This is a genomic window from Paracoccus sp. M683 (assembly GCF_007096355.1).
Taxonomy (GTDB): Bacteria; Pseudomonadota; Alphaproteobacteria; order Rhodobacterales; family Rhodobacteraceae; genus Paracoccus.
Window position 1 is genome coordinate 224669 of record NZ_VKDF01000002.1, and the last position, 55680, is coordinate 280348.

Annotated in this window: 55 protein-coding genes (2 of these 55 only partly in view); 30 read left to right on the forward strand and 25 right to left on the reverse strand. The window is 63.1% G+C overall.

Annotated features, from left to right (window positions below; translation table 11 throughout):
- Together hemW and FNJ84_RS04300 are read left to right on the forward strand one after the other, a co-directional pair.
- Positions 1-348: the end of a radical SAM family heme chaperone HemW gene (gene hemW / locus FNJ84_RS04295; RefSeq protein WP_143791771.1), read on the forward strand. Its footprint begins 858 nt before the window's first position; only the last 348 of its 1206 coding nucleotides appear in the window; its start codon lies off the left edge, out of view; the stop codon is at positions 346-348.
- Entirely contained in the window at positions 349-702 is a 354-nt protein-coding gene (locus FNJ84_RS04300) for a YbaN family protein (protein ID WP_143791772.1), read from the forward strand. It abuts the gene before it with no gap.
- A gap of 9 nt (positions 703-711) precedes the next feature.
- Here FNJ84_RS04300 and FNJ84_RS04305 read toward each other — a convergent pair whose 3' ends face one another.
- The 7 genes from FNJ84_RS04305 to hemJ form a co-directional block, all read right to left on the reverse strand.
- Complete coding sequence (locus FNJ84_RS04305) at positions 712-1611, reverse strand: ParB/RepB/Spo0J family partition protein (protein ID WP_143791773.1); 900 nt, start codon at positions 1609-1611, stop codon at positions 712-714.
- Positions 1604-2401, reverse strand: a complete 798-nt coding sequence (locus FNJ84_RS04310; protein ID WP_143791774.1) for a ParA family protein — start codon at positions 2399-2401, stop codon at positions 1604-1606. Before FNJ84_RS04310 ends, FNJ84_RS04305 begins: the two co-directional genes overlap by 8 nt.
- A complete protein-coding gene (gene rsmG / locus FNJ84_RS04315; protein WP_143791775.1) occupies positions 2394-2987 on the reverse strand; it encodes a 16S rRNA (guanine(527)-N(7))-methyltransferase RsmG in 594 nt (197 codons plus the stop codon). Before rsmG ends, FNJ84_RS04310 begins: the two co-directional genes overlap by 8 nt.
- Positions 2984-4855, reverse strand: a complete 1872-nt coding sequence (gene mnmG / locus FNJ84_RS04320; protein WP_370454577.1) for a tRNA uridine-5-carboxymethylaminomethyl(34) synthesis enzyme MnmG — start codon at positions 4853-4855, stop codon at positions 2984-2986. Before mnmG ends, rsmG begins: the two co-directional genes overlap by 4 nt.
- The gene (mnmE, locus tag FNJ84_RS04325) at positions 4856-6112 is read right to left on the reverse strand and encodes a tRNA uridine-5-carboxymethylaminomethyl(34) synthesis GTPase MnmE (protein ID WP_143791777.1); all 1257 of its coding nucleotides are present in this window, start codon (positions 6110-6112) and stop codon (positions 4856-4858) included.
- A 22-nt stretch (positions 6113-6134) separates the two neighbouring features.
- Positions 6135-7406, reverse strand: coding sequence for a transcription termination factor Rho (gene rho, locus FNJ84_RS04330; RefSeq protein ID WP_143791778.1), 1272 nt, complete (start codon positions 7404-7406; stop codon positions 6135-6137).
- Between the two features lie 123 nt (positions 7407-7529).
- On the reverse strand, positions 7530-7976 hold the full coding sequence (hemJ, locus tag FNJ84_RS04335) for a protoporphyrinogen oxidase HemJ (protein WP_143791779.1): 447 nt from the start codon (positions 7974-7976) through the stop codon (positions 7530-7532).
- Positions 7977-8466: 490 nt separating this feature from the next.
- On the opposite strand from hemJ, the gene FNJ84_RS04340 reads away from it, so the two are divergent.
- The 4 genes from FNJ84_RS04340 to FNJ84_RS04355 are packed head-to-tail and all read left to right on the forward strand — an operon-like array spanning position 8467 to position 11515.
- Positions 8467-9321: a shikimate dehydrogenase gene (locus tag FNJ84_RS04340; protein ID WP_143791780.1), complete on the forward strand. Its 855-nt coding sequence runs from the start codon at positions 8467-8469 to the stop codon at positions 9319-9321.
- Complete coding sequence (gene coaE, locus FNJ84_RS04345; protein WP_143791781.1) at positions 9318-9905, forward strand: dephospho-CoA kinase; 588 nt, start codon at positions 9318-9320, stop codon at positions 9903-9905. Before FNJ84_RS04340 ends, coaE begins: the two co-directional genes overlap by 4 nt.
- On the forward strand, positions 9898-10599 hold the full coding sequence (gene dnaQ, locus FNJ84_RS04350) for a DNA polymerase III subunit epsilon (protein ID WP_143791782.1): 702 nt from the start codon (positions 9898-9900) through the stop codon (positions 10597-10599). Before coaE ends, dnaQ begins: the two co-directional genes overlap by 8 nt.
- A 37-nt stretch (positions 10600-10636) precedes the next feature.
- Positions 10637-11515, forward strand: a complete 879-nt coding sequence (locus tag FNJ84_RS04355; RefSeq protein WP_143791783.1) for a YihY/virulence factor BrkB family protein — start codon at positions 10637-10639, stop codon at positions 11513-11515.
- Positions 11516-11544: 29 nt separating this feature from the next.
- Here FNJ84_RS04355 and FNJ84_RS04360 read toward each other — a convergent pair whose 3' ends face one another.
- A complete protein-coding gene (locus FNJ84_RS04360) occupies positions 11545-12348 on the reverse strand; it encodes a response regulator (RefSeq protein ID WP_143791784.1) in 804 nt (267 codons plus the stop codon).
- Between the two features lie 98 nt (positions 12349-12446).
- Here FNJ84_RS04360 and FNJ84_RS04365 point away from each other — a divergent pair, with 98 nt between their 5' ends.
- From FNJ84_RS04365 to FNJ84_RS04395, 7 genes are all read left to right on the forward strand, one after another.
- The gene (locus FNJ84_RS04365) at positions 12447-12596 is read left to right on the forward strand and encodes a NepR family anti-sigma factor (RefSeq protein WP_143791785.1); all 150 of its coding nucleotides are present in this window, start codon (positions 12447-12449) and stop codon (positions 12594-12596) included.
- 51 nt (positions 12597-12647) lie between these two features.
- Entirely contained in the window at positions 12648-13199 is a 552-nt protein-coding gene (locus tag FNJ84_RS04370; protein WP_143791786.1) for an RNA polymerase sigma factor, read from the forward strand.
- Positions 13200-13208: 9 nt separating this feature from the next.
- Positions 13209-15011 (forward strand): histidine kinase dimerization/phosphoacceptor domain -containing protein, encoded by a 1803-nt coding sequence (locus FNJ84_RS04375; protein ID WP_143791787.1) that lies wholly within the window; start codon positions 13209-13211, stop codon positions 15009-15011.
- Between the two features lie 93 nt (positions 15012-15104).
- Positions 15105-15776, forward strand: a complete 672-nt coding sequence (locus FNJ84_RS04380) for a paraquat-inducible protein A (protein ID WP_363323846.1) — start codon at positions 15105-15107, stop codon at positions 15774-15776.
- A complete protein-coding gene (locus tag FNJ84_RS04385) occupies positions 15773-16435 on the forward strand; it encodes a paraquat-inducible protein A (protein ID WP_143791789.1) in 663 nt (220 codons plus the stop codon). The genes FNJ84_RS04380 and FNJ84_RS04385 overlap by 4 nt, the downstream gene beginning before the upstream one ends.
- Positions 16432-18774, forward strand: coding sequence for an intermembrane transport protein PqiB (locus FNJ84_RS04390; protein ID WP_143791790.1), 2343 nt, complete (start codon positions 16432-16434; stop codon positions 18772-18774). Before FNJ84_RS04385 ends, FNJ84_RS04390 begins: the two co-directional genes overlap by 4 nt.
- Before the next feature lie 13 nt (positions 18775-18787).
- Positions 18788-19411, forward strand: a complete 624-nt coding sequence (locus FNJ84_RS04395; protein WP_143791791.1) for a membrane integrity-associated transporter subunit PqiC — start codon at positions 18788-18790, stop codon at positions 19409-19411.
- Positions 19412-19562: 151 nt separating this feature from the next.
- Here FNJ84_RS04395 and FNJ84_RS04400 read toward each other — a convergent pair whose 3' ends face one another.
- The 4 genes from FNJ84_RS04400 to FNJ84_RS04415 form a co-directional block, all read right to left on the reverse strand.
- Positions 19563-19976: a hypothetical protein gene (locus FNJ84_RS04400; protein ID WP_143791792.1), complete on the reverse strand. Its 414-nt coding sequence runs from the start codon at positions 19974-19976 to the stop codon at positions 19563-19565.
- Positions 19977-20220: 244 nt separating this feature from the next.
- A complete protein-coding gene (locus FNJ84_RS04405) occupies positions 20221-21003 on the reverse strand; it encodes a 3'(2'),5'-bisphosphate nucleotidase CysQ (protein ID WP_255471035.1) in 783 nt (260 codons plus the stop codon).
- Positions 20990-22348 carry a TldD/PmbA family protein gene (locus FNJ84_RS04410; protein WP_143791793.1) on the reverse strand — a complete coding sequence of 453 codons (1359 nt, stop codon included), beginning with the start codon at positions 22346-22348 and terminating at the stop codon, positions 20990-20992. The genes FNJ84_RS04405 and FNJ84_RS04410 overlap by 14 nt, the downstream gene beginning before the upstream one ends.
- 69 nt (positions 22349-22417) lie before the next feature.
- The gene (locus FNJ84_RS04415; protein ID WP_143791794.1) at positions 22418-24064 is read right to left on the reverse strand and encodes a DUF2125 domain-containing protein; all 1647 of its coding nucleotides are present in this window, start codon (positions 24062-24064) and stop codon (positions 22418-22420) included.
- Positions 24065-24139: 75 nt separating this feature from the next.
- Between FNJ84_RS04415 and FNJ84_RS04420 the strand changes: the two genes are divergently transcribed.
- Complete coding sequence (locus FNJ84_RS04420; protein WP_255471036.1) at positions 24140-24754, forward strand: enoyl-CoA hydratase/isomerase family protein; 615 nt, start codon at positions 24140-24142, stop codon at positions 24752-24754.
- On the opposite strand, the gene FNJ84_RS04425 is transcribed toward FNJ84_RS04420, so the two are convergent.
- Entirely contained in the window at positions 24745-25086 is a 342-nt protein-coding gene (locus FNJ84_RS04425; protein ID WP_143791796.1) for a DUF2853 family protein, read from the reverse strand. The genes FNJ84_RS04420 and FNJ84_RS04425 overlap by 10 nt on opposite strands.
- Positions 25087-25285: 199 nt before the next feature.
- Here FNJ84_RS04425 and FNJ84_RS04430 point away from each other — a divergent pair, with 199 nt between their 5' ends.
- The 3 genes from FNJ84_RS04430 to FNJ84_RS04440 all read left to right on the forward strand — a co-directional run bounded on the left by FNJ84_RS04430 (position 25286) and on the right by FNJ84_RS04440 (position 32952).
- The gene (locus FNJ84_RS04430) at positions 25286-26209 is read left to right on the forward strand and encodes an ROK family protein (RefSeq protein ID WP_143791797.1); all 924 of its coding nucleotides are present in this window, start codon (positions 25286-25288) and stop codon (positions 26207-26209) included.
- A 96-nt stretch (positions 26210-26305) separates the two neighbouring features.
- Entirely contained in the window at positions 26306-28162 is a 1857-nt protein-coding gene (locus FNJ84_RS04435; RefSeq protein ID WP_143791798.1) for an autotransporter assembly complex family protein, read from the forward strand.
- Positions 28162-32952 (forward strand): translocation/assembly module TamB domain-containing protein, encoded by a 4791-nt coding sequence (locus FNJ84_RS04440; protein ID WP_143791799.1) that lies wholly within the window; start codon positions 28162-28164, stop codon positions 32950-32952. The genes FNJ84_RS04435 and FNJ84_RS04440 overlap by 1 nt, the downstream gene beginning before the upstream one ends.
- Before the next feature lie 68 nt (positions 32953-33020).
- On the opposite strand, the gene FNJ84_RS04445 is transcribed toward FNJ84_RS04440, so the two are convergent.
- Together FNJ84_RS04445 and FNJ84_RS04450 are read right to left on the reverse strand one after the other, a co-directional pair.
- Positions 33021-34619 carry a PAS domain-containing protein gene (locus FNJ84_RS04445; protein ID WP_143791800.1) on the reverse strand — a complete coding sequence of 533 codons (1599 nt, stop codon included), beginning with the start codon at positions 34617-34619 and terminating at the stop codon, positions 33021-33023.
- A 49-nt stretch (positions 34620-34668) separates the two neighbouring features.
- A complete protein-coding gene (locus FNJ84_RS04450; RefSeq protein ID WP_143791801.1) occupies positions 34669-36036 on the reverse strand; it encodes an ActS/PrrB/RegB family redox-sensitive histidine kinase in 1368 nt (455 codons plus the stop codon).
- Positions 36037-36111: 75 nt separating this feature from the next.
- On the opposite strand from FNJ84_RS04450, the gene FNJ84_RS04455 reads away from it, so the two are divergent.
- From FNJ84_RS04455 to FNJ84_RS04465, 3 genes are all read left to right on the forward strand, one after another.
- Positions 36112-36744 carry an SCO family protein gene (locus tag FNJ84_RS04455; protein WP_143791802.1) on the forward strand — a complete coding sequence of 211 codons (633 nt, stop codon included), beginning with the start codon at positions 36112-36114 and terminating at the stop codon, positions 36742-36744.
- Between the two features lie 28 nt (positions 36745-36772).
- A complete protein-coding gene (locus FNJ84_RS04460) occupies positions 36773-37324 on the forward strand; it encodes an ActR/PrrA/RegA family redox response regulator transcription factor (RefSeq protein WP_143791883.1) in 552 nt (183 codons plus the stop codon).
- 112 nt (positions 37325-37436) lie between these two features.
- A complete protein-coding gene (locus tag FNJ84_RS04465; protein WP_255471037.1) occupies positions 37437-37712 on the forward strand; it encodes an H-NS family nucleoid-associated regulatory protein in 276 nt (91 codons plus the stop codon).
- Positions 37713-37758: 46 nt separating this feature from the next.
- On the opposite strand, the gene FNJ84_RS04470 is transcribed toward FNJ84_RS04465, so the two are convergent.
- The 3 genes from FNJ84_RS04470 to FNJ84_RS04480 all read right to left on the reverse strand — a co-directional run bounded on the left by FNJ84_RS04470 (position 37759) and on the right by FNJ84_RS04480 (position 39533).
- Positions 37759-38382: a YfbR-like 5'-deoxynucleotidase gene (locus FNJ84_RS04470; protein WP_143791804.1), complete on the reverse strand. Its 624-nt coding sequence runs from the start codon at positions 38380-38382 to the stop codon at positions 37759-37761.
- A 20-nt stretch (positions 38383-38402) separates the two neighbouring features.
- Positions 38403-38942 (reverse strand): protein-export chaperone SecB, encoded by a 540-nt coding sequence (gene secB, locus FNJ84_RS04475; protein WP_143791805.1) that lies wholly within the window; start codon positions 38940-38942, stop codon positions 38403-38405.
- Positions 38943-39023: 81 nt separating this feature from the next.
- Entirely contained in the window at positions 39024-39533 is a 510-nt protein-coding gene (locus tag FNJ84_RS04480) for an FxsA family protein (RefSeq protein ID WP_143791806.1), read from the reverse strand.
- 112 nt (positions 39534-39645) lie between these two features.
- On the opposite strand from FNJ84_RS04480, the gene FNJ84_RS04485 reads away from it, so the two are divergent.
- From FNJ84_RS04485 to FNJ84_RS04500, 4 genes are all read left to right on the forward strand, one after another.
- Positions 39646-40302, forward strand: a complete 657-nt coding sequence (locus FNJ84_RS04485; protein ID WP_143791807.1) for a Tim44/TimA family putative adaptor protein — start codon at positions 39646-39648, stop codon at positions 40300-40302.
- Entirely contained in the window at positions 40302-40895 is a 594-nt protein-coding gene (locus FNJ84_RS04490; RefSeq protein ID WP_143791808.1) for a Smr/MutS family protein, read from the forward strand. Before FNJ84_RS04485 ends, FNJ84_RS04490 begins: the two co-directional genes overlap by 1 nt.
- A 132-nt stretch (positions 40896-41027) precedes the next feature.
- Complete coding sequence (locus FNJ84_RS04495; protein ID WP_143791809.1) at positions 41028-42212, forward strand: aminotransferase class I/II-fold pyridoxal phosphate-dependent enzyme; 1185 nt, start codon at positions 41028-41030, stop codon at positions 42210-42212.
- Between the two features lie 17 nt (positions 42213-42229).
- Entirely contained in the window at positions 42230-44878 is a 2649-nt protein-coding gene (locus tag FNJ84_RS04500; protein ID WP_143791810.1) for a DNA translocase FtsK, read from the forward strand.
- A 407-nt stretch (positions 44879-45285) separates the two neighbouring features.
- On the opposite strand, the gene FNJ84_RS21915 is transcribed toward FNJ84_RS04500, so the two are convergent.
- Entirely contained in the window at positions 45286-45465 is a 180-nt protein-coding gene (locus FNJ84_RS21915; RefSeq protein ID WP_185968423.1) for a hypothetical protein, read from the reverse strand.
- Between FNJ84_RS21915 and FNJ84_RS22585 the strand changes: the two genes are divergently transcribed.
- The 3 genes from FNJ84_RS22585 to FNJ84_RS04515 all read left to right on the forward strand — a co-directional run bounded on the left by FNJ84_RS22585 (position 45438) and on the right by FNJ84_RS04515 (position 46757).
- The gene (locus FNJ84_RS22585) at positions 45438-45653 is read left to right on the forward strand and encodes a DUF2188 domain-containing protein (protein WP_185968415.1); all 216 of its coding nucleotides are present in this window, start codon (positions 45438-45440) and stop codon (positions 45651-45653) included. The genes FNJ84_RS21915 and FNJ84_RS22585 overlap by 28 nt on opposite strands.
- On the forward strand, positions 45650-45859 hold the full coding sequence (locus FNJ84_RS04510) for a hypothetical protein (RefSeq protein ID WP_143791811.1): 210 nt from the start codon (positions 45650-45652) through the stop codon (positions 45857-45859). The genes FNJ84_RS22585 and FNJ84_RS04510 overlap by 4 nt, the downstream gene beginning before the upstream one ends.
- 214 nt (positions 45860-46073) lie before the next feature.
- The gene (locus FNJ84_RS04515; RefSeq protein WP_143791812.1) at positions 46074-46757 is read left to right on the forward strand and encodes a DUF2268 domain-containing putative Zn-dependent protease; all 684 of its coding nucleotides are present in this window, start codon (positions 46074-46076) and stop codon (positions 46755-46757) included.
- A 63-nt stretch (positions 46758-46820) separates the two neighbouring features.
- On the opposite strand, the gene FNJ84_RS04520 is transcribed toward FNJ84_RS04515, so the two are convergent.
- From FNJ84_RS04520 to FNJ84_RS04535, 4 genes are read right to left on the reverse strand one after another with little or no spacing between them, the layout of a single operon-like run.
- On the reverse strand, positions 46821-47699 hold the full coding sequence (locus FNJ84_RS04520) for a carbohydrate ABC transporter permease (RefSeq protein WP_143791813.1): 879 nt from the start codon (positions 47697-47699) through the stop codon (positions 46821-46823).
- 10 nt (positions 47700-47709) lie between these two features.
- A complete protein-coding gene (locus tag FNJ84_RS04525) occupies positions 47710-48657 on the reverse strand; it encodes a carbohydrate ABC transporter permease (protein ID WP_185968416.1) in 948 nt (315 codons plus the stop codon).
- A gap of 18 nt (positions 48658-48675) precedes the next feature.
- Complete coding sequence (locus FNJ84_RS04530; protein WP_143791814.1) at positions 48676-49992, reverse strand: ABC transporter substrate-binding protein; 1317 nt, start codon at positions 49990-49992, stop codon at positions 48676-48678.
- Between the two features lie 53 nt (positions 49993-50045).
- Positions 50046-51110 (reverse strand): ABC transporter ATP-binding protein, encoded by a 1065-nt coding sequence (locus FNJ84_RS04535; protein WP_143791815.1) that lies wholly within the window; start codon positions 51108-51110, stop codon positions 50046-50048.
- Positions 51111-51326: 216 nt separating this feature from the next.
- Between FNJ84_RS04535 and FNJ84_RS04540 the strand changes: the two genes are divergently transcribed.
- Genes FNJ84_RS04540 through FNJ84_RS04550 form a run of 3 tightly spaced genes read left to right on the forward strand, consistent with a single transcriptional unit; the run spans position 51327 to position 54318 of the window.
- Positions 51327-52301, forward strand: a complete 975-nt coding sequence (locus tag FNJ84_RS04540; protein ID WP_143791885.1) for a tripartite tricarboxylate transporter substrate binding protein — start codon at positions 51327-51329, stop codon at positions 52299-52301.
- A gap of 55 nt (positions 52302-52356) precedes the next feature.
- Entirely contained in the window at positions 52357-52821 is a 465-nt protein-coding gene (locus tag FNJ84_RS04545) for a tripartite tricarboxylate transporter TctB family protein (RefSeq protein ID WP_143791816.1), read from the forward strand.
- 9 nt (positions 52822-52830) lie between these two features.
- Positions 52831-54318, forward strand: coding sequence for a tripartite tricarboxylate transporter permease (locus FNJ84_RS04550; RefSeq protein WP_143791817.1), 1488 nt, complete (start codon positions 52831-52833; stop codon positions 54316-54318).
- Here FNJ84_RS04550 and FNJ84_RS04555 read toward each other — a convergent pair.
- Both FNJ84_RS04555 and otnC read right to left on the reverse strand, forming a co-directional pair.
- A complete protein-coding gene (locus tag FNJ84_RS04555; protein ID WP_143791818.1) occupies positions 54315-55073 on the reverse strand; it encodes a hydroxypyruvate isomerase family protein in 759 nt (252 codons plus the stop codon). The two genes, FNJ84_RS04550 and FNJ84_RS04555, sit on opposite strands and share 4 nt — an antisense overlap.
- On the reverse strand, positions 55073-55680 hold the 3' portion of the coding sequence (gene otnC, locus FNJ84_RS04560; RefSeq protein ID WP_143791819.1) for a 3-oxo-tetronate 4-phosphate decarboxylase. Its footprint extends 43 nt past the window's final position; only the last 608 of its 651 coding nucleotides appear in the window; its start codon lies beyond the right edge, outside the window; the stop codon is at positions 55073-55075. The genes FNJ84_RS04555 and otnC overlap by 1 nt, the downstream gene beginning before the upstream one ends.

The following is a 55680-nucleotide window of genomic DNA, read 5'->3' on the forward strand; positions in this document are numbered from 1 at the left end:
GGTGCCCATGGGCGGTTGAGTCTGGACGGCCGGCGCGTCGCGACCGAGGCGCTGCGCGCGCCCGGCGAATGGCTGGCCGCCGTCGAGCAGAGCGGATCGGGCGATGTTGACCGCGTGAACCTGTCGGCTGAAGATCAGGCGACGGAATATCTGCTGATGTCGATGCGGCTGGCCGAGGGCATGTCGATCGCGCGCTTTGAGCGGATCGGGGGTGTTCCCCTGGACCCGAAGGCGCTGGAACGATTGCAGGATTGGGGCATGATCAAGCTGGCCGGGGGGCATGTGATTGCCACCCGCGCAGGGCGGCCGGTGCTGAATGCCATCCTGCGCGAACTGGCGGCGGGTTAGATGAAGCTGTTCTGGCTGAGCATCGGGTGGATCGGCGTCGGGCTGGGTACGATCGGGCTGGCCCTGCCCGTCGTGCCGACCGTGCCGTTTTTGCTGTTGGCGGCCTGGGCCTTTTCGCGATCATCACCCGAATTGCGGGCCAGGATCCAGAACCATCCTAAATACGGCCCTACGGTCCGCGCCTGGCAAGAACGCGGCGCCATCTCGCCCTTGGCCAAGACCTGGGCTGTCATGGCCATGTCGGCCGGCGTCGGGCTTTCCTTCTGGTTGGGTGTCAATCAGCAGCTGGTTCTGGCGCAGGCCACGATCTGCGCGCTGATCGCGATCTATGTCGTCAGCCGACCCTCGCGCTGAGCCGCGTTTTCAAGCCGTGGCGCCAAGAATCTGACACAGGCGATCCAGCTGATCGAGATCCCGATAGGTGATCACCAGATGACCGCCATCGGCGCTGCCCGAGTGATTGATGGCAACGCGCATATGCAGATGGGCCGACAAGTCCGATTCAAGAACCCGCGTATCGGCGTCTTTTTCTGCCGAAGCCCGACTGGCCGGCCTGGCCGCTTGGGGCGCTGTCAGATCGCGGACAAGTTTCTCGGTCTCGCGCACCGAAAGACCGCGCTCGATCACCTTGCGCGCCAGCTGAGTGGCGTTGGGGGCGGTTACCAATGCGCGGGCATGTCCGGCTGTCAACTTGCCCTCTTTCAGCCAGACCTGAACCTGATCGGGCAGGTTCAGCAAGCGCAGAAGATTGGCAATATGGCTGCGGCTTTTGTTCAGGGCCTCGGCCAGCTGTTCCTGTGTGTGACCAAAGCGATCCATCAATTGACGGAAGGAAGCGGCCTCTTCGATCGCATTCAGGTCGGCGCGCTGAATATTTTCAATCAGCGCAATCTCGAGAACCTCGGTATCGGTCAGGTCCTTGATGATGACCGGAAGCTCGTGCAGTTGCGCAAGCTGCGCCGCACGCCACCGACGTTCGCCAGCCACGATCTGATAAAGACCGTCATCGCGCGGATGAGGCCGCACGATCAGCGGTTGAAGAACGCCGCGGGCCTTCAGTGACTGGGCCAGCTCTTGCAGGGCTTCGGGCTGGAAATCGCGGCGCGGCTGATCGGGATTGGGCGACAGCTGTTCGATCGGAATCATGTTCCGGTCGATGGCAGGGCGCGGCTCGGCGCTTGGTGGCGCGGTCAGTTCGACATCTGCCATCAGCGCCGAAAGGCCGCGGCCAAGGCCCCGCTTTCCCGTTTTAGAATCAGCCATTTACGGGTTCCTTTGCCTTGCTTTCCTTAAGTCGCTGCACAAATTCACCGGCGAATGCCGTATATGCCAGCCCACCTTTCGATTGCGAATCATAATGCACCACCGGCTTGCCATGCGAGGGCGCCTCGGAGACGCGGACATTGCGCGGAATCGTGGTTCTGTAAACCAAATCACCCAGAGTCGCGCGCGCGTCGGCCTCGACCTGTTGCGACAGATTGTTTCGATTGTCCGACATGGTCAGCAACACGCCATTGACCCGTAAATCGGCATTGGCGGACTGGCGAATCTGGCGCACGGTCAGCAGAAGTTGCGACAGTCCTTCCAGCGCATAAAATTCGGCCTGTAGCGGGACCAGGACCGCATCGGCCGCAACCATGGCATTGACCGTCAGCAGACCCAGTGCCGGCGGGCAGTCGATCAGAACGATATCCACGCCCGAATCCGTCCGCAAACTGCGTCGCAACAGACGCGTTCTATCGGCGCTGCGCGAAAAATCCATATCGGCCGAAGATAGATCCGGGGTCGACGGAACAATCCGCAGATTCTCAATATCTGTCGGAATGGACGCCTCTGACAACGTGGACTGACCGCCAAGCAGGTCGTATGAGGTGACCTCTCGCCGATCGGCGTCAATTCCCAGACCTGTCGAGGCGTTGCCCTGCGGATCCAGATCAACCAGGATCGTGCGATGCCCCGCATCGGCCAGCGCGGCGCCAAGATTCAACGCCGTCGTGGTTTTGCCAACGCCACCTTTTTGGTTGGCAATGGCTATGATCATCGGCTCAGACATGGGTTAGACCGGTTATCTCAAGGATTGCAGAGTCTTCGTTGGTTCGGCTGGGATGTGGGTGATAGTGGAACTGCCAGGTCTGCTGTGCCTGCCGCACCTCTTGCTGCCAGTTTTCGCCCTTCATCAGCCACGCCGTCCCGTCAGGTTTAAGGTGTCGATGAACATATGACATGAGCAGCGGCAACGGGGCAAGCGCGCGGGCACTGACAATATCGCTATTCAGTGGAATAAGCGATTCTATGCGCGCCGAATGGACCTTTACATGCGGCAAATCCAAGGTGCGGGCGCAGGTGCGCAGAAAGGTCGCCTTTCTTTGGTCGCTTTCGACAAGATGAAAGGTGATAGGCAGGTCTGCCGCTTGAATTGCGGCAACAAGGCCCGGCAGGCCGCCGCCGCTGCCCAGATCCGTCCAACTATCTGCGCCAAGATCGGCAAGATCGGCCAGCTGCTGACTATCCGTGATATGGCGTTCACGTATGTCGTCCAGACTGAACCTGCCAACAAGATTAATGCTGCCATTCCATTTCAGGATCAGGTCTTCATAAGCGGCGATCCGTTCGGATGTTTCACGTGAAACAGCTGTCATACGGCACGCTTCCGATGTCGGTTCCGTGCTGTCGCCAGTATCAGCGTCAAGGCCGCGGGCGTCATCCCTTCGACACGCGCAGCATCCGCAAGGCTGGCCGGCCGCTGCCCAATCAGCTTCCGCTTCAGCTCTGACGACAACCCCGACAGACTGGCGTAATCCAGGTCGTCGGGCAGCGAGATCTGCTCTTCAGCCCGGATCATTTCGGCGTCTCGGGCCTGGCGATCAGCATATTGATGATAGATTGCGTCATTGCGGATCTGTTCGACGGTCTGTGAAGGGAATTTGTCCAGCTCAGGCACAAGCGACAGGATTGCAGTCTGATCCAGATCCGCATAGGCAAACAGATCGAATGCCGACCGCGACTGCCCATCTTGCCGAACGGCAATTCCATTCTTTCCCAGTTCAGTCGGCGTGAATCGCGTCGCCTCAGCGATGGACCTCGCCTCGCGATAAGCCGTCATCTTGTTTTCAAAATACGCAGCGCGCTCTGAGCCTATGCATCCCAATGCCAAACCGAAAGGCGTCAACCGCTGATCAGCATTGTCGGCCCGCAGGCTAAGGCGAAACTCAGCGCGCGAGGTGAACATTCGATAAGGCTCTGTTACGCCGCGAGAAATAAGGTCGTCAATCATCACGCCGATATAGCTGTCGGTTCTGCTGAATTGGATCGCAGCCCGCCCCAGGGCAGCTGCGGCGGCATTCAAGCCTGCGACCAGACCTTGCGCTGCAGCCTCTTCGTATCCTGTCGTTCCATTAATCTGGCCGGCAAGATAAAGCCCTTCGATTTGCTTCACCCGCAAGGTGTGAAGCAATGCTCGCGGATCGACATAGTCATACTCAACCGCATATCCCGGCTGGGTAATAACTGCGTCTTCCAGTCCGCGAATTGAGCGCACATACGCCTTTTGCACCGCCTCGGGCAACGATGTGGAGATTCCATTCGGATATACGGTGTGATCGTCCAGCCCCTCGGGCTCAAGAAAGATCTGGTGCGACGACTTATCCGCAAACCGGGTTATCTTGTCTTCAATTGACGGGCAATATCGCGGCCCGATCCCGCTGATATGGCCGCCATACATTGCCGACAGGTGCAGGTTCTCTGCGATAATCTTGTGCGTTTTCTGGTTGGTATGGGAGATCGCGCAAGAAATCTGCGTCAGCGACGGCGCCGCACTAAGATCAGAGAACAGGGATGGCACATCATCGCCTGGCTGCTTGTCCAGCGACTCCCAGTCAATCGTCCGGCCGTCCAGTCGCGGTGGTGTTCCCGTTTTCAATCTGCCGCTGGGCAGCGACAACGAGGCCAGCGAGGCCGCGAGTCCGTGAGATGCATCATTGCCCCACCTTCCCGCCTTACGAGATTCATCGCCGATATGAATCACACCATTCAGGAAGGTTCCCGTCGTCAACACCACCGAAGGCGCCCGCAATTCGGTCCCGTCGGCCAGGCTGACGCCAAGAATCTTGTCGCCGCTACGCAACAGACCGGTGACCTCAGCAAAAATCATGCGCAGACCAGCGACACCATCCAGATACGAACGTGCGACGCGCCGATATGCCGCTCGGTCCATCTGTGCACGTGGACCCCGAACCGCTGGGCCTTTTCGCCGATTCAGAAGACGAAACTGAATGCCCGATCGGTCAGCAATGCGGCCCATGCAACCATCAAGCGCATCAATTTCGCGAACCAGATGGCCCTTTCCCAGCCCGCCTATCGCCGGGTTACAGGAAAGCGTACCGATGTCGGTCTCCCGCATGGTCACCAGCACAGTTTCAGCACCCATCCGCGCTGCGGCGGCCGCTGCCTCGGTTCCAGCGTGACCACCGCCAATAACGATCACATCGCAATGTTCCACGTGAAACACCTATTTTCCGATACAGAAGGACGAGAAGATTACATCCAGATAGTTTTCGGCGCCAACGCGCCCGATAAGCCGCTCTAGCGACAATGCCGCCTGTCGCACGGATTCGGCAAGCAGTTCCGGCCGGTCATCTGCAAATGACAGTGCCAGTAATGCTTCGCTCAGTGCGTCAGCCTGTCGCCGATGACTGACAACACTTGCCCCCGCCACACGCTCGGACAGGATCTCATACATCCGTGCCAGCATGCGGTCGATGCCCAGCCCCGACTGGGCCGAGATGTTACCCTCGCCAGGAACATCATCAGCCTTTGATCGCAGAACCAGATCGCCGTCCTGATACAGCCTCAGGTCATGCTCTCCGCTATCAGAAAGAAACACTCGCAGATCGGCTGCCTCAGCACGCTGCCGTGCACGCTCTACCCCGATGGTTTCGATTTCGTCATCTGTGGCGCGCAGGCCGGCGGTATCCAGCACAGTGACCGCTAGCCCGCGCAAATCCATTCGCAATTCGATCACATCACGGGTTGTTCCAGGAACCGCGGAAACGATAGCAACATCCCTGCGGGCAAGCTTGTTGATGAGACTCGATTTTCCTGCGTTCGGCGGTCCTACAATTGCAATCTCGAACCCCTCTCGCAGCCGCTCGCTTGCCGGATAGCCATTCAACTCTTTCTCGATCTCGGTCCGCAAGCCGGCGATCAAGGAATACACCTCATCGGGCACTTCATCGGGCACATCTTCGTCGGCAAAATCTATACTTGCCTCAATCAGTGCACCCGCACGGATCAGCATCTGGCGCCAACGGTCCGACATACGCCCGATCTCGCCATCCGCGGCCCGCATTGCCTGCCGCCGCTGCAATTCCGTTTCAGCCGACAAAAGATCAGATAGCGCCTCGATCTCGGACAGATCCATGCGGCCATTCAAAAAGGCGCGCCGTGTAAATTCACCAGCTTCGGCCTCTCGCAGGCCGGACGCCCGCATAAAGGCCACGACCCGACGGATAACCACCGGCGCACCGTGCAGATGCAACTCGGCCGACAGTTCGCCCGTAAAGCTTCGCCCATCCTCGAACCACAGCACCAGCGCCTTATCCAGAAGCTCGCCACCATCCCGCAAGGCTCGGTATTCCGCCCTGCGTGGCACAGGCAAAGGACCCGCCAATGCCTCGGCGACCGCACGCGCATCAGGTCCGCTGATCCTTAAAATGGAAACGCCACCCCGGCCGGGCGGCGTTGCTTCTGCATAGATTGTGTCCATGAGGTTTTACCCTGAACCCCCGTCAAGCGTTCATGGAATCGAAGAACTCTCCGTTGGTCTTCGTTTGCTTCAACTTCGAGATCAGGAACTCGATGGCGTCGGTCGTGCCCATCGGATTCAGGATCCGTCGCAGCAGATAAGTTTTCTGCAAGTCTTTGGAATCAACCAACAATTCTTCTTTTCTGGTGCCCGATTTCAGAATATCCATCGCCGGGAAGACGCGCTTGTCTGCGACCTTGCGATCCAGAACGATCTCGCTGTTACCGGTGCCTTTGAACTCTTCAAAGATCACCTCATCCATCCGCGACCCGGTATCAATCAGCGCCGTGGCAATGATGGTCAGCGATCCACCTTCTTCGATATTCCGTGCCGCACCAAAGAACCGCTTGGGCCGCTGCAACGCATTGGCATCCACACCACCGGTCAGCACCTTGCCCGACGACGGCACCGTCGTGTTGAAAGCCCGCCCAAGGCGCGTGATCGAATCCAGCAGGATCACCACATCACGCTTGTGTTCAACCAGACGCTTGGCCTTCTCAATGACCATTTCACTGACCGCAACGTGCCGGCTCGCCGGTTCGTCGAAGGTCGAGGAAATCACCTCACCCTTCACGCTGCGCTGCATGTCCGTCACCTCTTCCGGCCGCTCGTCGATCAGCAACACGATCAGATAGCATTCCGGGTGATTCTTTTCGATCGAATGCGCGATATTCTGCAACAGCACGGTCTTGCCCGTCCGCGGAGGCGCAACGATCAGCGACCGCTGCCCTTTCCCGATTGGTGCCACCAGATCAATGATCCGCGCGCTGCGATCCTTGATGGTGGGGTCCTCGATCTCCATCTTCAGCCGCTCATTGGGATAAAGCGGCGTCAGGTTGTCAAAGGCAACCTTGTGGCGGGCCTTTTCGGGATCCTCGAAATTGATCCGCTCAACCTTGGTCAGCGCAAAATAACGCTCATTTTCACCAGGTGCGCGGATCACGCCTTCCACCGTATCACCGGTGCGCAGCGAATGCTGTCGGATCATGTCCGGGCTGACATAGATATCATCCGGCCCCGGCAGATAGTTCGCCTCGGTCGAGCGCAGGAAGCCAAAGCCGTCCTGCACGACCTCCAGCACACCATCGCCACCGATGTCCCAACCATCCTCGGCATGCTCTTTCAGCAGCGAGAACATCATCTCGCCCTTGCGCATGGTCGAGGCGTTCTCGATCTCCCATTCCTCTGCCATAGCCAGCAGATCAGCCGGGCTTTTGGCTTTCAGGTCGGACAGGTTCAACCGTTCTTCATTCATCTTCTAAACCAACGAAATTGCCCACCACATCACTGGGGGCGCTATGTCAATGTCTGGAAATCCCCGTACCGGACGGCCGGGCTTGTGCTGCACCTAAGCAATACAGCCAAAAAAGTCAACCGATCAGAACCGGACGATCACCGACAGGACGATAACCACCATCAAAAGCGTCGGCACCTCATTCATCATCCGATAGCGCCGCCCGCCAAGTGATTGCCCACGCTGCAACAATTTCCGTTGCCGACCCAGCCAATGATGAAACCAGGTCATCGCGATCACCGCCGCAGCCTTGGTCCATGGCCAGACCGAGGACCAGTCAACGATCCCAGGGGTGAACACCAGGCACAAACCGGCAATCCATGCGACGATCATTGCTGGATTCATGATCAGCCGCAGCAGCTTTCGCTCCATCATCACAAGGCTGGCGGCAGGCTCGTCGCCATTCATCCCCCGTTCGGCGTGATAGACGAACAACCTCGGCAGATAGAACAACCCCGCCATCCAGGAAATCACTGCCATCACATGCAGGGATTTGATCCAAGGATACATCAAGCTCAGCAGATCAGTCATGTCGCAACCTCTCGTCTGCCTCTCTCTAAAATAAATAAAAGAAGAAAAGAATGATGTTGTTGTAGGCCCAGTGGATAGTCTGGACAGGCAAGTTAGCCAGCACTTTATCCACAGATCGCGAAGCTTCGGATATTTGCTGAACCGCCGTGTTGATTTTCAGGTTAATCTTATAAAATCAATATGATACAACATGATAAATCTGTGGATAATTTGGCGAAACCGTGCTTTCCCACAGTTCTGGCCAGGTTCGGCCGATGGTTATCACCATGTGGATGACTTGCGCGCGTTCATCCTTTGTCCTGGCTGTTTATCCACAGCGTTAGCGGCGGTGTGAAAGGTCCAATGGCGTCATCCCGGCTTATCCGCGATTTCATCCACAGGTGAGTCAGGCCTGCCACAGCCCGCGCCGCATTCCGAGGATTCCCCCTTTCGTCACAGGCAGATGACGCCTACGCTGCATTTGTTCCAGGTGCCGATGGCTTGACCGCGTATGACCGAGATTTCTTCTGCGACCCCGATCGCCAATATCCCTTTGTCCGGAGTCATTGGCATGCCGATCGCCCATTCCAGATCACCACAACTGCACGGGCACTGGCTGCGGCGCTATGGGATTCGGGGCCACTATATTCCTATGCCGGTGATGCCCGAACATCTGGCCGAGGTGTTGCGGATCCTGCCTTATGCCGGTTTTGTCGGGCTGAATGTCACAATACCCCACAAAGAGGCCGTGCTGACGCTTGCCGATGTCGTCACCGACCGCGCCGCACTGATTGGTGCGGCGAATACGCTGATTTTCCGACCGGACGGCAAGATTCACGCGGATAACACCGATGGCTACGGTTTCATCGCCAATCTGCGGCAAAGCGTGCCAGACTGGCAGGCCGATGCCGGGCCGGCGGCAGTCATCGGGGCGGGCGGTGCTGCGCGCGCCGTCGTTGCATCGCTTCTCGACAGTGGCGTGCAGGAATTGCGGATCTCGAACCGGACGCGGATCAGGGCGGAACAGATAAAGGCGGAATTTGGCGCCCGCGTCGTCGTCTATGACTGGGCGCAGGCTGGCAATATGCTGGACGGTGCGGCAACCGCCGTGAACTCCACCTCGTTGGGGATGGATGGCAAGCAACCGTTCCGCATCCCGCTTGATGCGCTGTCCCCCGATGCCGTCGCGACCGACCTTGTCTATACGCCGCTGATCACCCCTTTCCTGGCCGAGGCCCAGCAGCGCGGCTGCCGCATCGCGGACGGGCTGGGGATGTTGCTGCATCAGGCCGCGCCGGGCTTCGAACGCTGGTTTGGCCACCGCCCCGAGGTCGATGCCGAAACCCGCGCCGCCGTCCTGGGATGAGCTATCGCCTGGGCCTGACTGGCAGCATCGGGATGGGTAAATCGACCACCGCCCAGATGTTTCGCGATCTCGGCCACCCGGTCTGGGATGCCGACGCCGCTGTCCACCGTCTCTATTCTCAGGGCGGCGAGGCGGTGGCGCCCATCGGCCAGGCCTTTCCGGGCGCCATTCGTGACGGCCAGGTCGACCGGGCCGCACTAAAGCAGTTGCTGGCCGCCGATCCGTCCGGTTTTCCGCGGCTGGAACAGATCGTCCATCCGCTGCTGGTGAATGACCGCGCGCGTTTTGCCGCCGGCAACCGTGACGCGCAGATCATCGTGTTCGACATCCCGCTGCTGTTCGAAACCGGGGGCAATGCTGCCATGGATGGCGTGGCGGTGGTCTCTGCCAGCGCCGAAACGCAACGCCTGCGGGTGCTGGCACGACCGGGCATGACGCCTGATGCATTCGCGATGATCCTTGACCGCCAGCTGCCCGATGCCGAAAAAAGGGCACGGGCTGATTGGGTCATCCCCACTGAAACCCTCGCCGCCGCCCGACAGGCTGTCGAACAGATCTGCAAGGACATCCAAGATCATGCGTGAAATCGTCCTGGATACGGAAACCACCGGATTCGACGCCGAAAAGGATGACCGCATCGTCGAAATCGGCGCGATCGAGCTGCTGAACCATCTGCCCACCGGGCGCACCTTCCACGAATATATCGACCCCGAACGGTCAATGCCGAAAGAGGCATTCGATGTGCATGGCCTTGGCGACGATTTCCTGCGCGGCAAACCTAAATTCGCCCAGATTGCCGAAAAATTCATCGACTTCATCGGCCAGGATTCCCGCCTGGTTATCCACAATGCCAGCTTCGACATGAAATTTCTCAACGCCGAGCTGCGCCGCGCGGGCCACACGGCACTGCCCTTCTCGCGGGCTCTGGACACCGTTGGCCTTGCGCGCGAGAAATTCCCTGGCTCGCCCGCCTCGCTGGATGCACTGTGCAGGCGCTTCGGCATCGACAATTCGAACCGCACCCTGCATGGCGCGCTTCTGGACAGCGAATTGCTGGCCGAGGTCTATCTGGAGCTGATCGGCGGCCGGCAGCCCGATCTGGTTCTGGACCGTCCGGCGCAGGCCCCCGAGCCTGGCCAGATCAGCGATGGCAGGATGGATGCCCGGCAGCCGCGCCCGGTCCCGCTGCCCTCGCGGCTGACCCAGGCGGAAACCGCCGCCCATGCCGAATTTGTCGCGCGCCTGGGTGATGCCGCCATCTGGACCCGCTTCCAATGAGATCGCGGCCCCGACATCGCCCCACCCGCCAGGGCCCATGCTAGCCCGGCTGCGCGACATCGGTGCCTTTCTTTCTGCGGTGTTGCACCGCATGGACAAGATCCATATGGGCCTGATCGCCGCTGGCGTGGCTTTCTATGCCATGTTCGCGGTCTTTCCGGGCCTCGCCGCCATCATTGCCCTTTGGAGCCTGTGGTTCGACCCGAGCGTGATCAACGAATACCTGCGCGTTGCCCATGAATTTCTTCCTGACGGCGCCGAGACCATCCTGGACGCGCAGATCGAATCCCTGCTGTCAGGGGGGCGCACGACGATCGGATGGGCCTCGGTCCTGTCTTTCCTCGTCGCCACCATTGCCGCCCGCGCCGGCGTCGACGCTCTGGTGCGGGGTCTGAATGCGGCCTATGGCGTGCGATCACATTCCACCATCTTCGGATTTTTCCTGGCCTATGGACTGACCCTGGCCATCGTCGGCGTGGTGCTGATGGGGCTTGCGATGATCGTCATCCTGCCAATCCTGATCAGCTTCATGCCGGCCAGCCCGCTGCGGTCCTGGCGGGTGTCGGGGCTGCCATGGGCGGCGATGTTTGCGATCGTGATCGTCGGGATCGGGATCCTCTATCGCTTTGGCCCGAACGTAAAATCGCCGCGCACGCCGATATTCACCTGGGGGGCGCTGGTCGCGGCCCTGGCCTGGGCCGGCGCATCCATCGCCTTCTCGACCTATCTGGGCAGCTTCAACAGCTATAACCGCATCTATGGATCAATCGGTGCTGTGGTGGCGCTGCTGATGTGGTTCTACCTTGCGGGCTTTTCCGTCCTGCTGGGCGCGTTGATCAATGTCGAACTGGCCCGCCGCCGCCGTATTGCCGCCGCGCGAGAGGTCCGCCAATCCCTGCGGCCTCCCTCGCTTTGATCCAAATATCCCCGCCGGAGGCAGCCGACCTAGACGTCCAGCCCCTCGGTCGAGGCAAAGAACATCCCCTGCGACACGGCCGAGCGTACCTGTTCCTCGGAATAGGGCTTTGAAATCAGGAATGCCGGCTCTGGCCGGTCACCGGTCAGCAGGCGTTCGGGGAAGGCGGTGATGAAGATCACCGGCAGATCGCCCAGCTCGCCCAGCAGCTCGTTCACCGCGTCGATCCCCGAGGATCCGTCGGCCAGCTGAATATCGGCCAGGATCATGTCGGGACGCACATCCCGACCCAGTTCGACGGCCGCCGTATGGGTGCGGGCCACGCCGGTCACCTCGTGGCCCATGGCCTGCACGATCCCCTTCAGATCCATCGCGATGATGGTCTCGTCCTCGATCACCATGACCCGGCCGCGCAAGGTCTGGCTCATCTCGTTCAGGGCGATCTGGACCAGCTCTTCGGCCTCTTCCCGCGAAACCTGCATGATCTCAGCAATCTGATCATAGCGGAATTCCTCGATCGTGCGCAGCAGCAGCGCCTCGCGCGAATTCGGGGTCAGCGATTTCAGATACGCCTGCGCCCGCGCCTCGCGCGCCGAGCCTTCGCCCTGCTCGACCGGCTGACCCGAGCTTTGCCAGATGGCGTGAAAGGTCTTGAACAGCCCCACGCGGATGTCGCTGGCGCCTTCCGCGGTCGAGCGGTCCGACAGAATTGCCTCAAGCGTTGCCGCTGCGTAATTGTCGCCGGCGGATTGGGTGCCTGTCAGCGCGCGGGCATAGCGCCGCAGAAAGGGCAATTCCCGTCCGATGGATTGCGCAAGGTCGGCAGAAGACATAGTCCTGTTCCTCAAAAAAAGACCCGAAGATCGGGAACTCAGCCAAACCCCTACATGTTGAACAGGGTGCGCACAAGCTTGTTGGATTTAACAAAAGTATGACCGAAAAGCGGGAAAATCGCCGCCGGGCCGAGATCGAAAAGCAGATCGACGAGAATCTTCGACGCGTCTACGAACAGGACGCAACGGACGAGATTCCTGATCGCTTCGTGGCCCTTTTGCAGCAGCTGCGGGATCAGGACAAATAGATGGCCACAGCAAAGGGCCGGGCGTCGGCGGCGAAAAATGCCGACGGGAAAATGACTGATCCGCGGGATGAACTGGTTGATCACTTGCCCGCATTGAGGGCTTTCGCGCTGTCCCTGACGCGCGAGGGATCGTCGGCTGACGACCTGGTGCAGGACACCATCGTCAAGGCATGGACCAATATGGACAAGTTCCAGGCCGGCACCAACCTGCGCGCCTGGCTGTTCACCATCCTGCGCAACACCTTCTATTCGGCACGGCGCAAGACCAAGCGCGAGGTCAGCGACAGCGACGGTCTGCACGCGGCCCGCCAGGCGACGCGGCCCGAACATGACGGGCGGCTTGCGCTGCACGATTTCCGCGTGGCGTTCGAACAGCTTCCAGACGAACAGCGCGAAGCGCTGATCCTTGTCGGTGCCTCGGGCTTTTCCTATGAAGAGGCTGCGGGCATGACCGGCGTTGCAGTGGGCACGGTCAAGTCGCGCGCCAATCGCGGTCGCCGCAAGCTGGCCGAGCTGTTGCATCTTGCCGATGGGGAAGAACTGGAAATGACGGATCAGGCGACATTGGCCGTCATGGCCGCCAATCACCCGGTTTCGCGCTAGGGGTGCGCGATGCACTGGCGCCTGCTTGACCGGCTGGAATTCACGAAAGGTCTTGGGTTCCGGCTGGGGGCGCTGCTGTCTGTCGCGATCCTGCCCATCGGGCTGATCTCGCTGGTGCAGACGCTGCACGTCTCGCGCGAGGCGGATCGCAGCGCTGAAATCGCCCTGCTGGGCCGCACCGCATCAGCGGCGGCGGGCGAACGGGCGTTGCTGCAAAGCGCGCTTGGCACCGCCGATGCCCTTGGCCCGGCGGTGCTGGAAGTCGTCAACGCCGCCGATGCCTGTTCCGAGATCATGCGTTCGTTCATCGTGCACAGCGCTGTCTATCAGGGCGCAGCATTCGTGCCGATGGATGGGGTGTCGTCCTGCACCTCGAACGGGCCGGGTGCCGACCCGATCGACATGCGCCCCTCGCCTGCCTATCAGAAGTTCATCGCCCAGCCTCAGACGATGATAACCTCGCTGTCACGCGGCACGATCAGCGGCCGGCCGATCGTCGTTGTCATGCAGCCGCTGTATCAGGACCGCGACCTGCTGGGCTATGTGGTGGTGTCGCTGTCCTCGGCGCTGCTGCAATCCACGCATTCCGTCGGTTTCGGCACCGAGGGCGCGGGCATCCTGACCTTCAACCACAAGGGCGAGCCCTTGACCACGGATGGCCGCCCAGAGGTCGAGGTGGGCGACCTGCTGCCCCGTGGCGCCACCCTGTCCAGCCTGATCGAACGCAACGATTCAACTTTTGTGGAACGCAGCAATACCGGCGAAAGGCGGGTCTTTGCCGTGGTGCCCGTCGTGCCGGGCCTGGTCTATGCCCTTGGCAGCTGGAGCCCCCGCCTTGCCGGGCTTGGTGGCATCAACATGTCGCAATTCACCGCCATCCTGATCCCCATCGCGCTGTGGCTGGTATCGCTGGCGGTGGCTTATTTCGCCGTCTACCGTTTGGTTTTGCGCCATATCCGGGTGCTGCGGGGCCAGATGCGCCGCTTTGCCATCGGCAATCGCGATGTCCCGCCGCCGGTTCTGACCGATGCCCCGGCCGAGATCACCGATGTCAGCCAGACCTTTCACAACATGGCGCGCATCCTGATCCGCGACGAAGAGGCGATGGAAGCCGCCGTGGCCGAAAAGACCGTCTTGCTGAAAGAAGTCCACCACCGGGTGAAAAACAACCTTCAGCTGATCGCCTCGATCATCAACATGCAAAGCCGCATGATCGAGGATAACGACGCCAAGCGGGTGCTGCGTTCAGTTCAGGACCGGGTGGCGGCGCTGGCCACGATCTATCGCAATCTCTATCAGGCCGAGCATCTGGACGCGGTCGAGGCGGACCGGCTGATTGGCGACATCATCAACCAGATGGTCAACGCCTCGGTCGACGCGGCCATCGGGCTGCGGGTCAAGACCAGTTTCCAGCCCCTGACCCTGCAACCCGATCACGCGGTGCCGCTGACTCTGCTGGCGACCGAGGCGTTTACCAACGCGCTGAAATATGCCGGCAAGGCACCGGGCGAGGATCACCCCTGGGTCCGGGTGACCCTGACCCGACCCGAGAAATATCAGGCGGTGCTGGAAATCTCGAACTCGGTCGGCCAGCGGCCAGAGGATGCGGCCATCGGCGAGGGCACGGGGCTGGGCAGCCAGTTGATCGAGGCTTTCGCCACCCAGCTGGAAGGCAAGGCCGAATTTCAGCATGATGATCACGTCTTCACGCTGCGCCTGCCCTTCAAGGTCCAACGGATCAATGACGTCGATGTCACCGATATTCGCAATGTCGTTCTGACCTCGGCCGCGCGCAAGGGCGCACGTCATTGATATCGGCAGGCTTGCCACTAGACACGGATAATATGTGACAGCGTTGATATCCTGCTTGTCTGTCCGGCGATCGGCCCTATTTTCCGGGGAATGATGACTGGGGGAAATTACGATCTGAAGACAGGCGAGGGGCTGATAGCCTGCCCTCGCTGTGATGCCTTGCATATCGAGGAAGAACTGAACGAAGGCGAAACCGCGCGCTGCGTGCGCTGCGGCACCGTGCTGGCCAAGCCTCGGGGCGGTGCCTTTGTCCAGATCATCGCGTTGTCACTGACCTCGGTGTTGCTGCTGGTCGGGGCGATCTTCTTTCCCTTCCTCGAAATCTCGCGCATGGGGTTCGGCAATGCGACCTCGCTGTTTGGCGTCGCGCTTGCCTTTGCCGAGGGACCGCTGCTGCCCCTGGTGCTGGCGGTTCTGGCCATGGTGATCGGCCTGCCGATCACGCGGGCCTTTCTGCTGCTTTATACGCTGGTGCCGCTGGCCAAGGGCCGGCCGCCGCACAAATATGCCGCCGATGCCTTTCGCATATCCGAGGAATTGCGCCCCTGGTCCATGGCCGAGATTTTCGTGATCGGCACCGCCGTCGCACTGGTCAAGGTCGCCGGGTTGGCACAGGTGCATCTTGGCCCGGCCTTCTGGGCCTTTTGTGCATTGATCCTGGTGAATGCGGCCTCGCGTGGTTTCATGTGCCAGACAACGATCTGGGACGAAATCGAGGATGCCGGCCTGAAAACCGACGGTCGTGAACAGGTGCCCGGCGAATGAGCGAGAATACCCCTCCGGTGATGACAGCCCATCGCGCGGGCCTGGTGGGCTGCCGCAGCTGCGGGCGGGTCTGGCCCGAGGACACGGCCATCTGCGCACGCTGCCATGCCAAGCTGTACAAGCCCGACCGTCGCCGGTTGCAGCTGGTCTGGGCCTGGCTTGCCGCCGGGATGATCTGCTATATCCCGGCCAACCTGTTTCCGATGATGAAGACCCAGACCTTCGCCGGCCTCAGCGGCAGCAGCGAGGCCACCATCGTCGAGGGCGTGATCGAGCTGATCCATTACGGCAGCTATGATATCGCGCTGGTGGTGTTCGTGGCCTCTATCGTTGTTCCCATCGCGAAATTCGTTGCGATCATCTGGCTGGGGGTGGTCGCCGGCAAGCCGGCCACGGTCGAGGATGCCCATAGCCGCCTGCGCATTTACGAGGTCGTCGAGTTCATCGGCCGCTGGTCGATGATCGACGTGTTCGTCGTGGCGATCCTGTCGGCGTTGGTGCAGCTGGGCTTCGTCGTTTCCATCCATCCGGGCCCGGCGGCCGTATCCTTTGCGCTGTCGGTCGCCTTTACCATGCTTTCCGCGCAAAGCTTTGATCCGCGTCTGATCTGGCGGGGCCTGCCCCTGCACAGCAGCAAGAACGTGAACGGAACCGAATGACTGATACCCCGCCCAGCAGCCCTGCCGGCCGCCCGTCCAGCCCCGTCCGCAAGACCGCCCGCCGCGCTGCGCAGGCCGGTATCAACGTCGTCTGGCTGGTTCCGATCCTTGCGCTTATCGTGACATTGGCGATCGCCTGGAACGCCTATTCCAATCGCGGCAAGATCATCGAGGTCGAATTTGCCGACGCCACCGGTATCAATCCCGGCGAGACGGTGTTGAAATTTCGTGAAATCACCGTGGGCCAGGTCGAATCCGTCGCCTTTACCGAGGATCTGGAAAAGGTGGTCGTCCATATCCGCGTCGATCAGGATGTCGCACCCTATATCGACTCGGACGCGCAGTTCTGGATCGTTCGGCCCCAGGTTTCCGCTCAGGGCGTCACGCGACTGGATACCGTGCTGACCGGCGCCTTCATCGAGGGCTATTGGACCGCAAGTCGCGGCGAACCCCAAAACCGCTTCGCCGGGCTGGAACGCGCACCCCTGACGCGCGAGGATGCCAAGGGCACCTGGATCACCCTGTCGGCAGAAAATGCCGAGGGCCTGAGCGAGGGCGCGCCGGTGCTGTTTCGCGGGCTAGAGGTTGGCCGGATGGAAAACCTGCGCCTGTCTGACAGGGACGAGACGGTTCTGGCCGATGTGTTCATCGCGGCGCCCCATGATGCGCGGCTGTCCAGCGCCACGGTCTTCTGGGACGTTTCCGGCTTTTCGCTGTCGCTTGGGGCACAGGGGATATCGTTCAACATGAACTCTCTGGCCTCGCTGGTGCAGGGCGGGGTTGAATTTGACACGCTGACCAGCGGTGGCAACCCGGTCCAGCCGGGCCACCTGTTCCGCCTGCAAGCCGACGAAGATGCGGCCCGCAACAGTCTGTTTGCTGAAAATGACGCCAATGAAGTCCGCTATACCGTGCTGATCGACAATGCCGTGCGCGGGTTGGAACGCGATGCCGATGTGCAGTTTCAGGGCCTGACCGTCGGCCGCGTCACCGACCTGTCCATCCGCGTGGACGAACCGGTCGATGGCCAGCCGACCTTGGTGCGCCAGCAGGTCACCGTCGCGCTGTCCCCCAGCCGTATGGGCCTTGCGCCGACGGCGACGGCCGAAGAGGTGCAGGAATTTTTGATCGGCGAAATTCAGAACGGCATGCGCGCCAGGGTGGCCAGTGCCGGCCTGTTGGGCACATCGCTGATCATCGAGTTCGTGCAGATCCCCGATGCCGTGCCGGCCACGCTGGATGTCTCGGGCGATCCCTATCCGATCCTTCCCTCGGTCGAGGGCGAGATCACCGATTTCAGCACCACCGCGCAAGGCGTCCTGACCCGGATCGGCGATCTGCCGATCGAAGAGGTGCTGCAATCCGCGACCGACATGATGAACTCGGTCACGGCGCTGGCGACCTCGCAGGATACCCGTGCGATCCCGGCATCGCTGCGCCAGACCATCGACGAGGCACAGGCCACCATGACCGAGTTGCGCGCCGTGGTCACCCAGCTGAACGAGGCCGGAACCGGCGCCAATGCCGCCCAGCTGATCGAGCGGCTGAATGTCGCGTCCGAGCAACTGCCTTCGGTCATCGCGTCGCTGGACGAGGTGGGGTCATCGCTGAAGGGCGTCGATTTCACCAGCATCGGGGCCGAATTGAACGCCGGCCTGTCCGAGCTGCGCGACGTGATCGGCAGCGATGCGGCGGCGGCGCTGCCGGGGCGGCTGGACAGCACCATGGCCTCGATCGAGAATGCGCTGACCGATCTTCAGACGCTGGTGGGCGAACTGCGCGAGGCCGAGGTCGTGCCCTCGCTGCGCACGGCGCTGGACAGCGCGGCCGAGGCCGCCGATGCGGTTACCTTGGCCGCCAGGGACGTGCCGCAGATGATCGAGGAAATCGACGCCGCTGCGCAGGCGGTGGACGAATTTGCCTTTGCCGAGATCAGCGCCCAGGCCGCCGGTATTCTGGCCGATCTGCGGGCCATGCTGGGCACCGAGGATGCCGAACAATTGCCGCGCAACCTGTCGAACACGCTGGAGGCCGCGTCAGGCCTGCTGAACGACTTGCGCGACGGCAATGCGGCGGGCAGCCTGAACAATGCGCTGGATTCGGCATCCGTCGCGGCGGATGAGGTGGCCAAGGCGGTTCAGGAACTGCCGGCGCTGATCACCCGGCTGCAAAGCACGGCAGCGCGGGCGGAATCGGTGATGGCGGCCTATGGGGACCGGTCCGCCTTCAATTCCGAGGCGATCAACATGATGCGCGAATTGCGTCGCGCGACCGAGGCCTTCGGGTCGCTGGCGCGAATGATCGAACGCAATCCGCGCGCCTTCATAATGGGGCGATAAGGTGACGAAACACATGCTAAAGCTGACCGCCGCACTGCCATTGATCCTGTTGGCAGCCTGTTCGAACCCGGAAAAAACCGGGCGCTATCTGATCGACCCGCCCTCGCCGCCGGTTCGGGTGGCCAACCAGCTTGGCCCCACGGTCGAGCTGCGAGACGTGTCGCTGCCGGAATATGCGTCGGGGCAAGAGGTGTCCTGGCAAAGCGCCGATGGCGCGGTCCGGTCAACGCCCGATAATCTGTGGGCCGACAATCCCGAACGTGCCTTTACCCTGACGCTGGCGCGGGCAATCTCGGACGTGTCGGGCGCGGCGGTGATCGCCGAACCCTGGCCACTGGGCGAGCCGCCGCAGCGCAAGCTTGAAGTGCGGGTGGAAAAGGCGCTGGCGCAGGCCGACGGGATCTATCGCCTCAGCGGGCGCTATTTCGTCGCGGATGAAAGCGGCGGTGGCACCAATCATGCGCGCAGCTTTGACATCTCGGTGCCGCTGGCAGATGCGCAGCCGGGGACAATCGCATTGGCCCAATCGGCGGCATTGTCGGTCCTGGCCCAGCAGATCGCCACGCTGGACGGTCCCGGCACGACCTTCGTGACCCGCACGCCGCGTGACCCTTTCGCGCTGGATCCGATCCTCTAACGCCGTGACAACCTGCGCGCGATCAGGCGCGCAATGTCCAGAAATTGAAACGGGCAGCCTTTCGGCTGCCCGTTCGCCTATCCGCGAACCCATGACGGGGGGAGGAACTCGTTAAACAATAGGCTCAGCGGATAAACCCTGACAGTGCGATCTACCGGATATCCGGGTGCAGGGGGCTTTCACCCATGACCCGCGTAAGAACCGGCAGGACATAGCGATCGAACATTTCCTGGTCTGGTGACAGACCGCCGGGCTTTCCAAAGCCATGGCATTCCTCGCAATCATGGAGGGTGCCCCAGCAGTTCCCGCAAGCCCCCAGGGCCGAGGCCAGCACGTCGAGATGCTGGGCCATCAAGGCGTTTTCGCGGGCCAGGCGTTCGAACTCGATCGGGGCCGGGCGGTCGGTTGCGGGATGAGGAAGGCCCGTTCCCGACCGCCCGAAAGTCGCCGCCGTCAGCGCATGCGCAGACCGCTGATCCGGCTCATTCTCCGCGCCCGCCGGAAGGGTGCGCAGGAACTGAAAGGCGGCGATTAAGCAATCCAGTTGTTCATTCCGAGTCGTCATCTTCTGTCTCCCCGTGATGCGCTGCCGCTGAATGGGTGGTTCGTGGTGCAGCGCCTTATGGGATCAGTTATCCACCATCGCCGTGAATCGGGCGTGAAAGACCTGTGAAAGTTTCGGGCGAGGGATGTGAAAAATCGCGAATCTGTCGCTTTTTTCGCGGCAGATTAAGAAAATTTTCAAAATTTTCGGCTAGCGGGAAAGAAAACATCCGCGCCGTCTTGCGGCCGCTCAAGGTGATTCGCTGTCAGGCCAGGGCGGCTGTCAATTCCCTATGTAGGGCCGGTCCTGCGACCACCATTCCATCCAGCGCCGCCCGTGGCCCGTTAAAGCGCAGGCGCTGGCCGCGCCGGTCGGTTGCCACCGCGCCCGCACGTTCCGCGATCAGCGTGCCAGCGGCAATGTCCCATTCCCAGGCGTCGCGCAGCGACAGGGCCGCGTCAAATCGCCCCTCGGCCACAAGGCAAAGCCGCCATGCCAGCGATGGCCGAAATTCGCGCCGGAACGGTGGCACCCGGCCCGATTCCCAGTTTTGCGGTTCGGTCGCGGCACGATAGGTCAGCACCGTCGCGTCCCGGATCTGCCGCCGGTCGCTGGCGGCGATGGGCTTGCCGTTCAGCAGCGCCGGGCCATCTGCATGAGCGGTGTAAAGCAGGTCACGGGCGGGAAGAAAAACCGCGGCGGCGGTGATCCGATCCCCGGTCGCGACCGCAAGGGAATGAGAAAACCCCTCTTGTCCGTCGATGAAGGCGCGGGTGCCGTCGATCGGGTCGATGATAAAGCAATGCTGCGCATCCAGCCGCGACGGGTCGGCCTCGCTTTCCTCGCTGAGCCAGCCGTAATCGGGCCGGGCAGCGCGCAACAGCTGTTCCAGATGCGCGTTCACGGCCAGATCGGCCTCGGTCACGGGGCCGGCATCCCCGCCCTTGTCCCAGCTTTCGGGATCGCGCCGCCAGAAGCGCATGGCGATCTGGCCTGCCTGCCGCGCGGCATCTTCCAGCAGGCGCAGATCGGCCTCAGGCGCCGGCAACCGTCATCCCCCGGACCAGCAGGCTGGGCACCTGGATGGTGCGCCAGTCCTCGGCGTCATTGGCGGCGGTCAGCGTCATCAGCATGTCGCGCAGATTGCCGGCGATGGTGCATTCGTTGACCGGATAGGCGATCTTGCCGCCCTCGACCCAGAACCCGGCGGCGCCGCGCGAATAATCGCCCGTGGTCGCGTTGACCGATGCCCCCAGCATCGAGGTTACAACAAGGCCGCGCTCCATTTCTGCCAGCAGATCATCGAAACTGGCCTGGCCGGGCGTCAGCACGACGTTGCTGTTACCCGGCGAGGGCGCCGAGGTCAGCCCGCGCGTGGCCGAGCCGGTGCTGGCCATGCCCAACTTGCGTCCCGTGGCAAGATCCAGCGTCCAGCCGGTCAGCACGCCCTGGGCGACGATGTCACGGGGGTGGCAGGGCAGCCCCTCGGCATCAAAGGGGCGCGAGCCGCCATAGCGCGGTCGCAGCGGATCCTCGGTCAGGGTGAAATCCGCCGGCAACACGGCCTCGTTCAGGGCGTTGCGCAGCCAGCTTGCACCGCGCGCGATGGCCGATCCGTTCACGGCGCCCAGCAGATGTCCGATCAGCGTGGGCGAGACGCGGCGGTCATACAGGATCGGAAAGGCCCCGGTCGGCGGCTTGCGCGACCCGGCGCGGGCCATGGTCCGCTGTGCGGCCAGCTGGCCGATCTGTTCCGGTTGGGGAAGATCGGCCGCCCAGATACGGGATTCGCCGGCATAGTCCCGTTCCATCCCCAGCCCCTCGCCGGTGATGGCGACGGTGCTGATGGCATGGCTGCTGCGGTGATAGCCGCCCGAAAAACCGTTGCTGGCGGCCAGCCAGATCTGCCGGCGCGAAAAACTGGCAGCGGCGGATTCGACCTGCGAGATGCCCGGCATGGCTGCGGCTGCGGCCTCGGCGCGCAGGGCCAGCGATTGCAGGTGATCCGGCGCGGGATCTGCGCCCGGATCGGACATTTCCAGCGCCGCCGCGGCATCGGTGTTGCGCGCCAGCTGGTCAGGATCGGCCAGGCCCAATGTGTCGTCAACCGGCGCCTCGCGGGCCATGGCGACGGCGCGGGCTGCCATTTCCTCGATCGTTGCCTGCGCGTGATCAGACGCCGAGACGCTGGCCTGCCGCCCGCCGATCAGCACGCGCAGGCCGATTTCGGTGGCCTCGGCGCGCTCGGCCAGTTCCAGCCCGCCCTTGCGCACGTCGATGGACACCGCCTGCCCGCGCAGGACGATGGCATCGGACTGCTGGGCGCCGGCGCGCGTGGCAGCCTGGATCAGTGCCAGGGCAAGAGTTTCGGGATCGGCGCTGTCGCTGGTCATGCGGCTCACATCATCACTGAAAGGAAAAGGCCGGGGTGCAGCCCCGGCCCGCCTGAGGTGCCGGCAGGCTTACTTCACCTGCTGGCCGTTGGCGAAGACGCTGCCGTCTTCCTTGAACTCCAACCGCGTGGTCAGCTTGTTGGGGTCGTCTTCGGCCGGGCGCAGGAACATGGTCAGCATCATCCGTGCGGCCATCATCTGATCCTGCGGGACCAGCCCCATCGCGCCCAGCTTGTCCAGCAGCGCGTTGACGCCCAGGAACTCGCCGTCGATCTGACCGACGGGCGCCACTGTGATCGAACCGCCCTCGGGTGCAGCCAGCTCGCCCGAGACCTTGGCATCGGCGCCGACGGCCTTCAGCGACACGTCGTTGATGGTGATCTTCAGCACTTCGGGCGGCTGCGGCATGTCGGGCATGCCGGTTTCTGTGCCATCATCGGCCGGCATCGCATCGCTGGCAGCCGCGTCGGCATCAGAGTCCGCGTCCTCTGCCGGCATGGCCGAGCTTCCAGCCATCGGTGCGCTTGCAGGGGGCGTTTCGGCGGCGGCGAACAGCGATTCCGGCAGGGTCATTTCGCCGGTCAGGTCGATGTTCAGATCGGCCGGGTCACGCGGCAATTGGCTGGTCGGATCGAACAGCCCCCACAGCTCGTCATTGATTGTCAGCCCCTTTATCGCCGTCATGACGCGGAAGGGCGCAGGCGTGTCGGATTGCATGACCGGCATCGCGAAATCGAAGCTGCCCGAGGACAGCACATAGCGGATCGGGAAGGGCAGCGTGCTGACCGTGACCTCGTTTTCGCTGCCTTCCATCGAGCCGGCATAGTTAAGGCCCTCATCGCTCATCGAAAAGCGCAGAGTGCCCGGACCGGACGAGAAAGTGCCGTTGCCGGTGCTTGCCGTGCCTTCCAGATCGGTTCCGGCGAACTCGAATGTTCCGGCGCTGTCGGCATATGTCAGGTCGAACTGGAATTGCGCGCCGTTTTTCAGCGCCTCTTCCATCTGGGTGTTCATGTCATAGCTGCCGGAGGCCATCACCATCTTGCCGGTAACGTCCAGCCCGTTCATCGCATAACCGCCCGAGAACGTGCCCGCGCCGCTTTCCGCCGTCTCGGGCAGATCGCCGCTGATATCAATCTTCAGCGCACCCAGCTTGCCATCAAAGGCGGTTTCACGCGCGCCATCGGCGCCCTGCTGGGTCGATCGCTGCGTTCCGGTCAGCCCGTCCATCGCCATGGTCAGCGGGATCACGACCGCGTTATCCTCGCCGCTGGGCAGCTGCGCGGAAAAGACGGCGCTGTCGGCCTTGTATTCGTGGGTCAGGTCATCGACCGAACCCGAACTGACGGTCTCGTTTCCCGGCACCGACAGGGTAAAGGGGATCACGACGGGCTGGTCGTCCAGCGTGGTATCAGTGATTTCGCCCGTAATATCGCCGTCGATCGACCAGCGCACGGCACCGTCGCCGGTCTGGTTCATCACCACCTTGGGCAGGGTGATGGTCAGCGCGGATGTGTCGGATTCATTCGCAAAGACTGCATCGGTGATGGTCAGCGTATCGCCGGCCTCTTCGCGATTGCCTTCGGTCACGGTCATGCCGGTTGCGGCATTTTCAGCAATCAGCTGCTCCCAGACCTCGGCCGGGGTGATTTCTGACAGCGCGGGCGCGGCCAGTGCGGCCAGCGCGATGGAAGAGGTTGCAAGCGTGCGGAACATACCGGATACCTTTCAATGTCGTCGAGCTTGCGCGGAATGTGGCACAGGCGGGCAGTTTGCGAAAGGGACGTTCCGGTGATCAGCGCATTTCAGCAGGACGGGATCGAGGTTCTGCGGATCGAGCGGCCGGAAAAGGCGAACTCGCTGACCGGTGCCATGCTGGCGCGGCTGACCGAGGAATTCGACCGCATCGCCCAGGGCCAGTCCAACGCGGTGATCCTGACGGCTGCGGGCAGGGTGTTCTCGGCGGGCGCCGATCTGGACGAGGCGCAGGCGGGGCTGACGACCTCGCCCGAATGGGAAAGGCTGTCTGCGCGGATCGCCACCATGCCTTGCCTGACCATCGCGGCGCTGAACGGCACGCTGGCCGGGGGTGCCTTTGGCATGGTGCTGGCCTGCGATCTGCGGGTCGCGGTGCCGGGGGCCGAGTTCTTCTATCCGGTGATGAAGCGCGGTTTTCTGCCGCAGCCAGGCGATGCGCGGCGGATGACCGTGCTGATCGGGCCGGCGCGGGCCAAGATGATCCTGATGGCGGGGGCCCGGATCGACGCCGCGCAGGCGCAGTCCTGGGGGCTGGTCGACCGCATCGCCACCGATCCGGTGGCGGCGGCGCGGGAACTGGCCGCCGACTGCGTCGGGGCCAGCACTGATCACGTCATGGCGATCAAAGGGCTGATCTATCAGCCATAGACCGACTGCTTCCCGAAATGGGTGGTCAGCATGTAATAGACGACAGGGCGATACTTGTTGCGGTTCGAGCGGCCGTATTTCTCGATGACGCCGTCGATCGCCTCCATCAGTTTGGGGCTGTCCGGCAGGCCCAGCTTCTTGATCAGAAAGCTGTCTTTCACGCGCTCCAGCTCGGCCTTGTCGCTGCCCGAGACGGTTTCGGAATCGGCATTATAGATCGAAGGGCCGCAGCCGATCGTAACCTTGGTCAGCAGATCCATGTCGGGCGTGATCCCGATCTTGTCCTTCAGATCGGCCGCGTATTTGGCGATCAGATCGTCGCGTTTACTCATTGAATTTCCCCTGTTGGTCATTGTTGACAGCATGAGCTTACCGGCCCATCGGCAAATATCAATCATTCTGACCGTTGCCACGCTATCATCGGGCCGGTCGCTCTGGTGCCACAGGGCCGCAGATTCTTAGTGCTGCACCCTCGCCAGCGCCGCGGCAGTCTAGTATGGGGGCGCTAACAGCCCCGGAGGAGGTGAACCCATGGCGACCTTGCTGGCAGATGTAGGCGGGACCAATGCGCGTCTGGCGCTGGCGCGCAACGGCGTGATCGACGAACAGACCGTTACCCGGTTTCGCGGCGATGACTTCACCAGCTTTGACGATGTGGTTCGCCAGTTCCTTCAGGAACAGGACGAGCCTCGCATCACGGCTCTCTGCATCGCCGTGGCGGGGCCGGTTTCGGGTGGCGTTGCCCGGCTGACCAATCGCGACTGGGATTTTTCCGAAGACCGTCTGGCGCGTCTGACCGATGCCGATCAGGTGCGGCTGATCAACGATCTGACCGCGCTTGGCTATGCCACGCCCTCGCTGTCGGGCGACGGGCTGTCGCTGCTGCGCGAGGCGCCGGCCGACCGGCATCGCAACGGGCAGGCGCTGGTGGTCGGCGCCGGCACGGGGTTCAACGTCTGCGCCGTCAAGGTTCTCAGCGGCGGGCGCATCACCTGTCTTGAGGCCGAGGAAGGCCATACCTATCTGCCCGCGATCATCATGGACCGGCTGAAGGCTGAACTGGGCGCCAAGGCGGATCAGTTCTTTTCGGTCGAGGAAACCTTTGCCGGGCGCGGCCTGTCCCGGTTGCACGCCCTGCGCACCGGTGCTGAACCGGTCCGCAGCGAACACATAGCCGAGGCCGCAGCAAAGGGCGACCCGCAGGCCGATGCCACCTATCGGCTGTTTGCCGAACTGTTCGGGCTGATGTGTCGCGAACTGGCGCTGCGATTCATGCCGATGGACGGCATGTTCCTGGCCGGCAGCGTCGGTCGCAGCCTGTCGGACCGGCTGGAACTGCTGGTCCCGGCCTTCCTGTCGGACGAGCAGATGCGCCAGATCCCCGAGAACGTGCCGCTGCTGCTGATCCGCGACGACATGGCGGCGTTGCATGGTTGCCTCGCTGCGCTGGATTGAACTGTGTTAACCGGCCAATTGCCAATCTTTGCTGGAATTTAGGGCTTCAACCTGCAAAAACTGTCCCAAAAGGGCAGAAACGGGCAGGTTGGTGACATGGGGCTTCTTCGGGCAGCATTGATCGCGTCATGCGCATTGTCCGCGCCTGCCTTGGTGCTGGCGCAATCGTCATCGCCCTTTTCGGGCCTGTTTGGCGGAGGCAGCGAATCTGACGGCCCGGTCAAGCTGGATATCAACGTTGCCGGCGACAATGATGCGCTGGCCCGGCAGGTGCGCAATACGTCGCTGATCTCGGCAGCGCTGTCGGAAGGGCGCAATACCGGCCAGGACGTGCTGGCCGCCGCGCGGGCCGATTACGCGCGCATCCTCGGGCTGATGTATGACGAAGGCTATTATTCGGCCATCGTCAACATCACCCTGGACGGTGCCGAGGCGGCCGAGATCGCACCGCTGGATGCCCCGGCCACGATAACCAATGCGGTGGTTACGCTGGATCCCGGCCCGCGTTTCACCTTTTCGCGCGCGGCCATCGACCCGGTCGCCCCGGAAACCGAACTTCCCGACGGCTATGCCGTGGGCGAGACGGGCGGCACGGGCACGATCAAATCGGCGGCGTTGGCGGGTGTCGATGGCTGGCGCAATTACGGCCATGCCAAGGCTGATGTCGGCGGCCAGAACATCGTCGCCGACCACAACCAGAACACCATCGACAGCCAGATCGCCCTTGAGCCGGGACCCGTCGTTACCTTTGGCAAGCTGAACATCACCGGATATGACCGGATGGATCCGCGCCGGCTGCGCAAGATCGCCGGCTTCCCCGAAGGCACCCGCTATGATCCCGAGGAAATCGAGGATGTCCGCAAGCGCCTGCGTCGCAGCGGCGTGTTTTCCGCGATCACACTGGAAGAATCCGCTGTGCTTGGCCCTGACGGCAGCATGGATGTCAACCTGACCGTCGTGGAACAGAAGCCGCGTCGGATCGGGGCCGGGTTCGAGATTTCGAACAATGACGGGGCGATGGTCTCGGCCTATTGGATGCATCGCAACCTGCTGGGGGGTGGCGAAAGGCTGCGGATCGACGGCGAAGTCTCGGATATCAGCTCGGACACCAGCGGGCTGGACGGCGAGTTCACCTTGCGTCTGGACCGGCCGGCCACCATCACGGCCGACACGACCGCCTATTTCGAGACCACGGCCGCGCGCATGCGTGAAGAGGATTACGATTCCGACAGCGGCACCGTGGCCTTTGGTCTGAACCATATCTTCAGCGACCGGCTGACCGCCGATATCGCGATTCTTTATGGCAAGTCGCGCGTCACCGATGCCAATGGTGAAAGCGATTATGAAGTTGTCGCCCTGCCGATGAATGTCGAATGGGACATGCGCGACGAACCGACCGACGCCAAGCGTGGCTATTGGCTGTCCGCAGATCTGGTGCCTTTTGCCGGCTTGCAGGATACCGGCAGCGGCGCGCATGTTCTGGGCGAGGGGCGGGCCTATTACTCGTTTGGCGAGGATGACCGCTTTACCCTGGCCGGCAGGGCGCGACTGGGATCGGTCATCGGCCCCGATATCGAGGAAACCCCGCGCGAGTTCCTGTTCTATTCGGGTGGCGGCGGTTCGGTCCGGGGGCAGCCCTATGAATCGCTGGGTGTCGAGGTGATCCAGGGCCCTGACGGTCCGATCCGCACCGGCGGCATGAGCCTTGCGAATGCGACGGCGGAACTGCGCTATCAGGTCCGGGAACGCATCGGGCTGGTTGCCTTTGCTGATTTCGGCCAGGTCTGGACCGAGGGCAGCTTTCAGGGCGACAGCGGCAATCACGCCGGGGCCGGCGTCGGCGTCCGCTACAAGACGCCGATCGGCCCGTTGCGCTTTGACATTGCCGGTCCGGTTTCGGGCGAAACGGGCAATGGCGTGCAGGTATATCTTGGGCTGGGGCAGGCGTTCTGATGCGGAAAATCCTTCTTCTTCTGGCGCTGATCGTGCTGCTGCCCCTGGCGCAGGCCAAAGCGCAGGACAGTGCCGCCGAGATTTCCGACCAGGTCGAGGACGACAAGGGCTTTATCACCCGTTTGCTGGAAGAAAACCTGTCCGGCGCCGGCCGGCAGGTCATCATCGACGGTTTTCGCGGGGCGCTGTCCTCGCGCGCGACCTTTGATCAGATCACCATCGCCGATGCCGAGGGCACCTGGCTGACCCTGCGCGATGGCGCGATCCACTGGAACCGCACGGCGCTGCTGCGCGGCCGGATCGAGATCGCGGAACTGTCGGCGGCCGAAATCCTGCTGCCGCGGCTGCCCTCGACAGGCGAGGAACGCACCGCCGAGGCCAAACCCTTTGCCCTGCCGCAATTGCCGGTCTCGATCAGCATCGAGCAGATTCTGGCCGAACGGGTCGAGCTGGGCGAGCCGGTGATCGGCATGCCGGCCTCGTTGAAGGTTGGCGGGACGATGCAGCTTGCCGGCGGCGAGGGCACTGCGAACCTGACCATCGACCGGCTGGATGGGCCGCGTGGTCATTTCACGCTGGATGCGGGCTATGCCAATGACACCACGGTGCTGAAGCTGGATCTGCGTCTGGACGAGGATGCCGATGGGTTGCTGGTCAATCTGGTCGATCTTTATGGCAAGCCCTCGGTCAAGGCCGAGATCGCGGGCGAGGGGCCGTTGTCGGATTTCACGGCCAACATTCAGTTGGCCACCGACGGTCAGCCCCGTGTCACCGGCCGCGCCAGCGCCACGGCACAGGCGGCCGAGGATGGTGCGCCGGGCACCGCATTCCGGCTGGAACTGGGCGGCGATGTGGCCAGCCTGCTGCCGCCCGACAACCGTGCCTTCTTTGGCACGAATACGCAGCTGCTGGCCGAGGGCTGGCGTGGCGAGGATGGGCGGATGCAGCTGCCCGTTCTGATGATCGACACGGATGCGCTGAACGTGTCCGGCTCGCTGGCGACGAATGAAAACGGCGCCCCCCAATCGGCGGTGCTGCTGATGACGCTTGGCGCCGATGCCGGGGCGACAGAGGTGCCGGTTCTGCTGCCCTTTGGCGGTGGCGGATTGCGGGTGAACGATGGCCGGCTGGAACTGCAATATGACGCCGCAGAGGGCGATGGCTGGACCCTGACCGGCCGCGTCGGCCAGCTGGACCAGCAGGGCATGCGCATCGGCGCGCTGGAACTGGACGGTGGCGGCACGGTGCGTTTGGAAGATGATCGGCTGGCCGGGATTGACGGCAGCATCAGCTTTGGCGGGCGAGACATCGCCTTTGACGATGCCGCGCTGACGCAGGCGATCGGCGAGGCGATCACCGGTCGGACCGAGTTCGAGTTCACCCCCGGCGAGGCGCTGCAACTGTCCGGCCTGACCGTGGATGGCGCCGATTACGGGCTTGCCGGTCAGCTGCTGATCGAGGGGCTAAGCACCGGCATCACTGCCTCGGGGGATGTGGCGGCGCGTTATGACGATCTGTCGCGGCTGTCGCTGCTGGCCGGGCGCAATATGGCGGGCCGGGCGCAGGTGGCTGTTTCGGGCAGCTATGTCGTGCTGAGCCGCGCGTTCGACGCGAATTTGCGGGTGACCGGCAATGACATTTCCGTCGATCAGGACCAGCTTGACCGGCTGCTTTCGGGGGAATCCCGCATCTCGGTCAAGGCCAGCCGCGATGAAACCGGCATCACCCTGTCCGAGCTTCTGGTCAACGCACAGCGTCTGACCGCCAGCGCCGAGGGTTTCGTCAACAGCAATTCCAGCGATCTCAAGGCCTATATCTCGATGCCATCGCTGTCCGAGGCGGATGCCGAGCTTGGCGGCTCGCTGGAGGCGCAGGCGTTTCTGTCCGGCCCATCCGGCGCGCGGCGGCTGACCGTCAGCGGCGAGGCGCAGGACCTGAAAACCGGCGTTGCCGAACTGGACGGCGCCTTGCAGGGCAAGACCAACCTGACGGTGATCGCGGGCGAACAGGATGGCGGCTATGTGATCGAGCAGTTCCAGATTGCAAACCCGCAGATCAACGCCTCGGGCGAAGGCAATCTGGTGCCGGGCCAGATGGATGCCAAGGCGCAGGTCGAAGTGCCTGACCTGTCGGTGCTGGGGCGCGGCTGGTCGGGTGGCGTGACCGCCGATGCGACGATCCACGAACAGGATGGCATCCGCTTTCTGGACGTGACCGGACGGGGCAGCGATCTGAGGCTGGGTCAGGAAAATGTCGATGACGCGCTGACCGGCGTGACCAACCTGACGCTGCGCGCCGAACAACAGGGCGAGCTGTTCACCATTCGCGACATGCAGCTGCAAAACGACCAGATGCAGGCCAGCGCGCAGGGCGTCTATGGCCCCGGCCAAAGCGATTTGACGGCTGATCTGTCGATTGCCTCGCTTGCCGCCTTTGGTCAGGGCTGGCGTGGCTCGTTGCAGGCGCAGGGCCGCTTTCAGGATCAGGCCGACGGATCGCGGATGCTGGATGTGACCGGCCTGGGGCGTGATCTGTCGCTTGGTCAGAATCAGGTCGATGGCGCGCTGACGGGCGAAACCCGGCTGGCCGTCCGGGGCACCGAGCGCGATGGCGTCTTTACCATCGAGCAGGCGCAGATCCTGAACGAACAGGCCGAGATTACCGCGCAGGGCGTGATCGGCGGTGACGAAACCAATGTCAGCGGTCATGTCGACCTGAAACGGCTTGCGGCGCTTGGGGCCGGCTTGCAAGGCAGCCTGGTCGCCGATGGCAGCGCCGTCGCGGGCAGCGATGGCACCATCAGCATTGACGTGACCGGCACCGGGCAGGATCTGGCGATGGGCCAACAGGATCTGGATGCAGCGCTGTCGGGGCCAACCGCGATCAGCCTGCGCGGCGCCTGGCGTCAAGGCGTGTTCACCATCGAGGACGCCCGGATCGACAATGCCAATCTTGACGCGACGGCCTCGGGTCAGGTGGGCACGGGCGCGACTGATCTGACAGCCAGCCTGGCGGCGGGCGATCTGCGGTTCCTGGGGCGCGGCATTTCGGGCGGGGTTAATCTGACCGGGCGGGTCGTCGATCAGGGCGGCGCGCGGCAGATCACGGCCAATGGCACGATCAACGGGCTGGCGATCGGCCAGCCTCGGGTGGATCCGCTGCTGTCCGGGCAGACGACGCTGGATCTGTCAGCAACGCAGCGCGGCAGCGATCTGACGGTTCAGCGGCTGGTGGCCCGCAACGGGCAGCTGAACGTGACCGCAGATGGCAGCCTGCAATCCGGCATCAACCTTGCCGTCACGCTGAACAACCTGGCGCTGGTGCAGCCCGGTTTCGCCGGGCCGGCAACGGTCACCGGCTCGATCCGGCAGCCTCAGGCCGGCGGCAATTACGTCGTCGATCTGGCAGCCACCGCACCGGGCGGGACACGGGCGCAGGTCTCGGGTTCGGCTGCGGGCGACTTCTCGACTACGGATCTGCGCATCTCGGGCGTCAGCGATGCCGCGCTGGCCAATCCGCTGATCCGCACCCGCAGCATCGAGGGGCCAATCAGCTTTGACATCACCATGCAGGGGCCGCCGGGGCTGAACGCGATTTCGGGCAATATTTCGCTGAACGGTGGCCGCGTGTCCGAGCCGCGCATGGGCCTGACCCTTCAGGCGCTGAACGTCACCGCGAATCTTCAGAACGGGCTGATCAATATTGACGGCAGCGGCGATGTCGAGGCCGGTGGCAATATCCGCGTCAGCGGCCCGGTCGATCTGCGTGCCGGCACGCTGGATGTCGGCATCAATCTGAACGGCGTGGTGCTGCGCGACCCGAATCTGTATGAAACCACCGTTTCGGGCGATCTGCGCATCGCTGGCGTGCAGGCAGGCGGCCCGCTGATTTCCGGCCGGATCGTGATCTCCGAGGCCGAGCTGCGCATTCCTTCGACGGGTCTTGGCGGTGCAAAGGCAATTCCCGACATCGAACATGTGGGCGACAGCCGCGCGGTCCGCGCGACCCGTGCCAAGGCCGGGCTAGAGGCCTTTCCCAGCCTCGCCTCACAGGATGCGGGGATGCAGGGGCCGGCCGCGACGCCGCCCGCCAATCCGCCACGGCTTGATCTGGTGCTGGACGCGCCGAACCAGGTCTTTATTCGCGGGCGTGGTGTCGATGCTGAAATGGGCGGCCGCATCCAGCTGACCGGCACCACCCGCAATGTCGTGCCCATCGGCACGCTGGAACTGATCCGCGGCCGTGTCGATCTGCTGGGCAAGCGATTTGTGCTTAGCGAGGGGCTGGTCGAGATGCAGGGCAGTCTTGTGCCGGTCATCCGGCTGGTTGCAGAAACCTCGCAAGACGGCATCACCACCCGCATCATCATCGACGGCGAGGCCCAGGACCCCGAGATCACCTTTGAATCCTCGCCTGAAATGCCCGAGGAAGAGGTTCTGTCGCAGCTTCTGTTCGGTCGCGGGCTGGACAATATCAGCCCGTTGCAGGCGGCCCAGCTGGCCAATGCCGTCGCCGTTCTGGCCGGCCGGGCTGGCGAGGGGATCATCGGAAATCTGCGCAACCAGGTCGGTCTGGACGATCTGGATCTGGCCACGGATGACGAGGGCAATGTTCAGGTCAGGGCCGGCAAGTATCTGACCGACAACGTCTATACCGATGTTGCCGTGGGCGATGACGGCAAGACGCAGCTGAACCTGAACCTCGACATTTCGGAAACGCTGCGGGCGCGTGGCTCGGTTGGCAGCGACGGTGACAGCACCGTTGGCGTCTATTTCGAGCGTGATTATTGACCGGCTATCCGGCCTGAACGGGCCGTCTGCCCGCCGTCCGGCAACGGCCATCCCGATGGTTCGCGCCGTCAGGCGCCGACGGCTTTTTGATTGTGTGGCTGCCGGCCACCCTTATCGGTCGGTCGTGCGGGATCGGCCGTCTCGGTCTCTGGCATCCGAAAGCGGACCAGCTGGCGGCCGCCTGACAGGGCCCTGACGGACCATGACAGCATACCGCCAGCCGGGGCCGCGACCGCACCATTGCTGCGGCTTGCGTCATCCCGACCGGACAGGCGGTCACAAAGCGCGGTGAAGCCGGCCCCGGCCGCGACCTGTCCCCGCCAATCCTCGATCGCGTCGGTCACCGACCCGCTTTTGCCACCCCAAAGCTCCTCATAGGCCTTGTTGCACAGCAGGAATTGCCCATTCGCGCCAAACACCACCAGCGCATCGTCAATTCCGTCCAGCACCAGCGCGCCCAGATTCAGGTCGGCCCTGAATTTGCGCGTCAACGAGATTTCAGAGGTGATGTCTTCCAGCAGAAAGGCGACAGCGCCATCGGGATGGGGCCTGCCGGTAACCCGATAGGTCTGGCCGCCCGGCAGTGACCATGTCTCGACATGCCGGCCGGTTGCTGCGGCGCTTTCCAGATTGTTCATCTGCTGGCGCCAGCTGCGGTAATCTTTGGGCTCGGGCACCATCCGGGCATCGCGCAGCTTGTCGAGAAAGTCGAACAGCGTCGGACGGGCGATCAGGAAGCCGGCGGAAAGCCCGGTCAGGTCGATCAGCGCCGGATTGAACAGTTGCAGGTTCCGGTCACGGTCGAAAATGGCCAGCCCGGTCGGCAGATCCGCAAAGGTTTTCGTCAGGGTCTGCACGAATTCGCGCAGGCCACGTTCGGCCCGGACGGCGGCATCGGCGGGCAGGGCAAAGAACATCGTCTGATTGCCCGAGCGATGCGCATGGCAGTCGAACCACAGCACCGAACCGCGCGATTCCAGCTGCGCCCGGCGCGACAGGCGCGAGGTGCCACCGGGCAGGCTGGGCAGATCCAGCAGACGCGGCAAGGGCCAGCTCAGCTCGCCCTCGGCAATTTCATCCGCGCGGGTCAGATAGGCGGCGTTGGCCCAGGTGACGTTGCCCTGACCGTCCTGCCGCCAGGCCAGCATCGGTGTATGGTTCATCGAGCTTCGCAGCAGCTCCAGCTCTTGTTCCATGGCCAGCAGGGTCAGGGAATCAACCATGATGCCTGCGTTTTCCGCCATAGGGTCGTTGATCGTGACCCGGACGGTGTTTGCAGAAATATCCTCGATCACCAGCCGCATGGCCGCAACGCCGCTGCCGGTTTCACCCGCCACCTCGATTCGGCCCTGTGCCGGCAGGTCGGGCAAGCGCTGCGGCAGGTCGGGGAAATGCCGTTCAAGCCAGGCAGTCAGGCGTATCAGGTCAAGCGCCTCGTCACTGATCGCGCCCATCAGGTTTTTCGCAGGTCCGGTCGCATCGACCAGATTATTCCCGCGAAACAAGAAGATAATCGGCTCTGGCCCCGCGATCAGCTGTGCCTGGGCCCTGAATGACGTCAGCCCGGAATTGCGCCGATCCAGCCACCTGATCGCAAGCAGCGCCAGGATCACGGAAATTGTGCCGGCCGGAAGGGCCACCAACAGGATTGTCAGGCTATGGGTCATTCAGGCCGCAATAAGAAACGAACTCACATAATTGCTACGCTATTCAAACTTAAGATTTGGTTAAAGACTCCATGTCCAGACCGCTTTGGCTGGGGTTTTTTCCAAGTGGGCGCCGGGAATTGGCGGCGATACGGTCCAACGGCCATGAAACCCGGACAACCGCGCCCGGCCCGCCATTGGAAAAGTCCAATGCCGCGCCCGAACGTTCCAACAGCGTCTTGGCGATGAACAGGCCCAGACCCATGCCTTCATATCCTGGCCGCTGCGCCTGGTTGCGGCGGGGTGTTGGATAGGGATCACCCAAACGCGCCAGCAGTGCCGGCGGATAGCCCGGCCCGTCATCACTGATCGTGATTGTCAGAGTGTTGCGGTCGGTCATCGCCTCGATCAGCACCCGCTGGCGGGCAAAGTCGACGGCATTCTGGATCAGGTTGCGAAGCGCGTGGATCACGCCCGGATCACGGCGAATATCGGGGCCCTCGGCGGTGATCAGAACCTGTGGACCGCGACTGGCGTGCAGGCCGGCGGCCTCTTCCAGAACCACGTGCAGGGGGGCGCTGTGCAGCAGAAGATCATCCTTGCCGGCCTGGCCCATGGCGCGCAGGATCTGGCCACATCGGTCCGCGGAACGTCGCAGCTCGGCCAGATCGCCGCCAAGGTCGGGGCGGTCGGCCAGTTCGTCCGCCAGTTCGCCCGCGATCAGCTTGATCGTGGCCAGCGGCGTGCCCAGCTCATGCGCGGTCGCCGCGACCACGCCGCCCAGATGCTGAAGCCGCTGCTCCCGTGCCAGCGCCATCTGGGTCGAGAACAGCGCGCTGGAGGTCGCCGACAGTTCTGCCGTCACACGATGGGAATAGGCCGCGAAAAACACCACACCGATGATGATCGCGACCCAATGACCAAGCGCCAGCAGCGGGCGAATGTCCAGCAACCGTCCATCGGCCATGCGCAGCGGCAGGGCGAACCAGAAGGCGAAGGACACCAGCAGGATCGTGGCGGCGCCAATCGCGGCCGTCTGGCGCTTGGGCAGCGCCGTTGCGGCAATGGTCACCGGCGCAAGCACCAGCAGCGCGAAAGGATTGGCCGGCCCCCCTGTCAGCCACAGCAGCAGTGCGATTTGCAGCATGTCAAAGCCCAGCTGCGCAGCCGCCCGATCATAGGACACGCGCAGCGCCGGCCCGACCAGCAGCCAGATGTTCAGCAACGCTGACGCCCCGATCAACGCCAATGCCGGCCAGATCGCAAAGCGCAGCCCGATCGACCAGGCCACGATCACCGCCGCCATCTGCCCGCCGATCGCCGCCCAACGCAGCATGACCAGCGTGCGCAAGCGTATCGGCTCTGCCCGGTCGGGGCCAGCGGGCCGCCCCGACGCATCGTAATCTCGCGAGATCGGCAATTCCGCCCCATATTCCATAATACAGCGCCTTGATAACCGCCGCAGGATAGGCGATCAATGCGGGCATTTTGAAAGCGAGAGGATGATGGCGCGATGAAAATCGACCGGAAAGTGCTTATTGCAGGAACAGCGGTGGCGGTTCTCGCGTTGGTCGCTGGTGGCTGGTGGATGTCGCGCGTTGATGCGGAAAACGCCTTCGCCCAGTGCCAGAAATCCGTCGTTTCCGGCGGGATGGAGATGTTCGGCGCCGAATTTACCCTGACCAATGGCACCGGGCAGCGGGTGACGGACAAGGACGTGTTTACTAAACCATCGCTTTTGTATTTCGGTTATACCTTCTGCCCCGATGTCTGCCCGATGGACAGTGCGCGAAATGCCGATGCCGCTGCGCTTCTGAAAGATCGCGGACTGGATGTGCAGACCGTTTTCATTACCGTCGACCCCGCGCGTGATACATCAGATGTTGTCGATGGTTTTACGCGGCAATTCTCGGATGAGATGATTGGCCTGACAGGCACCCAGCAAGAGGTGGACGCTGTTTCAAAGGGATGGCGCAATTACTACAAGCTGCAAAATCAGGAAGATAAGGAATATTATCTCGTAGACCATATGACCAACACTTATCTGGTATTGCCTGAAAACGGCACGGTCGAGTTCTTTGGGCGCGATGTATCCCCCGAGGAAATGGCAGACCGGACAGGCTGTTTCGTCGAGGCGGCGGCTTAGGCCGGCCCCGGCAAGGAGCGATGTCGTGATGGACGATCTGCGGGAAAAGATTGGCGATGATCCATCGCTGCTATTGGTTGACGATGATGAGAATTTCGTCAATCGACTGGCCCGAGCCATGGAAAAGCGGGGTTTCCGACCGACCAGCACGCGCAGCGTAGCCGAGGCGATGCAGGCGATCAGGGTCTCGCCCCCCGCATATGCCGTTATTGATTTACGCCTTGATGACGGCAGCGGGTTGGATGTTGTCGAAGCCCTGCGTGAGGCCCGCGAAGATTCGCGGATTATTGTTCTTACCGGATATGGGGCAATCGCCACGGCTGTCGCGGCGGTGAAAATGGGCGCGACCGACTATCTTTCAAAACCGGCTGACGCAACGGAAGTTACTGCCGCATTGCTTTCTGTCGGCGAAGTTTTGCCGCCGCCGCCGCAGAACCCGATGTCGGCGGACAGGGTAAGATGGGAACATATTCAGCGCGTTTACGAACAATGTGATCGGAATATAAGCGAAACCGCCCGCAGGCTTCACATGCATCGCCGGACGCTTCAGCGGATTCTTGCCAAAAGAGAACCCCGATAAATAAGATATGAAGCTAAAGAGACTTATGTTACGTTGAATATATGGTGGGTGGAATAAGAATAGAATGGACGACGAAATGACCATAAACTTCGATAAGATGACCCTGAAAGAGATGAGAGATCTTCAGGGCAAGCTCGACAGGGCGATCAATTCCTATGAGGATCGCAAACGTCGCGAGGCAATCGCCGCGGTCGAGACGATGGCGCGCGAACACGGGTTCAGCCTGAATGAACTGACCGGCGGCAAGACCCGTCGGGCGGGAACCGTGCCGCCGAAATACTCGAACCCGGCGGATCCGACGATGACCTGGACCGGCCGTGGCCGCAAGCCGCGTTGGGTGCAAGAAAGCCTTGAGCGTGGAAAGTCCTTGGACGATCTGCTGATCTGAAAGGCTTGGCGGGCTGCGTTGTCAGGACCGACGTAGCCCTTGCCTTTCACCTTTTCACGCAATCCAGCGCCGAAATCAGCTGGGCGTGGCGTGCAAGCATGTCGCCGCGGACCTGTGATGGTGGCCGAGGTTCTATCGTCAGGCTGGCAAAGCTGCTGTCTGGCAGTGGCTTGAACTGTCGGTTTGCCTCGGATTCCGAAAATCCGGCGATTTGAACGGCTTCCAGCCAGGCAGAGATTCGGTCGGCGCGCTTGATCAGGTGTTTGATCGGTGCAGGCAGAACGGCAGGCAGGCCGAACCGTCGATGAATTGCCTCGGCAAGCAGGGCATCCATTTTTCCGTATTCCTGCCCCAGGGCAGATTTCACCGGCGAAATCATGTCGCCGATGACATATTCGGGCGCGTCATGGAGCAGCGCGGCCAATTGCCAGCGCGGCTCGGGCTGAGGCGCCAGTTTCGTGAAGATCTGTTCCACCAGCAACGAATGTTCGGCCACGGAATAGGGCCAATCGCCGCGCGTCTGGCCATTCCAGCGTGCGACGAAGGCAAGCCCATGGGCGATGTCCTCGATCTCGATATCGACCGGCGTGGGATCCAGCAGATCCAGCCGGCGGCCCGACAGCATCCGCTGCCAGGCGCGCTTGGGCGATGATCCGGTGCGGGGCGGCATGGGCCGTTCGCCTGCCGCGATCAGGACAGTTTCTGACCTTCGGTCTGTTGCTGCTGGGCTTGCGCCTGCGCGCGGCGGGTCAGTTCCTGGCGGTAAAGGGCGACGAAATCCACCGGTTCCATGTTGAACGGCGGGAAACCACCATCGCGCGTCACGTCCGAGATGATGCGGCGCACAAAGGGGAACATCATGCGCGGGCATTCGATCATCAGGAACGGATGCAGCTGATCCTCGGGGACGCCTTCGATATTGAACACCCCGCCATAGTCCAACTCGGCCAGAAACAGCGGCTGCTTGTCCGACCCGTTAACCGAGGTGACCTTGAACTTGGACAGAACCTCATACTGGTTGTCGGCCCCGCGCTTGCGTGCGTCCAGGCTGACCTGAACACTGATCTCGGGCTGAACCTCGCCCGAGGGCGCGCCTTTTTGCGCCACGATGTTTTCAAAGGACAGGTCGCGGATGAACTGCGCCAGGATCTGCATTTTCACCGGCTGCTGTGCGGCGGCCTGCGGCTGCTGCGTGGCGGCGGTGCCGTTATTCGTGGTTTCGTCGGCCATGACTGTGGCTCCTCATCATCAAGAACGCGGCGGATCGGCGATCCGGTCTGGCCGGGTTTCTAGCAGCAGGACCGGCCGGCCTCAATGCTGCGTCCAGCCGGGCGGCGGACGATTCGTGTTCCGCGGCGGCGCGGGGCTGTCGGAATCGTCCGGCTCGACCACATATTCGGCGTCGATCACGCCATCGTCATAGGGCGGGCGATGCGGATCACGCGGGCGGTGTGCACCGATCCCGACATGGGTGACCTGCACCCGCTTGCCCAGCTGCCGCAGCACCAGATTGCGGATCCCGGGAATCAGCAGAAGCAACCCCATCGTATCGGTGAAGAAACCCGGTGTCAGCAGCAGCATGCCCGCAAAGATGATCATCACCCCATGCGCTATTGGCTGCGAGGGGTCGCGCAGCTCGGCCGCGCTGCGTTGCAATTCGGCCCATGCCCGGCTGCCCTGGCTGCGCATCAGCGTCGTCCCGATCACGGCGCTAAGAAGAACCAGCCCCAGTGTCGGCCACAGCCCGATCAATCCGCCGACCTGAATGAACAGGCCGATCTCGATCAGCGGGATGGCGATGAACAACACGAAAAGCCACATGGCATGCTCCTTTACCGGACGACGGAAACTGGACTTGCCGGCACCCACAACCTACATAATGTCACAAGCCGCCGTAACCAACCGGCCTGTCCGAGAATTGAGGTCGTTCATCATGTCCAACTCGCTGATCCAGCTGCTTGTGCTTGCCGGGATCGCCATTTTCCTGATCCTGCGGCTAAAGAATGTGCTGGGCTCGCGCGATGGCTACGAGCCACCCAAGGTCGAGGCGCCGCGTGAAGGCCCTCGCCGGTTCGAGGTGATCGAGGGCACCGCCGATCAGGTTGATCACGACATCAACGACCATGCCGAATCCGGCAGCCCGGCTGCTCTGGCGCTGGCGCAGATGAAGCGGGCCGAGCCTGATTTTGGCGTTGGCGATTTCCTGTCGGGTGCCAAGGGCGCGTATGAGATGATCCTGATGGCGTTTGAACGCGGCGATCTGTCCGATGTGCGGCCGTTCCTGGGCGATCAGGTTGCCGAGGCCTTCCAGTCGGTCATCGACCATCGCAGCCAGCAGGGCCAGACGGTCGAGGCGCAGTTCCTGGGCACCCGTGAAACCGCGCTTGCCGGCGCGACCTTCGACACGGGCACGGGGGAGGCTGAAATCTCGGTCCGTTTCGTGGGCGAGCTGATTGCTGCGACCCGCGATGCGCAGGGCGAGGTGGTCGAGGGCGACCCCAAGGCGCCGCGCAAGCAGCGTGATGTCTGGACTTTTGCGCGCCGGATGGGTCAGGACGATCCGAACTGGCAGTTGATCGCGACCGGCTGATGGGCCGCAAGCGTGGGCTAAGCACCGAGGACCAGGACCTGTGGTCCCGCGTCGCGCGCACCGCGGTGCCGCTGCATCCCGCGCTGAAAAGGCCCACGGCTTCTATGGCGCCGCGCCCTGCCCCCGATCCGGCGCCGCTGGCTGATCAGCGGTTTCAGCCGACAACCTTCCGGCTTGGCCAGACAGCGAAACCTGTTGCCGGCAGCGGCCCGGCCTCGTTCCCCGCTTCGCCGGCAGAGCGTCTGGCCCAGCACCCGCTGCGAATGGATCACAAGACCCACCGCCGCATGCGGCAGGGCAAGCTGCGCCCCGAGGCGCGGCTGGATCTGCATGGCATGACGCTTGCCACGGCTCATCCCGAACTGATCGCCTTTGTGCTGTCGGCCCATGCGGCGGGCAAGCGCCTGGTGCTGATCATCACCGGAAAGGGGCGGGGCGATCATGGCCCGCTGCCCACGCGGCCCGGCGCGCTGCGCCACCAGGTGCCCATCTGGCTGCACCACCAGCCGCTTGCGGGGCTGGTCCAGCAGGTCACTGCCGCCCATCTGCGCCACGGTGGCGAGGGTGCCTATTACGTCTATCTGCGCCGCTAAAGGCCACGCCGGCGCGGCCCGACCAAAAAGCCACAGCCTGCTGGCCGCAGCCGTGCTTTTGCTGGACGCAGGCGGGGCTTCACGCTAATCTGATGAGAATACGGGGCAAAAGACCCCGGAAGAGAGGCAGATATGGCAATACCCGAGCGGTTCTCGAACCTGCCGGATTATGCGTTTCCGCGCCTGCGGAAGCTGTTGTCGGGGATAGAGCCCGGCGGCGAGCCGGTGGTGATGACCATTGGCGAGCCACGCCATGCCATGCCCGGCTTTGTGGCGCAGGTGATGGCCGACCATATCGCGGAATTTGCGAAATACCCCGTAAACGAGGGGACGCCCGGTCTGCTGAGCGCCATCAGCGGTTGGCTGTCCCGCCGCTATGGGCTTGATGTGGCGTCCGATCGGATCATGGCGCTTAATGGCACGCGCGAGGGGCTGTTCAACGCGGCGCTGGCGCTGTGCCCGGAACAGAAAAACGGCCAGCGCCCCGCGATCCTGATGCCGAACCCGTTCTATCAGGTCTATGCGGTCGCGGCGGCTGCCGTGCAGGCTGATCCGATCTATGTGCCGGCGACCGAGGCGACGGGCGATCTGCCCGACTATGCCGCGCTGCCCGCCGATCTGCTGGATCGCACCGCGATTGCCTATATCTGTTCGCCCGCCAATCCGCAGGGCGCGGTGGCCGATCGCGACTATCTTGAACGGCTGATCCTGCTGGCCGAGAAGCATGATTTCCTGATTTTCTCGGACGAATGCTATTCGGAAATCTACCGCGATACCCCTCCGCCCGGCGCGCTTGTTGTTGCGACCGAGATGGGGCAGGCGGATCGGGTGGTCATCTTCAACTCGCTCAGCAAGCGGTCGAACCTGCCGGGGTTGCGTTCCGGCTTTGCCGCTGGCAGCGCCGCCAATATCGCCCAGATCCGCAAGCTGCGCAGTTTCGCCGGGGCGCCCTTGTCCCTGCCCGCGCAGCGCGTCAGCGAGGCCGCCTGGCGGGACGAGGAACATGTCGCCGCAAGCCTGGCGCAATATCAGGAAAAATACGCCATTGCCGACCGGGTGCTGGGCAATGTGCCGGGTTATCGCGGGCCGCAGGGCGGGTTTTTCCTGTGGTTGCCCGTCGAGGATGGCGAGGCAGCGGCGGTCAAGCTGTGGACCGAGGCGGGCATTCAGGTGCTGCCCGGTGCCTATCTGTCGCGTGATGTGGGCGGGCAGAATCCGGGCGCCGGCTTTGTCCGCGTGGCGCTGGTCGGGCCGGCGGATGAAACAGAAACAGCACTGACGCGGCTGAAGGCCGTGATTTATGACAAGAACGAGTGACGGCGAGGGATAAGGGTATGGCAAGCTGGCAGGCGAAACACCGCGATCCGCTGTTCGATCAGACGACGCAGGCGGCACTGGAACGGCGCGGCAAGGAATTGCTGGGCGCGGGGCTTGTGACACTGGGTCTGGTGGTTGCGATGATGCTGGCAAGCTGGTCGGCCGATGATCCCAGCTTCCTGTCGGCGACGGATCAACCGGCCGAGAACCTGCTGGGGACGTTTGGCGCCTATATCGCCTCGCCTCTGATGATGATTGCGGGCTATGGCTCGTGGGGGTTGGTGATTGGTGCGGTCGTTTGGGGGCTGCGGCTGATGCTGCACCGGGGTGAAGACCGGTTCATGCGCGCGATCTTCCTGCCGATCGCCGTGGCGCTGTGGTCGGTCTATGCGACCTCGATGGTGCCGCCGGCGGATTGGGCCCAGAATTACGGCCTTGGCGGTCATTTCGGCGATATGGTGATGGGCGCGATCCTGAATCTGCTGCCCTTCAGCCCCTATGTCGGCATCAAGATCGCCGCATTGCTGGTCGCCGCCGGTGCGCTGGCCTTTTCGGCCTTTGTGCTGGGCTTTGATCAGGACGAGCTGCGGCAGCTGTGGCGGCGTTTCGTCATCGGGCTGGTCACGGCCTATGACATGACGATGCGGCTGGTCGGGCGTGGCGCGGCGGCTTCGGCCCAGGCCGCCCAGAAGATGCGCGACAAGCGCGCGCAGACCCGCCAGGCCGCAGCCAACCGGCCCGAGGATGCCCCGGCCGAGCCGCGCGGCAGACTGTTCGCCCGGCTGCGCGGCCAGCCCGCTGCCGCCGATCCGATGGACGATCTGACCGAGGACTGGCCCGAGCCGGAACTGGTCGACCGCAGCGCCGATTACGATGGCGACGCGCCTTCGGCGGATGAGGTCAGCCACCGCATCACCGATGCCATCCAATCGCGTGGCAGCCGCCCTTCGGTTCTGGCGGCAGTGGCGGCCCGGTTGGCGCGCGAGGATGGCGCCACCCCTGCCCTTCGCGCCGAGCCGCCGGTCGAACCCGCCGAGGCCAGCCCCTTTGGCGCCCATACCCCCCGCGTCGTGGTGCCCCCCAAGGCCAGGCCCGTCGCGCCCTCGCGTCAGGCCCGCGACGAGGCCCAGCCCTCGCTGCGCTTTGACGAGGCTGGCGGCGGCTATGAAAAGCCGCCACTGGCCCTGCTGACCGCCGCCGTCGCCAGCGACCGCCAGCAGCTTAGCCAGGAAGCGTTGCAGGAAAACGCCCGCATGCTGGAAGCCGTGCTGGACGATTATGGCGTCAAGGGCCAGATCACCGAGGTCCGCCCCGGCCCTGTCGTCACCCTGTACGAACTGGAACCTGCGCCGGGTCTGAAGGCCAGCCGCGTGATCGGCCTTGCCGACGACATCGCCCGGTCCATGTCGGCGCTGTCGGCCCGCGTCTCGACCGTTCCCGGTCGCACCGTGATCGGGATCGAGCTGCCCAACCAGCGCCGCGAAAAGGTGGTGCTGCGCGAAATTCTGGCCGCCCGTGCCTTTGGCGATGGCAGCCACCCGCTGCCCCTGGCGCTTGGCAAGGATATTGGCGGCGATCCGGTCGTGGCGAACTTGGCCAAGATGCCCCACCTGCTGATCGCGGGCACCACCGGCTCGGGTAAATCCGTGGCCATCAACACGATGATCCTGTCGCTCTTGTACAAGCTGACCCCGGATGAATGCCGGCTGATCATGATCGACCCCAAGATGCTGGAGCTTTCCGTCTATGACGGCATCCCGCATCTGCTGTCCCCTGTCGTCACCGACCCCAAAAAGGCCGTCGTCGCCCTGAAATGGGTCGTCGGCGAGATGGAGGAGCGTTACCGCCGCATGTCGAAAATGGGCGTGCGCAACATCGAGGGCTATAACGGCCGCGTCCGCGAGGCGCTGTCCAAGAACGAGATGTTCAAGCGCACCGTCCAGACCGGCTTTGACGAGGATACTGGCGAACCCGTTTTCGAGACCGAGGAATTCCAGCCCGAGACCTTCCCCTATATCGTCGTCATCGTCGACGAGATGGCCGACCTGATGATGGTCGCCGGCAAGGAAATCGAGGCTTGTATTCAACGGCTTGCGCAGATGGCACGGGCCTCGGGCATCCACCTGATCATGGCCACGCAGCGGCCTTCGGTCGACGTGATCACCGGCACGATCAAGGCCAACTTCCCGACCCGGATCAGCTTCCAGGTCACGTCAAAGATCGACAGCCGCACCATCCTTGGCGAACAGGGGGCCGAGCAATTGCTGGGCCAGGGCGACATGCTGTATATGGGTTCCGGCAGCCGCGTGACCCGCATCCACGGGCCCTTCGTGTCGGATGAAGAGGTCGAAGAGGTCGTCAACCACCTGAAATCATTCGGCCCGCCCACCTACAAATCCGGCGTGGTCGAAGGCCCCGAGGACGAGGTCGCATCTGATATCGACGCGGTGCTGGGGCTGGGCGGCGATGGCTCGGACGATGCGCTCTACGATCAGGCGGTGATGATCGTGGCGAAGGACCGGAAGTGCTCGACCAGCTATATCCAGCGGAAACTTGCGATTGGGTACAACAAGGCCGCAAGGCTGGTGGAGCAGATGGAGGAGCAAGGGGTGGTCAGCAGCGCGAACCATGTGGGGAAGAGGGAAGTGCTTGTGCCGGAGGTTTGAGCGGGTAACCTCAACACCTCAGCCGACACAGGACCGGCGGTCGATTGCTGGCTGCCGCCAAGGCGACTGAACGACGTAGCTTTATGGCGCCACCACGCGAAGCCGCCGTTCAGCGCTGAACATCGCCAAAGCGGCCGCCGAGGTGCGGTCGATCGCTGGCCCGGCGCGCTGCTCGCTTGATTTCGGGCTGGATTTGTTGAAATCCTTCTGAGCTGTAGTACAACAATCACTATGCGGCTGCACAGCCGGTTCGCTTCTTTGCGCCCGATAGGTTTATCCGCATTTGTATGACTTCTCCAGTGATCCGCCAGGCATCAGAGAGAGTTGATGGTGTGTCGGCCGCTGACGATTTCCCGGTAGGCACGGAGTGCAGCAGCATCCGACAATAGAAGCGTCGGTCCGAGCCGCTATGCTTCCAGCTCATGCTCCGGGTGAAATTCTCGAATACCGCTTGCGTGAAAGGGGTTTTCCGGAGGAAGCCGCAACAGAACATGGGCAACTTCATGCGCGATATCAGATGTTTGCCGTTTTTGGTCATTGAAATCGTTCGCGACAATGAATGCTTCGATACCGTCGTAGCAGACCACTGCCGAGAAGCCGTGTCCCCTTCGCCGCTCCGAAAGTAGTGATCGTTCTGGACAGTCCGGCAATCGACTACGGCCGTAGTATCGCACAAAATCAGGGGTCTGAGCTTCGTATCCAGAATCGCGGCGGACAGTTTCGCGAGGCCTGGAGCCATGGCAACGACCGCATCCACCGAAAGGTTGAGCCATGATGAAGATCAAATACAATGGCCGGACTTTCTTCTCCGGACAGTCGCTCGCAAATGCCATCACACGCGACATGAACCAGTCTATAGGACGCCAGGTGAGACAAGCTGCCGCTGCTTCCAATACCAGCGTTCGAAAGACCACCAAAGATTTCGAGATCAAGGGCGATGCTGCTGATCTAAGTCGGTTCTATGACCGGCTTGGGCGTTGATGGGCCGCAATCACTCCGTTGCTGCCAAAACCTAGGCGCTGTCTGTTTATCCCGGCTGCGCCTGTCACATTTGTGTCGAACCCGCTTCATAGACGACGTCGGCAGAAGATCAGTACCACCCAACGCAACGCCCCCGCTCTCCCTTGCGCAACGGCCCGCCGAGCACCACCGATCCCGCTGGCGCGCCCCTTCCGAACCTGCGAAACTCCGCCCCATGACGATCTGGAACCTCCACCTCCTGAACGCGCGCCACCAGTTGACCCGCGTTCTCTCTGACCTCCGCGCCACGGCGCGGCAGGCCGTGGCGCTGGTCTCGGCCCATGCCGACCTGCCCGATTTCGATCTGGTGATCCGCAGCGGCACCGACATCATCCCCGAATGGGGCATGGGCGGCCACGCCCCCGCCCCTGGCGTGATCGAGGTCACGCTGAATCCCGACCGTTTCGACCCCGTGCCGCTGACCCGCACGCTGGTCCATGAAATGCACCACCTGATCCGGTGGGACGGGCCGGGCTATGGCAAATCCCTGGGCGATGCGCTGGTCAGCGAGGGGCTGGCGGGGCATTTCACCCTGCAAGTGCTGGGCGGCAAGCCCGATCCCTGGGATGCCACGACGCCATCGGCCGGGCTGGCGCGCCGGGCGATGAATGAATGGTCGCGGCTTGGCTATGACCATGCGGAATGGTTCTTCGGCAAGGGCAAGATCCGCAAATGGTCGGGCTATGGGCTTGGTCACCGGCTGATCGCAGAGCACCTCGCCCAGAACGAAGGCGCCGATGCCGTCACCCTGGCCCATGCCCGTGCTGACAGTTTCCGCGAGGCGATGCGCCGGCTGGCCAAGGCGGATGGCGAACCCGAGGAAACCCCGGAACCCGCCACCCCCGCGACCGACAGATGACCGCCTCGCTTTGATCCAAATATCCCGGGGGAATCGCCTGCAAGGCGATGGGGGCAGCGCCCCCTATTCCTTCACCGCGCCGGTCATCGAGGACACATAATAGTCCACGAAAAACGAATACAGGATCACCACCGGCAGCGATCCCAGCAGCGCCCCTGACATCAGTGCGCCCCATTCATAGATATCGCCGCGCACCAGTTCGGTCAGCACACCCACCGGGATGGTCTTGTTCTCGGAACTGGAAATGAAGGTCAGCGCATAGATGAATTCGTTCCAGGACAGCGTGAAGGCGAATATCCCGGCCGAGATCAGCCCCGGCACCGCCAGCGGCAGCACCACCTTGGTCAGGATCTGCCAGCGCGTCGCGCCGTCGACCAGGGCGGATTCCTCCAACTCATAGGGGATTGATCGGAAATAGCCCATCAGCAGCCAGGTGCAGAAGGGGATCAGGAAGGTCGGATAGGTCAGGATCAGTGCCAGCTTGCTGTCAAATATGCCGACCTGAAAGACAATGAAGGCCAGCGGGATGAACAGGATCGACGGCGGCACCAGGTAGGCCAGAAAGATCAGCAATCCGGTGATCCGCGCGCCGGTGAAACGCAGCCGCTCGATCGCATAGGCCGCAAAGACCGAGGCCGCCAGCGAGATGAATGTGGACGCCACCGCCACGATCATCGTGTTCCACAGCCAACCCGGATAGCTGGTCTCGAACAGCAGATATTTCACATGCTCCAGCGTCGCGCCGACCACCCAGAAGGGGCTGTAATTGTCGTAATCGGTCAGCTGGTAATTCGGCTTCACCGCCGTGATCGCCATCCAGTAGAACGGGAACAGCAGCACGAAGACAAAGACCGCCAGCGGCAGATAGACGGTCAGGATGCGGCGGGGCAGGGTCTCGAACTGCTCCATCCCGACGGTGTGGTCTTCGGTGTCCTTGCTCATCACGCGCCTCTCAGTCGCTGCCGCCCTGTTGCCACTTGCGGCGCTGAAGGCCGAAAAAGCTGAACAGGATGGCGGCCAGAAGGAAGGGGATCATGGCGACGGCGATGGCTGCGCCCTCGCCCAATTGCCCGCCGGGAATGGCGCGCTGGAAGGACAAAGTGGCCATCAGATGCGTGGCGTTCACCGGGCCGCCGCGGGTCAGCACATAGATCAGCTGGAAATCGGTAAAGGTGAACAGCACCGAAAAGGTCATCACCACCGCGATGATCGGCGTCAGCAGCGGCAGCGTCACCTTGGTAAAGCGTTGCCAGGGGGTTGCGCCGTCGATGGCTGCGGCCTCGTTCAGCGATTGCGGGATGGTTTGCAGCCCGGCCAGCAGCGAGATGGCGACAAAGGGAATGCCGCGCCAGACATTCGCCGCGATCACCGACCAGCGGGCGTTCCAGGGATCGCCCAGGAAGTTGATCGGTGCGTCGATCAGCCCCCATTTCATCAACACCCAGGAAATGATGGAAAACTGGGAATCGAAGATCCACCAGAAGGCCAGCGCCGACAGCACCGTCGGCACGACCCAGGGCAGCAGGATGATGGCGCGGAAAAAGTTCTTCGCGGGCAGGTGCCGGTTCAGCAACAACGCCAGCCACAGCCCCAGCCCGAATTTCAGCACCGAGGCGACGAAGGTATAAACCATCGTGTTAAACACCGACAGCCAGAAGACCGGGTCATCGAACAGCCAGGCATAGTTTTCCAGCCCCACAAAAATGCCGGGCCGGCCGATTTTCGTATCGGTGAAGCCCAGCCAGACGCCCAACCCCAAGGGATAGGTCAGAAAACACAGCAGAAACACCGCCGCCGGCAGCATGAACAGAAAGCCCAGCCCATTGCGGCTTTCGATGAAGCGCGACCAGATGCCGCCGCGCGGCTCGGCCTCATCTTGCGGGCGGTCGGTCATGGCCATGGCGGCGGTGCCCCCTTGTCAGCGGTAATAGCGCGCGATGCGCCGTTCGGCATTGGCAATGGCATCCTCGGGCGTGCGCTGGCCGGTGACGGCCTCGGCGAACATGTCGACCAGCACGTAATCGGCCATGGTCCCTGCCGAAGCCGCCCCCAGTGGCCCGGCATAACCATTCGCGCGCAGCGATTCCGATGCCTTGGCATAGGGCGCGTGGATCGGGTTCGAGGTCCAGACCGGGTTCCCGGCAAAGCCCTTCAGCGCCTGGCAGCAATAGGCGCTGGCGCCCTCAAGCCAGGCATTCATGCGATCGGCCTGATACATGAATTCCAGATAGGCCTTGGCGGCATTGGGGAATTTGCAATGGTTGAAGATCGAGATGGTCGAGGTCTGATGCAGTTCCACCGAGGTGCCGACCGGCCCGATGGGCAGGTTGGTGGTGCGGATATCGGCGGCAATCTCGGCCATCGCCGGGTCGTTGATCGCGGCGTAATACAGCGAAACGCCATTCGCCGTCAGTGACACCTGACCCGCAAGGAAGGCGCGGTTGTTGTTGATGTCCAGCCAGCTTTCGGTGCCGGGGATGAAGGTCTTGTACAACTCGATTGCGTAATTGATCGCGGCCAGCGTTTCGGGGCTGTTGATCGCCACCTCGCCCGCCTCGTTCACGGTCATGCCGCCATGCGACCACAGCAGCCAATGGGCATAGTTGTTGCCATCGCCAACCGCCTTGCCATGCGGGAAACCGGCGGGCGTTCCAGCCGCCTGCATCGCCTTGCACAGTTCAAGAAAACCGGCCGTGTCGGTCGGAAATTCCTCGAACCCGGCGGCCTTCATATGGCTGTCGCGATAGCAGATGGCGTTGCCGATGGCGCAAAGCGGCACGGCGATGAACTTGCCGTCCTGCTCGGCATAGGCGCGCAGCCCGTCATACCAGCCACCATTCGCATCGCCCAGCTGCGTGCAAAGATCGGTCACATCGACCAGCTTGTCGGGATATTGGAACGGATCGTCGAACCAGCTCATCACCATATCGGGGCCAGAGCCTACATTGGCGGCGACGGCGGCCTTCGGGCGCACATCCTCCCAGCTTTCCTGATCTATCTGGACCTGCACGCCGGTCGCCTCGGTAAAGGCGGCGGTGTTGGCGTTCCAGGCCTCTTCCTCGCCCTTGACGAAGGGCACCCAACGCAACAGGCGCAGGGTCGCGCCCTCTTCGGGCTGGAAGGTGGCGGCGGCGGCCTGCGCCAGCGCGCGTTTGGCGCCAAAGGGGCCGATCAAGGCCGTGCTGGCGGCCAGCGCGGCAGAGCCTTGCAGCAGTCTTCTGCGGTCAATGGTCATCTTTCTCTCCTCCCTGTTATGGTTCACCGGGCGCGTTTCAGCGACCGGGACAGTCAACCGGCAGCGGTCAGGCGGGTGCCGCTGGCCGCGTCGAACAGATGCACGGCACCGGGGTCGATGCTGATATTGATCACCTCGCCCGGCTTTGCGGCCACCCGTTCGCGGAAGACGCAGGTGACGGGCGCGCCGCCCATTTGCCCCGCGACATAGGTTTCCGATCCGGTCGGTTCCGTCACCTCGACCGTCAGCGGAATATCCCCGCCAAGTGCGATCCCCTCGGGCCGGATGCCATAGACCAGCGGCCCGGCCGCCGCCCCATCCGGCAGACGCGAGGGCACCGGCAGCGCCTGCCCGTCACTGGCGGCAAAGCTTGCACCAGCCAGCGCGCCCTGGATCATGTTCATCGCCGGGCTGCCGATGAAGCCCGCAACGAACAGGTTGGCGGGGTTGTCGTAAAGGTCCAGCGGGGCGCCAATCTGTTCCACCCGGCCATCGTTCATGACGACGATCTTGTCGGCCATTGTCATCGCCTCGATCTGGTCATGGGTGACGTAAACGGTGGTGGTGGTCAGGCGGTTATGCAGGTTCTTGATCTCGGTCCGCATGCTGACGCGCAGCTTGGCGTCCAGGTTCGACAGCGGCTCGTCGAACAGAAACACCTGCGGATCGCGAACGATGGCGCGGCCCATGGCGACGCGCTGACGCTGGCCGCCGGACAGCTGCCGGGGATAACGGTCCAGCAGGTTCGCAAGGCCCAGGATTTCGGCGGCAGGCTTTACCCGTTCGCTGATCTCGGCCTTGGACACGCCGTTCAGCTTCAGCGAGAAACCCATGTTCTCGGCCACGGTCAGATGCGGGTACAGCGCATAGTTCTGGAACACCATGGCGATGTCGCGTTCCTTGGGCGGCAGCTTGTTCACCACCTTGTCACCGATCAGGATGCGCCCCGAGGTGATGTTTTCCAGCCCCGCCAGCATCCGCAGCAGCGTGGACTTGCCGCAGCCCGAGGGGCCGACCAGAACGACGAATTCGCCCTCGTCGATGGCGACCGAGACGCCATGCAGCACCTCGACCTGACCAAAGGATTTGCGCACGTCGTCAATTGTGACCGAAGCCATGTGGATGACCCCTCCCCAGGTATCCATTGTTAGCGAGGCTGACAAAACCGGCGGCAGTTGGCAACAAAATTCCTGATGACTGGCGCGATCATCCGCCGATCAGCGACGATCCGGTTTGATTTGACAATGTATACATGGATCGCAATGCTGCACCCATTCCCGCCGCGCCTGCCGCTTGGCCGGGTGGGGCGGAACAACTCGGGGGGAGAAACCGACATGAACCGCAAGACATTCCTGACCGGACTGGCCGTATCTGCCATGCTGGCCGTGCCGGGGGTTGCCCTGGCCGAATATCCCGAACGCCCGATCGAGTTGATCGTGCCCTGGGGCGCGGGTGGCGGCACCGATGCCGTGGGGCGGATCTTTGCCCAGCTTTTGCAGGATGAACTGGGCACCCCGGTCAATGTGGTGAACCGCACTGGCGGCTCGGGCGTGGTGGGGCATTCGGCCATCGCCGGGGCCAATCCTGACGGCTATACCATCGGCATCATGACGATCGAGATCGACATGATGCACTGGCAGGGACTGACCGAACTGACCTATGCCGATTTCGATATTCTGGCGATGGTGAATGCCGATCCGGGCGGCCTGATGGTGGCCTCGGACAGCGAATATCAGGACGCCGCCACGCTGCGCGACGCGATCAAGGCCGGGGGCGCGGGGTCGTTCAAGGGCTCGGGCACCGGGCAGGGCGGCATCTGGCATCTGGGTGCGCTTGGCTGGCTGATGTCCGAGGAAATCCCTGTCGAAAACCTGACCTGGGTGCCAAGCGAAGGCGCGGCGGCGGGCCTGACCGACATGGTCGCGGGCGGGGTGAACCTTGTGCCATCATCGCTGGCCGAGGGGCGCGCGCTGATCGAGGCAGGGCGGGTGAAGCCGCTGGCCAGCATGTCGAACGAACGGCAAGCCCTGTTCCCCGACGTTCCAACGCTGAAGGAAGCGACGGGGTCGGACTGGACGCTGTCGGTCTGGCGCACCATCGCCGCGCCCAAGGGCATGCCCGAGGATGCCCGCGCCAAGCTGAACGCGGCCATCGAGGCCGCCTATAACAGCGAGACCTATCAGAATTTCATGAACGAGCGCGGCTTTGGCTTGCGTTGGGCCGGCCCCGAGGAAGCCACGCAGATCGTGGCCGAGGACGACGCCAATCTTGGCGCGGTCATGAAAGAGGCCGGTCTGGCCAAGGAATGACCCATCGCCGGGGCGGGGATGACCCTGCCCCGGCGGTCTTTGGCAGGGGGCTGGCATGAAGCTGGGCGATACATCCTTGGGGATATTGGTGCTGATCGGCGGGCTGGCCCTGTTCTGGGCCGGCCTTGGCTTTTCGCCGATCCCCGGACAGGTTTACGGCGCGCAGACCATGCCCAAGGCGGTGGGCGTGCTGTCCATCGGTCTGGGGCTGGCGCTGATCCTCAGCGGTCGGGCGGCGGGGCTGGCCGTCACAATTTCAGACTGGGCGCGCGATCCGGGGGCATGGGCGCGGCTGCTGTCGGCCATCGCGCTGATCGTCGCCTATATCCTGCTGGCCGGAACGCTGGGCTTTGCGCTGACGGCATTTGGCCTGCTGGTGGCGCTGATGCTGCTGACCGGCACCCGCGTGCTGACCGCTGTGATCGTCGCCATCGGCACGGTGACCCTTGTGCAATATTCCTTTGGCCAGTTGCTGCGCGTGCCCTTGCCGCGCGGCGATCTGCTGGCCTTGCCGTTCTAGGGGGCCGCGATGAACGTGCTTGGTCAGGCCTTAGCGCTGGTTGCTGATCCCTATGTGCTGCTGGTCATGCTGGCCTCGGGGATTTTCGGGCTGTTCGTCGGCTCGATCCCCGGATTGACGGCGACGATGGCGACGGCGCTTCTGGTGCCGATCACCTTCTTCATGGACCCGGTCCCCGCCATTGCGGCCATCGTCACCGCCGCCGCCATGTCGATTTTTGCCGGCGACATCCCCGGCGCGCTGCTGCGCATCCCCGGCACGCCCGCCAGCGCCGCCTATGTCGAGGATGCCTATCGCATGACCCGCGACGGACGATCCCGCGATGCGCTTGGCGCGGTGCTGGTCTTTTCCGCGATCGGAGGCATCTTTGGCACGCTTATCCTGATCCTCGCCTCGCCCGCGCTGGCGGAAATCGCGCTGAAGTTTTCCTCGTTCGAGTATTTCTGGCTGGTGGTGCTGGGCCTGTCCTGCGCCATCTTCGTCTCGCCCGGCTCGCCGCTGAGGGCTATGGTGTCGCTGGTGATCGGGCTGTTCGCGGCCACCATCGGCATGGACAACCCGGCCGCCCAAGCGCGGTTCACCTTTGGCAATCTCGACCTTCTGGCGGGCGTCTCTTTCATCCCGGCGATGATCGGCCTTTTCGCGGCCGCCGAGGTGTTCCGCGCCATGGTTCATGGCCGCAAGGGCGCGACGGCCCCGTTGCAGCCTGACACCAAGGGCCTGTTCAGCAGCCAGATTGCCAATATGCGCCGCTATCCCGTGCAGGCCCTGCGCGGCAGCGGGCTGGGCACGCTGATCGGCGCGTTGCCGGGGGCGGGGGCGGATATCGCGGCCTGGATTTCCTATGCGGTGTCGAAGCGCTTTTCCCGCACGCCCGAGAGGTTCGGCCACGGCCATGTCGAGGGGCTGGTCGAGGCCGGCGCTTCCAACAATGCCGCCGTCAGCGGTGCGTGGATCCCGGCGCTGGTCTTTGGCATTCCCGGCGATTCCATCACCGCCATCGTCATTGGCGTCCTGTATGTGAAGGGCATGAACCCCGGCCCGACGATCTTTCTGCACGAGCCGCAGCTGATCTATGCGCTGTTCATCGTCTTTCTGCTGGCCAATCTGCTGATGCTGCCGCTTGGCTGGCTGGCGATCCGTCTGGCCTCGCGCGTGCTGAAGGTGCCGCAGAAGGTGCTGATGCCGATCATCCTGCTGTTCTGCATCGTCGGCGCCTTCTCGATCACCAATTCGGCCTATGGCGTGGTGTTGATGCTGGTCTTTGGCGTCCTGGGCTTTCTGATGGAGGAAAACGACATCCCCATCGCCCCCGCGATCCTTGGGCTGGTCCTTGGCCCGATGCTGGAGAAGAACTTCATCACCTCGATGATCAAGGCCGATGGCAACTGGCTGGCCTTCTTCGAGCGCCCCATCGCCGCCGGTATCGGCGCGCTGGCGATTTTGGTCTGGCTGGTGCCGCTGGTGCGGCTGATCCTGCGCCGGCGGGCGGCCTAGACCAGCGCGGTCATCCAGCCAAGCGTCGGCTCGACCGGGCCGCCGGGGCGGTATTCGGCGCCCAGGGGCCGGGTCCAGCCCATCGCGTCGATGGCGGCGAAGATGTGGCGGTAGTCGACCTCGCCCCGGTCGGGCGCGCCACGGCCGGGGACGGCGGCGAACTGGATATGGCCGATGATCGGCGCCAGCGCCTGCAAGCGGCGGGTCAGATCGCCCCCCATGATCTGCATGTGATAGCAGTCGAACATCAGCCGCAGATTGGGCCGGGCAAGTGCCGCGATGATCTCGGCCGCATGTTCGGCGCGGTTCAGGAAATAGCCGGGCGCGTCGAAGATGTTCAGCGGCTCGATCAGGATCACCGCACCCTGCGTCGCCGCCTTGTCGCAGGCATGGCCCAGATTGGCGCGAAAGGCAGCCTCGGCCTGCGGGCCCAAGGCGATGCCGGCCATCACATGCACTGCGCCACAACCGATCCGGGCGGCATAATCCAGCGCGCGGTCAATCTCGGCCCGCGCCTCGGCCTCGCGGCCGGGCAGGGCGGCCAGACCGTTCTCGCCCGGCTGGCCGCGCAGCGTGTTCAGCCCCAGCATCGGCAGGCCGGTCGCCGCCAGCGCGGCCTTTACCGCCGTCGGATCGGTGTCATAGGGCCAGTGGCATTCAACGGCATCGAAACCCGCCGCCGCCGCAGCGTGGATGGCCTGCGGCAAAGGCAGGTCATTCCACAGAAAACCCAGATTGGCGGAAAAACGGGGCATCAGTCATCCCACGCAATCTTGTGGGCATGGACAAGGTCAGCCACCTGATCTTGTGTCAGCACCCGTGCCGGCATCCCGCGCAGCATCAGGGCCAGCCGGGCCGTGGCCTCTAGTTCCTCGATGGCGTTGCAGGCGGCTTCGGGGGTCTTGCCGGCGACCACCGGGCCATGATTGGCCAGCATCACCGCCGCGCGGCGGCCGTCCAGTCCGCGCACGGCATCGCCCATGGCAGCATCGCCGGGGCGGAAATAGGGCAGCAGCTTGACCCGCCCCAAAAGCATGATCGCATAGGGTGTCAGTGGCGGCAGAAAGTCATCTGTATCCGCATCGGGCAGCATCGACAGCGCGACCGAGTGGCAGCTGTGCAGATGCACCACCGCACCCGTGCCGTCGCGCGTGTCGTAAAACGCCCGGTGCAGCGGCATTTCCTTGGTCGGTGCGTCACCGCCGACATGGTGCCCGGCTGCGTCGAACCGGGCCAGCCGCGCCGGGTCCAGCCGGCCAAAGCTGGACCCCGTGGGCGAGACCAGCAACCCGCCATCATCGGTGCGCGCCGAGATATTCCCGGTCGATCCATGCGTCAGGCCGCGCGCGTAAAGCGACGCGG

Coding starts and splice junctions, on each gene's coding strand:
- FNJ84_RS04300 (WP_143791772.1), top strand. CDS start 349: ATGAAGCTGTTCTGGCTGAGCATCGGGTGGATCGGCGTCGGGCTGGGT.
- FNJ84_RS04305 (WP_143791773.1), bottom strand. CDS start 1,611: ATGGCTGATTCTAAAACGGGAAAGCGGGGCCTTGGCCGCGGCCTTTCG.
- FNJ84_RS04310 (WP_143791774.1), bottom strand. CDS start 2,401: ATGTCTGAGCCGATGATCATAGCCATTGCCAACCAAAAAGGTGGCGTT.
- rsmG (WP_143791775.1), bottom strand. CDS start 2,987: ATGACAGCTGTTTCACGTGAAACATCCGAACGGATCGCCGCTTATGAA.
- mnmE (WP_143791777.1), bottom strand. CDS start 6,112: ATGGACACAATCTATGCAGAAGCAACGCCGCCCGGCCGGGGTGGCGTT.
- rho (WP_143791778.1), bottom strand. CDS start 7,406: ATGAATGAAGAACGGTTGAACCTGTCCGACCTGAAAGCCAAAAGCCCG.
- hemJ (WP_143791779.1), bottom strand. CDS start 7,976: ATGACTGATCTGCTGAGCTTGATGTATCCTTGGATCAAATCCCTGCAT.
- FNJ84_RS04340 (WP_143791780.1), top strand. CDS start 8,467: ATGACCGAGATTTCTTCTGCGACCCCGATCGCCAATATCCCTTTGTCC.
- coaE (WP_143791781.1), top strand. CDS start 9,318: ATGAGCTATCGCCTGGGCCTGACTGGCAGCATCGGGATGGGTAAATCG.
- dnaQ (WP_143791782.1), top strand. CDS start 9,898: ATGCGTGAAATCGTCCTGGATACGGAAACCACCGGATTCGACGCCGAA.
- FNJ84_RS04355 (WP_143791783.1), top strand. CDS start 10,637: ATGCTAGCCCGGCTGCGCGACATCGGTGCCTTTCTTTCTGCGGTGTTG.
- FNJ84_RS04360 (WP_143791784.1), bottom strand. CDS start 12,348: ATGTCTTCTGCCGACCTTGCGCAATCCATCGGACGGGAATTGCCCTTT.
- FNJ84_RS04365 (WP_143791785.1), top strand. CDS start 12,447: ATGACCGAAAAGCGGGAAAATCGCCGCCGGGCCGAGATCGAAAAGCAG.
- FNJ84_RS04370 (WP_143791786.1), top strand. CDS start 12,648: ATGACTGATCCGCGGGATGAACTGGTTGATCACTTGCCCGCATTGAGG.
- FNJ84_RS04375 (WP_143791787.1), top strand. CDS start 13,209: ATGCACTGGCGCCTGCTTGACCGGCTGGAATTCACGAAAGGTCTTGGG.
- FNJ84_RS04380 (WP_363323846.1), top strand. CDS start 15,105: ATGACTGGGGGAAATTACGATCTGAAGACAGGCGAGGGGCTGATAGCC.
- FNJ84_RS04385 (WP_143791789.1), top strand. CDS start 15,773: ATGAGCGAGAATACCCCTCCGGTGATGACAGCCCATCGCGCGGGCCTG.
- FNJ84_RS04390 (WP_143791790.1), top strand. CDS start 16,432: ATGACTGATACCCCGCCCAGCAGCCCTGCCGGCCGCCCGTCCAGCCCC.
- FNJ84_RS04395 (WP_143791791.1), top strand. CDS start 18,788: ATGCTAAAGCTGACCGCCGCACTGCCATTGATCCTGTTGGCAGCCTGT.
- FNJ84_RS04400 (WP_143791792.1), bottom strand. CDS start 19,976: ATGACGACTCGGAATGAACAACTGGATTGCTTAATCGCCGCCTTTCAG.
- FNJ84_RS04410 (WP_143791793.1), bottom strand. CDS start 22,348: ATGACCAGCGACAGCGCCGATCCCGAAACTCTTGCCCTGGCACTGATC.
- FNJ84_RS04415 (WP_143791794.1), bottom strand. CDS start 24,064: ATGTTCCGCACGCTTGCAACCTCTTCCATCGCGCTGGCCGCACTGGCC.
- FNJ84_RS04425 (WP_143791796.1), bottom strand. CDS start 25,086: ATGAGTAAACGCGACGATCTGATCGCCAAATACGCGGCCGATCTGAAG.
- FNJ84_RS04430 (WP_143791797.1), top strand. CDS start 25,286: ATGGCGACCTTGCTGGCAGATGTAGGCGGGACCAATGCGCGTCTGGCG.
- FNJ84_RS04435 (WP_143791798.1), top strand. CDS start 26,306: ATGGGGCTTCTTCGGGCAGCATTGATCGCGTCATGCGCATTGTCCGCG.
- FNJ84_RS04440 (WP_143791799.1), top strand. CDS start 28,162: ATGCGGAAAATCCTTCTTCTTCTGGCGCTGATCGTGCTGCTGCCCCTG.
- FNJ84_RS04445 (WP_143791800.1), bottom strand. CDS start 34,619: ATGACCCATAGCCTGACAATCCTGTTGGTGGCCCTTCCGGCCGGCACA.
- FNJ84_RS04450 (WP_143791801.1), bottom strand. CDS start 36,036: ATGGAATATGGGGCGGAATTGCCGATCTCGCGAGATTACGATGCGTCG.
- FNJ84_RS04455 (WP_143791802.1), top strand. CDS start 36,112: ATGAAAATCGACCGGAAAGTGCTTATTGCAGGAACAGCGGTGGCGGTT.
- FNJ84_RS04460 (WP_143791883.1), top strand. CDS start 36,773: ATGGACGATCTGCGGGAAAAGATTGGCGATGATCCATCGCTGCTATTG.
- FNJ84_RS04465 (WP_255471037.1), top strand. CDS start 37,437: ATGAGAGATCTTCAGGGCAAGCTCGACAGGGCGATCAATTCCTATGAG.
- FNJ84_RS04470 (WP_143791804.1), bottom strand. CDS start 38,382: ATGCCGCCCCGCACCGGATCATCGCCCAAGCGCGCCTGGCAGCGGATG.
- secB (WP_143791805.1), bottom strand. CDS start 38,942: ATGGCCGACGAAACCACGAATAACGGCACCGCCGCCACGCAGCAGCCG.
- FNJ84_RS04480 (WP_143791806.1), bottom strand. CDS start 39,533: ATGTGGCTTTTCGTGTTGTTCATCGCCATCCCGCTGATCGAGATCGGC.
- FNJ84_RS04485 (WP_143791807.1), top strand. CDS start 39,646: ATGTCCAACTCGCTGATCCAGCTGCTTGTGCTTGCCGGGATCGCCATT.
- FNJ84_RS04490 (WP_143791808.1), top strand. CDS start 40,302: ATGGGCCGCAAGCGTGGGCTAAGCACCGAGGACCAGGACCTGTGGTCC.
- FNJ84_RS04495 (WP_143791809.1), top strand. CDS start 41,028: ATGGCAATACCCGAGCGGTTCTCGAACCTGCCGGATTATGCGTTTCCG.
- FNJ84_RS04500 (WP_143791810.1), top strand. CDS start 42,230: ATGGCAAGCTGGCAGGCGAAACACCGCGATCCGCTGTTCGATCAGACG.
- FNJ84_RS22585 (WP_185968415.1), top strand. CDS start 45,438: ATGCTTCGATACCGTCGTAGCAGACCACTGCCGAGAAGCCGTGTCCCC.
- FNJ84_RS04510 (WP_143791811.1), top strand. CDS start 45,650: ATGATGAAGATCAAATACAATGGCCGGACTTTCTTCTCCGGACAGTCG.
- FNJ84_RS04515 (WP_143791812.1), top strand. CDS start 46,074: ATGACGATCTGGAACCTCCACCTCCTGAACGCGCGCCACCAGTTGACC.
- FNJ84_RS04520 (WP_143791813.1), bottom strand. CDS start 47,699: ATGAGCAAGGACACCGAAGACCACACCGTCGGGATGGAGCAGTTCGAG.
- FNJ84_RS04525 (WP_185968416.1), bottom strand. CDS start 48,657: ATGGCCATGACCGACCGCCCGCAAGATGAGGCCGAGCCGCGCGGCGGC.
- FNJ84_RS04530 (WP_143791814.1), bottom strand. CDS start 49,992: ATGACCATTGACCGCAGAAGACTGCTGCAAGGCTCTGCCGCGCTGGCC.
- FNJ84_RS04535 (WP_143791815.1), bottom strand. CDS start 51,110: ATGGCTTCGGTCACAATTGACGACGTGCGCAAATCCTTTGGTCAGGTC.
- FNJ84_RS04540 (WP_143791885.1), top strand. CDS start 51,327: ATGAACCGCAAGACATTCCTGACCGGACTGGCCGTATCTGCCATGCTG.
- FNJ84_RS04545 (WP_143791816.1), top strand. CDS start 52,357: ATGAAGCTGGGCGATACATCCTTGGGGATATTGGTGCTGATCGGCGGG.
- FNJ84_RS04550 (WP_143791817.1), top strand. CDS start 52,831: ATGAACGTGCTTGGTCAGGCCTTAGCGCTGGTTGCTGATCCCTATGTG.
- FNJ84_RS04555 (WP_143791818.1), bottom strand. CDS start 55,073: ATGCCCCGTTTTTCCGCCAATCTGGGTTTTCTGTGGAATGACCTGCCT.